This is a genomic window from Janthinobacterium sp. TND4EL3, from assembly GCF_900156175.1.
In the GTDB taxonomy this organism is placed as follows: Bacteria; Pseudomonadota; Gammaproteobacteria; order Burkholderiales; family Burkholderiaceae_D; genus Janthinobacterium.
This window is the reverse complement of record NZ_FTMV01000004.1, coordinates 283,145-339,667: the sequence shown is the minus strand read 5'-3', so window position 1 is coordinate 339,667 and position 56,523 is coordinate 283,145. Positions and strand designations below refer to the sequence as shown.

Annotated in this window: 49 protein-coding genes (2 of these 49 only partly in view); 15 read left to right on the top strand and 34 right to left on the bottom strand. The window is 64.3% G+C overall.

The features are described 5' to 3' along the window. The 3 genes in view from BXA07_RS09720 to BXA07_RS09710 are tightly spaced (at most 33 nt apart) and all read right to left on the bottom strand, a layout consistent with a single transcriptional unit that may run on beyond the window. A protein-coding gene (locus BXA07_RS09720; protein ID WP_076567623.1) for a CreA family protein crosses the window boundary here: on the bottom strand, positions 1-281 show its 5' portion. It extends 190 nt beyond the left edge of the window; only the first 281 of its 471 coding nucleotides appear in the window; the start codon lies at positions 279-281; its stop codon lies beyond the left edge, outside the window. A gap of 33 nt (positions 282-314) precedes the next feature. Continuing rightward, complete coding sequence (locus tag BXA07_RS09715; protein WP_034782199.1) at positions 315-503, bottom strand: DUF1653 domain-containing protein; 189 nt, start codon at positions 501-503, stop codon at positions 315-317. Positions 504-513: 10 nt separating this feature from the next. After that, the gene (locus BXA07_RS09710) at positions 514-885 is read right to left on the bottom strand and encodes a phiTE_015 family protein (protein ID WP_076567621.1); all 372 of its coding nucleotides are present in this window, start codon (positions 883-885) and stop codon (positions 514-516) included. Between the two features lie 580 nt (positions 886-1,465). On the opposite strand from BXA07_RS09710, the gene xth reads away from it, so the two are divergent. Then, a complete protein-coding gene (gene xth, locus BXA07_RS09705) occupies positions 1,466-2,230 on the top strand; it encodes an exodeoxyribonuclease III (protein WP_076567620.1) in 765 nt (254 codons plus the stop codon). 123 nt (positions 2,231-2,353) lie between these two features. Here the strand turns inward: xth and BXA07_RS09700 are convergent, their stop codons facing one another. Beyond that, positions 2,354-6,022: a sensor domain-containing protein gene (locus tag BXA07_RS09700; RefSeq protein ID WP_076567721.1), complete on the bottom strand. Its 3,669-nt coding sequence runs from the start codon at positions 6,020-6,022 to the stop codon at positions 2,354-2,356. Between the two features lie 210 nt (positions 6,023-6,232). Here BXA07_RS09700 and prpR point away from each other — a divergent pair, with 210 nt between their 5' ends. From prpR to BXA07_RS09675, 5 genes are all read left to right on the top strand, one after another. Further along, positions 6,233-7,855, top strand: coding sequence for a propionate catabolism operon regulatory protein PrpR (gene prpR / locus BXA07_RS09695; protein WP_076567618.1), 1,623 nt, complete (start codon positions 6,233-6,235; stop codon positions 7,853-7,855). A 53-nt stretch (positions 7,856-7,908) separates the two neighbouring features. After that, on the top strand, positions 7,909-8,799 hold the full coding sequence (locus BXA07_RS09690; RefSeq protein WP_076567617.1) for a phytanoyl-CoA dioxygenase family protein: 891 nt from the start codon (positions 7,909-7,911) through the stop codon (positions 8,797-8,799). Positions 8,800-8,889: 90 nt separating this feature from the next. Next, positions 8,890-9,762 carry an alpha/beta fold hydrolase gene (locus tag BXA07_RS09685; protein WP_076567615.1) on the top strand — a complete coding sequence of 291 codons (873 nt, stop codon included), beginning with the start codon at positions 8,890-8,892 and terminating at the stop codon, positions 9,760-9,762. A 3-nt stretch (positions 9,763-9,765) separates the two neighbouring features. Next, positions 9,766-10,824, top strand: coding sequence for a sensor histidine kinase (locus tag BXA07_RS09680; RefSeq protein ID WP_076567614.1), 1,059 nt, complete (start codon positions 9,766-9,768; stop codon positions 10,822-10,824). Then, positions 10,821-11,540 (top strand): LytR/AlgR family response regulator transcription factor, encoded by a 720-nt coding sequence (locus BXA07_RS09675; protein WP_076567612.1) that lies wholly within the window; start codon positions 10,821-10,823, stop codon positions 11,538-11,540. Before BXA07_RS09680 ends, BXA07_RS09675 begins: the two co-directional genes overlap by 4 nt. Before the next feature lie 5 nt (positions 11,541-11,545). Here the strand turns inward: BXA07_RS09675 and BXA07_RS09670 are convergent, their stop codons facing one another. The 3 genes from BXA07_RS09670 to clpS all read right to left on the bottom strand — a co-directional run bounded on the left by BXA07_RS09670 (position 11,546) and on the right by clpS (position 17,668). After that, on the bottom strand, positions 11,546-14,896 hold the full coding sequence (locus BXA07_RS09670) for a S41 family peptidase (RefSeq protein WP_076567719.1): 3,351 nt from the start codon (positions 14,894-14,896) through the stop codon (positions 11,546-11,548). A 172-nt stretch (positions 14,897-15,068) separates the two neighbouring features. Beyond that, a complete protein-coding gene (clpA, locus tag BXA07_RS09665) occupies positions 15,069-17,369 on the bottom strand; it encodes an ATP-dependent Clp protease ATP-binding subunit ClpA (RefSeq protein WP_076567610.1) in 2,301 nt (766 codons plus the stop codon). Then, entirely contained in the window at positions 17,366-17,668 is a 303-nt protein-coding gene (gene clpS, locus BXA07_RS09660; RefSeq protein ID WP_034751577.1) for an ATP-dependent Clp protease adapter ClpS, read from the bottom strand. The genes clpA and clpS overlap by 4 nt, the downstream gene beginning before the upstream one ends. 321 nt (positions 17,669-17,989) lie before the next feature. On the opposite strand from clpS, the gene BXA07_RS09655 reads away from it, so the two are divergent. Further along, positions 17,990-18,193: a transcription antiterminator/RNA stability regulator CspE gene (locus BXA07_RS09655; protein WP_010395943.1), complete on the top strand. Its 204-nt coding sequence runs from the start codon at positions 17,990-17,992 to the stop codon at positions 18,191-18,193. A gap of 107 nt (positions 18,194-18,300) precedes the next feature. Here BXA07_RS09655 and icd read toward each other — a convergent pair whose 3' ends face one another. After that, positions 18,301-19,554: an NADP-dependent isocitrate dehydrogenase gene (icd, locus tag BXA07_RS09650; RefSeq protein WP_076567608.1), complete on the bottom strand. Its 1,254-nt coding sequence runs from the start codon at positions 19,552-19,554 to the stop codon at positions 18,301-18,303. A 288-nt stretch (positions 19,555-19,842) separates the two neighbouring features. On the opposite strand from icd, the gene BXA07_RS09645 reads away from it, so the two are divergent. Both BXA07_RS09645 and BXA07_RS09640 read left to right on the top strand, forming a co-directional pair. Continuing rightward, positions 19,843-20,406 carry a pseudouridine synthase gene (locus tag BXA07_RS09645; protein WP_076567607.1) on the top strand — a complete coding sequence of 188 codons (564 nt, stop codon included), beginning with the start codon at positions 19,843-19,845 and terminating at the stop codon, positions 20,404-20,406. A 284-nt stretch (positions 20,407-20,690) separates the two neighbouring features. After that, the gene (locus BXA07_RS09640; protein ID WP_076567605.1) at positions 20,691-21,143 is read left to right on the top strand and encodes a DUF192 domain-containing protein; all 453 of its coding nucleotides are present in this window, start codon (positions 20,691-20,693) and stop codon (positions 21,141-21,143) included. Between the two features lie 146 nt (positions 21,144-21,289). Here the strand turns inward: BXA07_RS09640 and rpsT are convergent, their stop codons facing one another. Beyond that, positions 21,290-21,556, bottom strand: coding sequence for a 30S ribosomal protein S20 (gene rpsT, locus BXA07_RS09635; RefSeq protein ID WP_010395935.1), 267 nt, complete (start codon positions 21,554-21,556; stop codon positions 21,290-21,292). A gap of 308 nt (positions 21,557-21,864) precedes the next feature. Between rpsT and murJ the strand changes: the two genes are divergently transcribed. Continuing rightward, positions 21,865-23,412 (top strand): murein biosynthesis integral membrane protein MurJ, encoded by a 1,548-nt coding sequence (gene murJ / locus BXA07_RS09630; protein ID WP_076567603.1) that lies wholly within the window; start codon positions 21,865-21,867, stop codon positions 23,410-23,412. Positions 23,413-24,187: 775 nt separating this feature from the next. Here murJ and BXA07_RS09625 read toward each other — a convergent pair. The 12 genes from BXA07_RS09625 to gspG all read right to left on the bottom strand — a co-directional run bounded on the left by BXA07_RS09625 (position 24,188) and on the right by gspG (position 34,332). After that, positions 24,188-24,670 carry an FxDxF family PEP-CTERM protein gene (locus tag BXA07_RS09625; RefSeq protein ID WP_076567601.1) on the bottom strand — a complete coding sequence of 161 codons (483 nt, stop codon included), beginning with the start codon at positions 24,668-24,670 and terminating at the stop codon, positions 24,188-24,190. A gap of 225 nt (positions 24,671-24,895) precedes the next feature. Further along, positions 24,896-25,561: a type II secretion system protein gene (locus BXA07_RS09620; RefSeq protein ID WP_076567717.1), complete on the bottom strand. Its 666-nt coding sequence runs from the start codon at positions 25,559-25,561 to the stop codon at positions 24,896-24,898. A 5-nt stretch (positions 25,562-25,566) separates the two neighbouring features. After that, complete coding sequence (locus BXA07_RS09615; RefSeq protein ID WP_076567599.1) at positions 25,567-25,953, bottom strand: type II secretion system protein; 387 nt, start codon at positions 25,951-25,953, stop codon at positions 25,567-25,569. Between the two features lie 3 nt (positions 25,954-25,956). Continuing rightward, positions 25,957-26,448: a type II secretion system protein gene (locus tag BXA07_RS09610; protein WP_076567597.1), complete on the bottom strand. Its 492-nt coding sequence runs from the start codon at positions 26,446-26,448 to the stop codon at positions 25,957-25,959. Beyond that, entirely contained in the window at positions 26,445-28,487 is a 2,043-nt protein-coding gene (locus BXA07_RS09605; protein ID WP_076567595.1) for a secretin N-terminal domain-containing protein, read from the bottom strand. Before BXA07_RS09605 ends, BXA07_RS09610 begins: the two co-directional genes overlap by 4 nt. Then, the gene (locus tag BXA07_RS09600; RefSeq protein WP_076567593.1) at positions 28,487-29,005 is read right to left on the bottom strand and encodes a hypothetical protein; all 519 of its coding nucleotides are present in this window, start codon (positions 29,003-29,005) and stop codon (positions 28,487-28,489) included. Before BXA07_RS09600 ends, BXA07_RS09605 begins: the two co-directional genes overlap by 1 nt. Then, the gene (locus tag BXA07_RS09595; protein ID WP_076567591.1) at positions 29,002-29,586 is read right to left on the bottom strand and encodes a hypothetical protein; all 585 of its coding nucleotides are present in this window, start codon (positions 29,584-29,586) and stop codon (positions 29,002-29,004) included. The genes BXA07_RS09600 and BXA07_RS09595 overlap by 4 nt, the downstream gene beginning before the upstream one ends. After that, entirely contained in the window at positions 29,583-30,131 is a 549-nt protein-coding gene (locus BXA07_RS09590; protein ID WP_076567589.1) for a hypothetical protein, read from the bottom strand. The genes BXA07_RS09595 and BXA07_RS09590 overlap by 4 nt, the downstream gene beginning before the upstream one ends. Continuing rightward, positions 30,128-30,961: a hypothetical protein gene (locus tag BXA07_RS09585; RefSeq protein ID WP_076567588.1), complete on the bottom strand. Its 834-nt coding sequence runs from the start codon at positions 30,959-30,961 to the stop codon at positions 30,128-30,130. The genes BXA07_RS09590 and BXA07_RS09585 overlap by 4 nt, the downstream gene beginning before the upstream one ends. Continuing rightward, positions 30,954-32,651, bottom strand: a complete 1,698-nt coding sequence (locus BXA07_RS09580; RefSeq protein WP_076567586.1) for a GspE/PulE family protein — start codon at positions 32,649-32,651, stop codon at positions 30,954-30,956. The genes BXA07_RS09585 and BXA07_RS09580 overlap by 8 nt, the downstream gene beginning before the upstream one ends. Continuing rightward, a complete protein-coding gene (locus tag BXA07_RS09575; protein WP_076567584.1) occupies positions 32,648-33,853 on the bottom strand; it encodes a type II secretion system F family protein in 1,206 nt (401 codons plus the stop codon). The genes BXA07_RS09580 and BXA07_RS09575 overlap by 4 nt, the downstream gene beginning before the upstream one ends. Before the next feature lie 35 nt (positions 33,854-33,888). After that, on the bottom strand, positions 33,889-34,332 hold the full coding sequence (gspG, locus tag BXA07_RS09570) for a type II secretion system major pseudopilin GspG (RefSeq protein ID WP_076567583.1): 444 nt from the start codon (positions 34,330-34,332) through the stop codon (positions 33,889-33,891). 463 nt (positions 34,333-34,795) lie between these two features. Between gspG and BXA07_RS09565 the strand changes: the two genes are divergently transcribed. From BXA07_RS09565 to BXA07_RS09555, 3 genes are all read left to right on the top strand, one after another. Beyond that, a complete protein-coding gene (locus BXA07_RS09565) occupies positions 34,796-35,554 on the top strand; it encodes an NF038120 family PEP-CTERM protein (protein ID WP_076567581.1) in 759 nt (252 codons plus the stop codon). Between the two features lie 43 nt (positions 35,555-35,597). Next, the gene (locus BXA07_RS09560) at positions 35,598-38,750 is read left to right on the top strand and encodes a S8 family serine peptidase (protein WP_076567580.1); all 3,153 of its coding nucleotides are present in this window, start codon (positions 35,598-35,600) and stop codon (positions 38,748-38,750) included. A gap of 104 nt (positions 38,751-38,854) precedes the next feature. After that, positions 38,855-39,268 carry a protease inhibitor I9 family protein gene (locus BXA07_RS09555; protein WP_170909632.1) on the top strand — a complete coding sequence of 138 codons (414 nt, stop codon included), beginning with the start codon at positions 38,855-38,857 and terminating at the stop codon, positions 39,266-39,268. Here the strand turns inward: BXA07_RS09555 and BXA07_RS09550 are convergent. From BXA07_RS09550 to BXA07_RS09535, 4 genes are all read right to left on the bottom strand, one after another. After that, complete coding sequence (locus tag BXA07_RS09550; protein ID WP_076567577.1) at positions 39,265-39,936, bottom strand: LuxR C-terminal-related transcriptional regulator; 672 nt, start codon at positions 39,934-39,936, stop codon at positions 39,265-39,267. The genes BXA07_RS09555 and BXA07_RS09550 overlap by 4 nt on opposite strands. Then, positions 39,933-40,646: a winged helix-turn-helix domain-containing protein gene (locus BXA07_RS09545; RefSeq protein ID WP_076567575.1), complete on the bottom strand. Its 714-nt coding sequence runs from the start codon at positions 40,644-40,646 to the stop codon at positions 39,933-39,935. The genes BXA07_RS09550 and BXA07_RS09545 overlap by 4 nt, the downstream gene beginning before the upstream one ends. 182 nt (positions 40,647-40,828) lie before the next feature. Next, positions 40,829-41,467 (bottom strand): NF038129 family PEP-CTERM protein, encoded by a 639-nt coding sequence (locus BXA07_RS09540; protein ID WP_076567574.1) that lies wholly within the window; start codon positions 41,465-41,467, stop codon positions 40,829-40,831. Positions 41,468-41,477: 10 nt separating this feature from the next. Continuing rightward, entirely contained in the window at positions 41,478-44,471 is a 2,994-nt protein-coding gene (locus BXA07_RS09535) for an ExeM/NucH family extracellular endonuclease (RefSeq protein WP_076567572.1), read from the bottom strand. Between the two features lie 467 nt (positions 44,472-44,938). Between BXA07_RS09535 and BXA07_RS09530 the strand changes: the two genes are divergently transcribed. Beyond that, positions 44,939-45,784: a PEP-CTERM sorting domain-containing protein gene (locus BXA07_RS09530; protein WP_083708128.1), complete on the top strand. Its 846-nt coding sequence runs from the start codon at positions 44,939-44,941 to the stop codon at positions 45,782-45,784. Here the strand turns inward: BXA07_RS09530 and BXA07_RS09525 are convergent. From BXA07_RS09525 to BXA07_RS09515, 3 genes are all read right to left on the bottom strand, one after another. Beyond that, a complete protein-coding gene (locus BXA07_RS09525) occupies positions 45,738-46,682 on the bottom strand; it encodes a TIGR03790 family protein (RefSeq protein ID WP_244556233.1) in 945 nt (314 codons plus the stop codon). The two genes, BXA07_RS09530 and BXA07_RS09525, sit on opposite strands and share 47 nt — an antisense overlap. A gap of 228 nt (positions 46,683-46,910) precedes the next feature. After that, positions 46,911-47,489 (bottom strand): FxDxF family PEP-CTERM protein, encoded by a 579-nt coding sequence (locus tag BXA07_RS09520; protein ID WP_083708127.1) that lies wholly within the window; start codon positions 47,487-47,489, stop codon positions 46,911-46,913. Between the two features lie 78 nt (positions 47,490-47,567). Next, positions 47,568-48,122 carry an FxDxF family PEP-CTERM protein gene (locus BXA07_RS09515; protein WP_076567567.1) on the bottom strand — a complete coding sequence of 185 codons (555 nt, stop codon included), beginning with the start codon at positions 48,120-48,122 and terminating at the stop codon, positions 47,568-47,570. A gap of 242 nt (positions 48,123-48,364) precedes the next feature. On the opposite strand from BXA07_RS09515, the gene BXA07_RS09510 reads away from it, so the two are divergent. Beyond that, on the top strand, positions 48,365-48,970 hold the full coding sequence (locus BXA07_RS09510; RefSeq protein WP_076567566.1) for a serine O-acetyltransferase: 606 nt from the start codon (positions 48,365-48,367) through the stop codon (positions 48,968-48,970). Here the strand turns inward: BXA07_RS09510 and BXA07_RS09505 are convergent. The 6 genes from BXA07_RS09505 to BXA07_RS09480 form a co-directional block, all read right to left on the bottom strand. Beyond that, entirely contained in the window at positions 48,958-50,388 is a 1,431-nt protein-coding gene (locus tag BXA07_RS09505) for a mannose-1-phosphate guanylyltransferase/mannose-6-phosphate isomerase (protein WP_076567564.1), read from the bottom strand. The two genes, BXA07_RS09510 and BXA07_RS09505, sit on opposite strands and share 13 nt — an antisense overlap. Before the next feature lie 249 nt (positions 50,389-50,637). Then, on the bottom strand, positions 50,638-51,918 hold the full coding sequence (locus tag BXA07_RS09500) for a nucleotide sugar dehydrogenase (protein WP_076567563.1): 1,281 nt from the start codon (positions 51,916-51,918) through the stop codon (positions 50,638-50,640). 51 nt (positions 51,919-51,969) lie between these two features. After that, entirely contained in the window at positions 51,970-52,707 is a 738-nt protein-coding gene (locus BXA07_RS09495; RefSeq protein WP_046682608.1) for a WecB/TagA/CpsF family glycosyltransferase, read from the bottom strand. Beyond that, complete coding sequence (gene wecB, locus BXA07_RS09490; RefSeq protein ID WP_076567561.1) at positions 52,704-53,819, bottom strand: non-hydrolyzing UDP-N-acetylglucosamine 2-epimerase; 1,116 nt, start codon at positions 53,817-53,819, stop codon at positions 52,704-52,706. The genes BXA07_RS09495 and wecB overlap by 4 nt, the downstream gene beginning before the upstream one ends. A 27-nt stretch (positions 53,820-53,846) precedes the next feature. After that, on the bottom strand, positions 53,847-55,829 hold the full coding sequence (locus tag BXA07_RS09485; protein WP_076567560.1) for a heparinase II/III family protein: 1,983 nt from the start codon (positions 55,827-55,829) through the stop codon (positions 53,847-53,849). Further along, positions 55,826-56,523: the 3' portion of a glycosyltransferase family 4 protein gene (locus tag BXA07_RS09480; protein WP_076567558.1), read on the bottom strand. 355 nt of this gene lie beyond the right edge of the window; only the last 698 of its 1,053 coding nucleotides appear in the window; the start codon falls outside the window, past its right edge — the gene reads right to left on this strand; it ends in the stop codon at positions 55,826-55,828. Before BXA07_RS09480 ends, BXA07_RS09485 begins: the two co-directional genes overlap by 4 nt.

Here is a 56,523-nt window from a genome sequence, read left to right as displayed (position 1 = left end):
GGCAGCTTGCCCTTGAACTGCAGCGGCCCCACCTGGCGGCAGGCCACGGCCGCATCGGCCTTGTCTTCGGCCAGGCCGACGGCGCCCTTGATGCCGCCCGTCTTGGCGCGCGACAGATAGCAACTGACGCCCGCGACACGGGGATCGTCGTAGGCTTCGACGACGATCTTGTGATCCGGGCCGATCAGTTTGAACACCGTGTCGACGGAGCCGATGGTTTCGGCCTGCGCCGCAGTGCAGGCCAAGGCCAGCATGAATGCGGCAGGCAGCAATTTACGCATGAAGAGTATCCCTGGCACGCACGCGGGCGGCCATCAGTTGATGGGGGCAAATCGCTGCACCATGACGCCTTCGACCTCGATCAGCTGAAAGAACACGTCTTTCGGCCGCGTCCAGATCGAACCGTCAGCGGCGCGATACACGATCATCGGCGTCAGGTCCGCCTCCAGCGTGGCTTCGCACACCAGTTCGTAAATGCCGCCCTTGTAGTGCCGATAACGCATCGCCGTCCCCTCAAGCCGTGGAATCTTCGCTCTTGTCGTCAGCCAGGGCTTTCTGCTTCATCTTCAGGCCCTGGATCACCTTCAAAATGCCTTCCATGCCGGCGGCGCCATCGGCGCTGCTGAAGGCATCGAGCACCTCATTGAGCACCTTGTTGCGCACGGTGGCTTCATCGGCCGACATTTCCAGCGCACGCTGGGCCTTCGCCGCCTTTTCGGCAGCGCTGACCCGCGGCTTGGGAGCCGTCTTGCCATGCGTCAGAGCCGCCTGCCAGATAACCCAGCGGCGCTGGGTTTCGAAAATCAGGTACTCGTCCGGTTTGTCTTCTCTTCGCCGCACAATGTGGCCGTCACGCTGCGCCCACGCTTCAAATGCAGTTCGCATTTTCTTCCTTTGCAAATGCTACGCGCAAGTCTCACTATTAAAACTGCAACATTTCAAAATAGTACCATCTATTGATGTCGCAAAACAGTCTCATAGATATAGTACTGCAATTTATATAACAAGTCTGGCGGCGCCAAGGACGGAATCGCTGCTCCGTCCCGGGCACAGTGGTCATGTAATCGGAATAGCAATTACAACTAATTACAACTGCTTCCTGTTGATTTCCTACGTTGGCAGTAACAAAACTGTGTGACACAGTTGTTACATTGTGCCATTTTAGTAGTTTTTATCGCGTCTTAGCGAGAAACTTTACACCTTTGTCGCGTTAAAAGACGATACGCATCATGCCGTGCGAACCCCTTATGCCAAATCAAACAAAGGCGTTGATCAATCATACACAAAAACACAATATTCATGCGCCACGATTGGCTAAAAATAAATACTTTTTCTACATTCATTTTCCCGCCAAGCAAATAAAGCGCCTGCCTGGCAAGCCTGGCGCCACGCCGGCGACACGCATGCGGTAAGATTCGCGCCTATCGACACCTTATCGTCACCTATTCAAGCAAGGATTTTTCCCATGAAACTAGCCACCTGGAACGTCAACTCGCTGAAAGTGCGCCTGCCGCAAGTACTGCAGTGGCTCACGGATAATCCGGTCGACATACTCTGCCTGCAAGAGACTAAATTGACAGACGACAAGTTTCCCATCGCCGAGATCGAGGCTGCCGGCTACCAGGTCGTCTTCAGCGGCCAGAAAACCTACAACGGCGTGGCCATCCTGTCGAAACTGCCGATCACGGACGTGGTCAAGAACAACCCGCGCTATGAAGATGCGCAGCAGCGCATCCTGGCCGCCACCATCAATGGCGTGCGCGTCGTCTGCGCCTACGTGCCGAACGGCCAGAGCGTCGACTCCGACAAGTATGAATACAAGCTGGGCTGGCTGTCCGCCCTGCACGACTGGCTGGCCGAAGAAGCGCGGCAGCACCCGCAGCTGGCCGTGGTGGGCGACTACAATATCGCGCCCGACGACCGCGACGTGCACGACCCCGTCGCCTGGGCCGGCCAGGTGCTGGTCTCGGACAAGGAACGGGCCGCCCTGCAGCGCCTGTTCGACATTGGCCTGACGGACGCCTTCCGCCTGTTCGAGCAGGCCGAAAAATCGTTCAGCTGGTGGGATTACCGCCAGCTGGGCTTCCGCCTGAACAAGGGCCTGCGCATCGACCATATCCTGCTCTCGCCCGCCCTGGCCGCGCGCTGCACGGCTTGCGTGATCGACCGCGTGCCGCGCAAGTGGGAGCAGCCGTCCGACCATGCGCCGGTGGTGGCAACGATTGATTGAGCACCTAACATAAGCTACTGCGCGTCGCGACTTGCAGCCTCCGATGCTCACTGCCTCGGCGGCCCCGTGCTTCGCACAGCTCCGCTTCTCAGCCACAACTCACTGCCGCTCGCTACGGTTCTGTTAGACGCTCGAAGTCTTAACGCGGTCCAGCAGCGATCGCGCATTCGCCGCAGGCACCGGCGCGGAAAACAGATAGCCCTGGGCATAGCGGCAGCCGTTCGCCTGCAGCAGGGCGAACTGCTCCTCCGTCTCCACGCCCTCTGCCACGGCCGACAATTGCAGGCTGTCGGCCAGCGCGATGATGGCCGACACGATGGCGCGGTCTTCCGCGCTCTGTTCGAGGTCCTTGATGAAGGCGCGGTCGATCTTGACCTTCTTCACGGGGAAGCGCTTCAGGTAGGCCAGGCTGGAATAGCCGGTGCCGAAATCGTCGATCGACAGGCGCAAGCCCATGCCATTGATCTGGCGCAAAATCTCCAGCGTATGCTCGCCGTGCTGCATCAGCGCCGTCTCCGTGATCTCGAATTCCAGCAGCGACGGATCGATGCCCGTTTCCCGCACCACGGCGGCTATGGTCGCCACCAGGCCCTTGTGCATGAACTGGCGCGGCGACAGGTTCACGGCCAGCGGCACCGGCTGCAGGCCCTGGCGCTGCCAGGCCATGCTTTGCTCGCATGCCTTGCGCATCACCCACTCGCCGACCGGCACGATCAGGCCGTTTTCTTCCATGATGGGAATGAAGCGGTCCGGCAGCACCAGGCCATGGCCGGGACGGCGCCAGCGCAGCAGCACTTCCATGCCGTGCAGGCTGCGCGTGGCGATATCGATGACGGGCTGGTAATACAGCTCGAACTGGTCCTGCGCCAGCGCCGTGCGCAAGCTGCTTTCCAAATCAAAATGCAGGGCCGCCGCCTGGTTCATCGTCTGCGTGAAGAACTGGTAGTTGTTGCGGCCGTTGCCCTTGGCGTGGTACATGGCCGCATCGGCATGGCGCATCAGGGCGTCGACGTCGCCGCCGTCGTCCGGATACACGCAGATGCCGATCGACGGCGTGACGTGCAGCACGTGGCCATCGAGCGGAAACGCCGGCGTCAGGGCTTCAATGATTTTCTCGGCCACGCGCGCCGCTTCGTCGCTGCCGCGGATGCCCGGCACCAGCACGACGAATTCATCGCCGCCCAGGCGCGCCACCGTGTCGCTGGCGCGCACGGCGCGGCACAGGCGGGCGGACACTTCCTTGAGCAGCAGGTCGCCCGTCATGTGGCCGAGCGAATCGTTGATGGTCTTGAAGCGGTCCAGGTCGATGAACATCACGGCCAGCTTGCGCTCCGAGCGCTGCGACGCCAGCATGGCCCGTTCCAGGCGGTCCGACAGCAGCGCGCGGTTCGGCAGGCCCGTCAGGCTGTCGTGATACGCCATGTGGTGCACGCGCGCCTCGGCCTGGCGCCGCTCCAGGATTTCGCCCTGCAGCAGCAGGTTGGCGCCGGCCAGTTCGGCCGTGCGTTCATGCACGCGCAATTCCAGCTCGTCGCGCGCGCGGCGCACCGCTTCGGCCGCCTCGCGCCGCGCCGTCACGTCGTCGACCAGCCACACGGAGCGGCCATGGGCATGCGCCAGATCAAACGGCCGCCCCGACAGACGCGCCCAGAAGCGGCTGCCATCCTTGCGCACCAGCTGGTATTCCGACATATGCACGCGCCCCGCGCCGAAGTCGCGCGCCGTCTCGTCGCGCGCCGCCCGCCATGACGCCAGGTCCGGGTACAGCGCCTGCACGGACAGGCCGTTGATCTCGCCCGGCCCATAGCCGAACAGCTCCTCCATCTTGCTGTTGGCACGCAAATTGTAGCCGCCCTCCACCACCGAGATGCCCAGCACGGCGCTGTCGAGGATGGCCTGGTTTTCCAGCAGCGCGTTGCGTAGCGATTCTTCCGCGCGCTTCGCTTCCGTGCGGTCCTCGATGATCCAGATGGTGCCGGCGGCGGGATCGTCGGGGTTGACGACATAGGCAATCAGCTGCGCCCACAGGGTGCTGCCGTCGCGGCGCATCATCTCCACTTCCGTCTGGAAGGGCTTGCCCACGGACAGGAAGGGGAAAGCGGCCGCTCCCAGCAAGTCGTAGGACTGCTGCGAGACGTACAGTGCGCGCCCGGGCAGGCCCAGCGCCTCGTCGCCGCTGTAGCCGAACATCGTGGCAAAGCCCAGGTTGTAGCGCGTGATCTGGCGGTTCTTCGTGTACAGGATGCTCACCGAGGCATTCGTCATGATGGCGGCCACCTCCATCTGCGCCTGGCGGCTGGCCGTGATGTCTTCCAGTATCCAGATGGCGCCCTGTTCGCTGTGCTGCTGGTCCACGGCCTTGGCGCGGATGCGGCACCAGAACAGGCTGCCGTCGCGGCGGCGGAACAGCGATTCGTCCTGCTCGTAGGGCAAGCCCTGCCCCAGCAGCGGCGTGGCCTGTACGCCAAACTCTTCATAGGCGGCAGGCGAGGGAAACAGCTCGGCGGCGGGCAGGCCGATCATCTCGTCCTGCGTGTAGCCGAACATTTCGGCGAAGCGGGGATTGCAGCGCAGGACCAGGCGCGAACGCGAAAACAGGATGCCGACGGAGGCGTTGTCGAGGATGGCCTGCTGCTCCAGCATCAGCTGGCGCGTCGCTTCCTCGGCCGCCTTTTGCGCGCTGCGGTCGTCGAACAGCCAGATCGTGTCGCGCAGGGCACGGTCGGGCTGGTTTTCGGGGTTCAGCACATAGCCATAGGCCAGCGCCCAGAAGGTGGAGCCGTCGCGGCGGCGCATCTCCATCTCGCCCTGGAACGGCAGGCCGCGCCGCAGCAGGGGCGCGGCCTGCCGCACCACGCTTTCGTAGGCCGCGCGTGACGGATACAGGTCGGCGACGGCCAGGCCCACGCCGCTGTCGCCGTCAAAGCCGAAGCATTCGGCAAAGCGCCGGTTGTAGCGCTGCACGCCCTTGTCGCGCTGAAAACCGATGGCCAAGGGCGCATTGTCCATCACGGCCTGCATTTCCAGCATGGCGCGGCGCAGCTGGTCTTCATCGCGCCGGTGGTCGCTGATGTCCTCGATGATCCATACCGTACCGTCATGGGTATTCAATGGATCGACGGCGCGCCCGTGCAGGCGGCTCCAGAACAGCGAGCCATCCTGGCGCCGCAATTCCAGCTCCGTGCGGTAGGGCTTGCCCTTCGAGAGCAGCGGCGCCGCCTCCAGTCCCAGCGCGCGGCAATGCTCGGCGGAGCGGTACAGCACCGCGCCTGGCATACCCGTCAGCTGGTGGCGCGCATAGCCGAACATCTCGGCGGCGCGGATATTGCACTCCTCGATGAAGCCGCCCTTGGAAAACACGATGCCGACGGCCGCGCTTTCCAGGATGGCCTGCTGTTCCAGCAAGGTCTTGCGCAGGGCCTGCTGGTCGCGCTGCTGCACGCGGATATCGGCAAACACGAGGGTCGCGCCCGGCAAGCTGTCGCCCACGGGCAGCGGCTTGGCCCACACCTGCACGGCAACGGCGCCCGTCTCGCCTTCGAGGCTGCTTTCCCAGTGCCGTACACGCCCGGCCGCACCGAGCGCCCCGCGCAACATGCTGCTGCTCGACGCGCGATAGGCGTCGGTAAAACAATCGGCCAGCAAGCGGCCCGACACATCCCTGCCCAGCAAGTCGACCAGGGCACCATTCGCCGCCACCACCATGCCGCAGGCATCGCAGGCGCAGGCCGGCAAGGCGATCAGCTGCAAGGCATCGGCGATGAAATCGGGGCTGGTCGGTACGCGGTTCATGGACACCATGGGTCGGTTGGCAGCAGTCGGACATGCGCCTGAGCAATATATTCTTCAGGCATCATGGTGCTGCTAGATCATAAACCAGTTTCCAGCGGTTTTTTCAACTTCCTTCTTGGCAATATCTGAAACACCACAGACCAGTTGCAACGCGCATGTTGCAATGGCGTTGCATGGGAATAAAATGAAACAAATCGTTTAGAATAAAGCATGCGCCGCCCTCCCCAACCTCCGCTCGACCACCGCGACAAACCCGTCATCTGGACCGTTTCCGTCTCGCGCCTGTTCGACCTGTTCCGCGACATCACGCTCGAATACGACGACCTGGCGACGATCGAGCCGATCAACCTGGGCTTCGACGACGCCGTGCGCCACATCCTCGAGCGCATGGCCACGGAGCGCTGCGACGCCGTCATCGCGGCCGGTTCGAACGGCGCCTACCTGAAAGGCCGGCTGTCGGTGCCCGTCATCATCGCCAAGGCCAGCGGCTACGACGTGATGCAGGCGCTGGCGCGCGCGCGGCGCATCTCGCCGCACATCGGCGTCGTCACCTACCAGGACCCGATGCCGGAACTGGGCGAATTTGCCGCCACCTTCGGCTTCCAGATCGCGCAGCGCACCTACGCCACCGAGGAAGACGCGCGCGCGCAGATCAATGAACTGAAGGCCGAGGGCGTCAAAGCCGTCGTCGGCGCGGGCCTCGTCACCGACCTGGCCGAGGAAGCGGGCCTGGCCGCCGTCTTCGTGTATTCCGCCACCTCGATCCGGCGCGCCTTCGACGACGCGCTGGAGCTGGCGCGCCTGACCCAGCTCGAATCGAACCGGGGACGGCGCACGGTGGTGGCCGACACCCTGCGCGCGCGCCACGGCCTGCACGACCTGCGCGGCGAATCGGAGGCGATGGAAGCGCTGCGCCAGTCGGTGGTGCTGTATGCGCGCTCGCCGGCGACGGTGCTGATCCAGGGCGAGACGGGCAGCGGCAAGGAACTGGTGGCGCAGGCCATCCACCGCGAAAGCCCGCGCAGCCTGGGCGCCAACCGCCCCTTCATCGCCATCAATTGCGGCGCCATCGCCGAGTCCCTGCTGGAATCGGAGCTGTTCGGCCACGAGGACGGGGCTTTCACGGGCGCGCGCCGGGGCGGCCATGCGGGCCTGTTCGAGGCGGCCAACCACGGCACCCTCTTCCTCGACGAAATCGGCGAAATGCCGCTGGCCCTGCAAACACGGCTGCTGCGCGTGCTGGAAGAGCGCGAAGTGGTGCGCGTGGGCGGCACGCGGCCCATCGCCATCAACGTGCGCATCATCAGCGCCACGCACTGCGACCTGGAGCAGCGCATCCGCGAAGGGCGCTTCCGCGCCGACCTGTTCTACCGCCTGGCCGTGCTGCGCCTGCATCTGCCGGCCCTGCGCGAACGCGCCAGCGACATTCCCGGCCTGGCCGAATGGTCGCTGAAAAACGCCCTGGCCGCGCTCGGCGCGCGCCCGCATCCGAACCTGCACGCGGAAGTGCAGGCCTGCGCGCCCCTGCTGCGCCGCTACGACTGGCCCGGCAACGTGCGCGAACTGCGCAACCTGGCCGAGCGCCTGGCCCTGTTCCTGGCCGCCGAGCCGCTGCAGGCGCTCACGCCCGCCTTCGTGCTGGGCGTGGCGCCGGAACTGGCGCAGGACACTGTTCCGGCGGCGTCGCCGGCAGCGCCGGCAGCCATCACGCCGCGCCCGGAAGACGAAAGCCCCAGCGCCGTACTGGCGCGCTTCGGCGGACGCCGCGACGCGGCCGCCCACTATCTCGGCATCAGCCGCACCACCTTGTGGCGCCGCCTGCGCGCCGGCTGATTTTCCCCGCATACGAAAAACATCATGGACGACTGGCCTCAGCTGCACGATTTATGGCAACGCTGCACGGGACATGGCGGCACTGCCGCCACTCGCGGACTGGCTCGCGACCAGCAGGACGTCAAGGCGCTGTATGCGCGCGGCATTTCGATGGAAGACGCGCTGCACTTCCTGTATCAGCAACGGCCGACCCTGCAAGCGTACACGGACTGGATCGCCGGGCGCACGCCGCCGGCGCGCATCAGGAGGTACTGTGCGCCGCCGAGCTGCGCCATTTCGAGGATCACGGCTATCTGGTGCTGCGCGGCGCCGTGCCGCCCGCGCAGTGCGCCGCCGCCCGGACGGCCATCTGGGATTACCTGGGCGCCTCGCCCGGCGAGCCTGCGTCGTGGTACCGGCCGCACCCGGGCAAGCGGGGCCTGATGCTGCAGTTTTCCGACCATCCGGCGCTCGAGGAAAACCGCCACAGCGCGCACATACGCCACGCCTACCGGCAGCCATACGACACAAGCGCCGGCGCCGGCGCCAGCATCTACGCCAGCATCGACAAGGTGAGCTTCAATCCGCCGGAAACGCCGCAGCACGGTTTCCTTGGCAGCGCCCTGCACTGGGACTTCAGCCTGCAACAGCCGATTCCGTTCAAGCTGCAAGGCATGCTGTACCTGAGCGACTGTCCGGCGCAGCATGGTGCCTTTCACTGCGTGCCCGGCTTCCAGCACCGCATCGCCGACTGGCTGCGGGAGCTGCCGCCGGGCGCCGCGCCGCGCGAATGGGCCGTCGGGAACCTGCAGCCCGTGGCCGTCGAGGGCAATGCCGGTGACTTCATCATCTGGCACCAGACCCTGCCCCATTGCGCCACGCCCAACCGCGGCCCGTCGCCGCGCATGGTGCAATACCTGACCTACCTGCCCGAACACTGCCTGGACCAGGACGAATGGATCTGAACCAGTCATCCCGGCCTGCCGCCGCTCATCCCGCAGCGCTGGCGGCGCGCTGCCCGCGCCGCTAGCATCGTCGTCAAGGAGGAACACATCATGAAACGAACACTGCAAACATTGACCTTGCTCGGTACCCTGCTGCTGGCGGGCGCCAGCCATGCCGCCGCGCCGACGGCATTCAAGGTGGACGTCACGGGCCAGGGCCGGCCCGTCGTCCTGATTCCCGGCCTGGCATCGTCGGGTGAAGTATGGCAAGGCACGGTGGCGCGCCTGTGCGGACCGCAGGCCGGGCGCCAGTGCCATGTGCTGACCCTGGCCGGCTTTGCCGGCGTGGCTCCCGTCGCTGGCGACGTGCTGGCGCAGGCGGAGCAGCAGCTGGCCGAGTACATCGTGGCGCACAAACTGGGCCAGCCGGCCATCATCGGCCATAGCCTGGGCGGCTTCCTCGCCCTGAAACTGGCGATCGACCATCCGCAGCAGGCGGGCAAACTGGTGATCGTCGATTCGCTGCCGGCGCTGGGCGCGACGCAGATGCCGAGCGCCACGCCGCAGCAGCTGCAAGCCATGTCCGCGCAGATGCAGGCGGCCATGCGGGTCCAGGACGCGGCGACCGCCAGCGCCAGCCAGCGCCGCACCGTCGCGGCCATGGCCAGCGCGCCGGCCGACGTGGAACGCATCATCGGCTGGGGCCAGCGCTCGGACCGCGAAACCGTCATCAGCGCCATGGGCAGCCTGATGGCCAGCGACCTGCGCCAGGACGTGGCGCGCATCACGTCGTCCACCCTGGTGCTGGGCACCTGGATCGCCTACAAGGACTATGCGCCGCGCGCTACCATCGAACAGACCTTCCGCAGCCAGTTTGCGCAGCTGCCAGGCGCGCGCATCGAGATGGCCGACACGGCGCGCCACTTCATCATGTACGATGAACCGGACTGGATGTTCGGGCGCATCGAACAGTTCCTGAACTAGGCCATGGCCGCGCCGGCCGAACGACCGCCGCTGCTGGCCAGAGTCAACTGGTACTGGACCTTCCAGCTGGCCGGCTGGGGCGCGCTCGCCCTGTTCAACAGCGTGTATGGCGGTTCCTCGCAGCTGCGCATCGTCGTGACGATTGCCTGCTGGGGATCGCTGGGCGGGCTGCTGCTGTCGCACCTGTGGCGCGGCGTCCTGCGCCAGCGCGGCTGGGCGGCGAACGGTTTGCGCTGGAAACGCATCGTGCCGGCGCTGGCCCTGCTGGCCGCCATCCAGACGGCCAGCGTGACGGCCGCCTTCCACGTCATGTATCCGCCCGATGTCCTGCGCGGCCTGGCCTGGCTGCCCGGCGCGCTGCTGTTCTGGTTCGGGGTATTCCTGACCTGGACGGTGTTTTACTTCACCGCGCTGTCGCTGCGCCGCGCCGCGCACCTGGAAGCGGAAACTCTGCGCCTGCAGCTGCATGGGCGGGAAGCGGAACTGCGCGCCCTGCAGGCGCAAGTCAATCCGCATTTTTTCTTCAACAGCCTCAATAGCGTGCGCGCGCTGATCTTCGAAGACCGCGACGCGGCCGCGCACATGATCGACCAGCTGGCCGGCCTGATGCGCCATGCGCTGCAGTCTGGCCAGCACGCGACGGTGCCGCTGGCGGCCGAACTGGACGCCGTGCGTGCCTACCTGGCCATCGAGCAGTGCCGCTTCGAGGAGCGCCTGCGCGTCAACTTTGCGATTGAGATCAGCGCTCCCGGCCTGGAACAGGTGCGCGTGCCGCCCATGGCCCTGCAAACGCTGGTGGAAAACGCCGTCAAGTACGGCGTCGAGACAAGCCCCGACGGCAGCGACATCCGCATCGCGGCGCGACGCGACGCTGGTGCGGGCATGCTGCAGATCGAGGTCGCCAACACTGGCGCCTTGCGCGCACCGGGCAACTCCACCTGCGTCGGCCTGCGCAATGCGCGCCAGCGCTTGCAGCTGGCCTGCGGCGAGCGCGCCAGCCTGGAACTGCGCGAACAGGCGGGTTGGGTGGTCGCCACCATATCCCTGCCGGAGCAGCCATGAACGGTCAGCCGCTCAAGCTACTGCTGGTCGATGACGAGCGCCTGGCGCGCGCCGAACTGCGCCGCCTGCTGGCGCCGCACGTGCAGCGCGGTGCGGTCGACATCGTGGGCGAGGCGGCCAGCGCGGCCGACGCCGTCGCGCAAATCGGCAAGCTGCGGCCCGACCTGCTGCTGCTCGACGTGCAGATGCCGGGCGGCTCCGGCTTCGACCTGCTGGCCGCCCTCGACGACGCGCCCGACGTCATTTTTTGCACGGCCTTCGACCAGTACGCGCTGCAGGCGTTCGAGGTCAGCGCCCTCGACTACCTGCAAAAACCCGTGCAGGCGGCGCGCCTGGCGACGGCGCTGGCGCGTGCCGGCGCGCGGGCGCAAGCCGTGCCGCCGCCCGTGCCGCGCAAGGTCTTCATCAAGGATGGGGAGCGCTGCTGGTTTGTGGCGTTTGACGATATCCGCCTGCTGGAATCGGAAGGCAACTACGCGCGCGTGCATTTCGGCGCGCAGCAGCCGCTGATGCTGCGCTCATTGAGCCAGCTGGAAGAACGGCTTGATCCTGCGCAATTCTTCCGCGCCAACCGGCGCCAGATCGTCAACCTGGCGCAGGTGGCGCAAGTGGCGCCGAATGCGGCCGACGGCCTCGACCTGCGCCTGCTGGACGGCAGCGTGGTCGAGGTGTCGCGCCGCCGCGCACTGCAATTCAAGGCCGCCACCGGCCTGTAGCCGGACTACTTCAGCGCGGGGATCGGCTGCGCCTGGAACGCGGGACGCGGCTGCTCCTTGAGCTTTTTCGCCAGCATGTCGAGCGCCACTTCCAGCTGGCGGTCGGCGCCATTGAAGGTGGCGTGCGGCGGATTGTCCACCTCGACGTCCGGCACCACGCCCACGCCTTCGATCAGCCACTGGCCGTCGACGCCGAACTGGCCGTTTTCCGCCACGCGCGCCATGCCGTTGTCGGCCAGGCGCGTATTGTCGCTGAGCCAGACGCCGGCGCCGGCCGTGCGCTTGCCCACCAGCGGCGCCAGTTTCAATGCCTTGATGCCGGCGGCGAAGGTCTCGCCATCCGAATACGTGAGTTCATCGACCAGCACCACCAGGTGGCCGCGGAAGGTGTTCTGCATGTTCGTCGATGGCTGCACGCCCGGCGGCGCCCAGTAGGCCCAGGCCTTGCGCAGCAGCTTTTCGATGATCCAGCTGTCGATATTGCCGCCGTTATTGCGCCGCACGTCGATGATCAGGCCTTCGCGGTTGATGTTGGCGTAAAAATCGCGCGCGAACGAGGCGATGTCGTTCGGACCCATGGCGCGCAAATGCAGGTAGCCGATGCGCCCCTGCGAGGCGGCCGCCACCTGCTCGGCGCGGCTCAGTTCCCAGTCGCCATAGCGCAGCGCCGTCTGTTTTGCCATGTTGACGGGCGTGACGATGACGGCGCGCGGCGCGCCCCCCTTGCCATTGCCCCGTTTGACCTGCAACAAGACCTGCTTGTCGGCCTGGTTCAGCAGCAGGTCGCTGATGTCGCGCGCGCCCAGGACGTCCTTGCCGTTGACGGCCGTGATCACGTCGCCTTCGCGCACGTCGACCTCCGGACGCGACAGCGGCGCGCGCGCCGACGGCAGTTCCGCTTCGCTGCGGTAGACATGCTCGACCCGGTAGCCCTCGTTTGTGCGCGCCAGCACGGCGCCCAGGCCCGCCGGCGTGCCTTCCTGCTCCGTGCGGCGCAATTCGCCGGGACGGATCTGCGAATGCAGGGCGCCCACCTCGGCCACCATCATGCCCAGCACGTCATTGAGCTCGGCCCGGTCCGTGACCCGCTCGACCAGCGGCGCATATTTGTCGCGCGCCGCCTTCCAGTCCACGCCGCGCATCTTCGCGTCGTACAGGAAGTCGCGGTGCAGGCGCCAGGCGTCGTTGAACATCTGCTTCCATTCCAGGCGCGGATTCGACACGAAGGTCCAGTCGTCGACTTTTACCTTCGCCTTCGACAGGTCGGACGGCAGCTTGGCGCCCGCCTCGATCACCAGCATCTCGCCCGGCCCCGTGGCCGCAGCCGTGCGGTAGTACAGGTGCTTTTTATCCGTCGCCAGGTCGAATTCGCGCACATTGGCCACCAGCAGTTCCGGCTTGGAGCCCGTATTGCCGATGGCGAGCGTCTTCAGGCTGGACTTGTTCTCGCCGCTGTCGCGCTCCAGGAAATACAGGCGCTTGTCATCCATGGCCAGCGCGCCGTAATTGCCCGGCGCCAGCGGCACTTCATACAGGCGCTCGGCCAGGCCCTTGAAGACGACGTCCGGCAGGGCGGTCGGCGTTTTCTTCACGGCCGCCTTGCCGCCGGCCTTTTCCAACGCCTTTTCCGCTGCCGATTCGGCCGCCTTTTCATCATCCGTCTCGGCCGGTTTCACTCCCGGACGGCTCAGCTCATCGTCGGGCTGGAACGGAAAACGGTTGCCCGGCTGCAATGCCAGCGCATACAGGCCGATGCGCTTGTCGAACACGGGCCCCATGTTGCGGTCACCCCACGGCGAACCGTTGGCCAGCTGGAAATTGCGCGCTGACATGAAATACAGCCAGCGCCCGTCCGGCGAAAACACGGGCGAGCCGGAGGTATAGCGGTCGCTGGTGACGAACTGCAGCTGCTTCGACGCCAGGTTGTACAGGCCGATCTGCTCGCGCTGCTCGTTGCTGGCCACGCGCACGATGGCCAGGTTGCGGCTGTCGGGCGACCATTGCACCTCGTCGTGCTTGTCCACGCCCGCCTTGCCCGCGTCATCGATCAGCTGGTTGCCCCTGGTAGCCAGGTCCAGCAGCCAGAAACGGCCCTTTTTATCCGTGTGCGCCAGCCAGCGTCCGTCCGGCGACGGGTACAGCTTCCAGCGGTGATTGTATCCCTGCGTCGTCAGCTGCTCACCCTTGCCCGAGCCATCGGCCGCGTACTTCCAGATTTCATTCTCTCCGCTCGTGTCGACGATGGCAAACACGGATTTTTCATCGCTGGAAAAGACGGCGTCGCGCGCCCGCGCCCCTTCCGGAATGGCGATGTCGACGCGGCGCAAGCTGCCCGTGCCGGCGATGCTGACGCGGCCCCTGGCAGTCAAGATGATGCGCTCATCCTTGCCCGACACCTGGACATTGCTCAAGGTATCGAGCGGCGAGCGGATCTGGCGCGCGCGCTGCTGGTCGAAGTCGGACACGAGGCTGATCGGCAATGGCGACGAGTCCGTCCCTGTGGCCAGGTCCAGTACCCGCAGGTCTGCGCCCAATTGATACACAATCTTGCCGTCGCCCAGGGACGCGTTGCGCACGTCCCACTGCGTGTGGCCGGTCAACGCGCGGCGCTCGGAACCGTCGGGCAGCATGCTCCACAGATTGTCGCCGCCGCCCGCGTCACTGATGTAGTAGACGCGGCCCTGCCACCACATGGGGCGCTTGTTGTTGCCGGCCTGCACGGCCGCATCCGTGTGCATGGGTACGGCCTCAGCCTTGCCATCGAGCGCATAGCGCCACAGGGTCGCATGCGCGCCGCCCCGGTAGTTGCGCACGTTGTCGTTGGTCACGGCCAGGCCGAAGCGCGTGAAATACAGGGTCGTGCCGGCATCGTCGAGCACGGCGTCGTTGGCGTCGGCCACGGGAAACACGCGCCGCGTCAGTTTCACGGGATCGATGGCGGCGACGATGCGGCGCGAGGCGGGACCGTCCGTATTTTGCGTGCTCACCAGCACTTCGCCCTGCGCCGTCCAGCCCAGCACCAGCACGCCGCCATTGTCAAAGGAAATGCGGCGCGGCAAACCGCCCGCCAGCGGCATCACATACGCTTCCTGCGCCCCCTCGTAGGCGGCGGAAAACGCCAGCCACTGGCCGTCGCGCGAAATCGCCGCGTTCGTTTCATAGCCGGGATGCGTGGTCAGGCGCTGCGCCGCGCCGCCGCGCAGATTGCTTTTCCACAAATCGCCTTCGGCCGTGAACACGACGGTATCGCCGCGCACGGCGGGAAAACGGAAATAACTTGTGGCGGGCGCGGCGGCAGCGCTGCCCAGCAGGCCGGCGGACAACAAGAGCGAGGCAAGAGTACGGGAAATTTTCATGTGGGCATCCAGATAGCGGTCAGGTGGCATGGACATCATGTCGATACCGGACAGCAATTCTGGCATAACCGCGACCAAAGAAAACCTTCTTTATTGCCCACAAAAGTGTAAAAAAACCCGCGCCACTTGCGTGGGGCGGGTTTCTTGAGCACTGCGTCGCAGCGAAAGGCGATTATTCGACTTCCACCGTTTCCGGCGCTGCCGTCGGCGCCGCATCTGGCGGTTCCGGGAATTCCAGCAAAACCTGGTCCTTGTCGTCGAGGTCGACGGTGACCTTGCCGCCGGACACCAGGCGGCCGAACAGCAGTTCGTCGGCCAGCGCCTTGCGGATCATGTCCTGGATCAAACGCGACATCGGCCGCGCGCCCATGAGCGGATCGAAACCTTTCTTGCCGAGGAAGGCACGCAGCTTCTCGGTAAACACGGCTTCCACCTTTTTCTCGTGCAACTGCTCTTCCAGTTGCATGAGGAACTTGTCGACCACGCGCAGGATGATTTCCTGGTCCAGCGCGCGGAAGCTGATGGTGGCATCGATACGGTTGCGGAACTCCGGCGTGAACATGCGCTTGATGTCGGCCATCTCGTCGCCCGCCTGCTTCGAATTCGTGAAGCCGATCGACGTCTTTTGCAGGCTTTCCGCGCCCGCATTCGTCGTCATGATGATGATCACGTTGCGGAAATCGGCTTTGCGACCGTTGTTGTCCGTCAAGGTGCCATGGTCCATCACTTGCAGCAGGATGTTGAAAATGTCCGGATGGGCTTTTTCAATTTCATCGAGCAGCAAGACCGCATGCGGCTTCTTGGTGATCGCTTCCGTCAGCAAACCGCCCTGGTCGAAACCGACGTAGCCCGGTGGCGCGCCGATCAAACGGCTGACGGCGTGGCGTTCCATGTATTCCGACATGTCGAAACGGATCAGCTCGATGCCGAGGATGAAGGCCAATTGCTTGGCCACCTCGGTCTTGCCGACGCCCGTCGGACCGGAGAACAGGAAGGAGCCGATCGGCTTGTCCGTCTTGCCCAGGCCCGCACGGGCCATCTTGATGGCCGAGGCCAGCGCGTCGATGGCCGGATCTTGCCCGAACACAACATTGCGCAAGTCGCGGTCGATCGTCTGCAGCTTGCTGCGGTCGTCCTGGTTGACCGTTTGCGGCGGGATGCGGGCGATCTTGGCGATGATGTCCTCGATCTCGGCCTTGCCGATGGTTTTCTTTTGCTTCGACTTCGGCAGGATGCGCTGCGCCGCGCCCGCTTCATCGATGACGTCGATCGCCTTGTCGGGCAAGTGGCGGTCGTTGATGAAGCGCGCCGCCAGTTCGGCCGCCGTCGACAGGGCCGAGGCCGAGTATTTCACGCCATGGTGCTCTTCGAAGCGCGATTTGAGGCCGCGCAAGATCTGCACGGTTTGCTCGACGGTCGGCTCGTTGACGTCCACTTTCTGGAAACGGCGGGAGAGCGCATGGTCTTTCTCGAACACGCCGCGGAATTCCGTGTACGTGGTCGCGCCGATGCACTTCAATTGACCGTTGGCCAGTGCCGGTTTCAGCAGGTTGGACGCGTCCAGCGTGCCGCCCGAGGCCGAGCCCGCACCGATGATGGTGTGGATCTCGTCGATGAACAGGATGCCGTTCGGATTGTCCTTCAGTTGCTTGAGCACGGCTTTCAGGCGCTGTTCGAAGTCGCCACGGTATTTGGTACCGGCCAGCAAGGCGCCCATGTCCAGCGAATACACGACGGCATTCTGCAGGATTTCCGGCACGTCGCTTTGCGTGATGCGGTAGGCCAGGCCTTCGGCGATGGCCGTCTTGCCCACGCCCGCCTCGCCGACGAGCAGCGGATTGTTCTTGCGGCGGCGGCACAGGATCTGGATGACGCGGTCGACTTCATCCTCGCGGCCGATCAGCGGGTCGATCCGCCCTTCGGCGGCGGCCTTGTTCAGGTTCTGCGTGAACTGGTCGAGCGGGCTTTCCTTCGGCTGGCCATCGACGGGCGCTTCTTCCACGCCTTCGGAGGCTTTCGCGCTTTCCGTGGACTGGTCCTTGCGCACGCCGTGCGAGATGAAGTTGACCACGTCCAGGCGCGTCACGCCCTGCTGGTGCAGGTAGTAGACAGCATGCGAGTCTTTTTCGCCGAAGATGGCCACCAGCACATTGGCGCCAGTGACTTCCTTCTTGCCATTCGAGGCGGACTGGACATGCATGATGGCGCGCTGGATCACGCGCTGGAAACCAAGCGTCGGCTGGGTGTCGACTTCGCCCGTGCCAGGCACGGTCGGCGTGTTATCGCCGATGAAATTGGTGAGGGTCTTGCGCAGGTCTTCAATATTGACCGCGCAGGCACGCAATACCTCTGCTGCGGAGGGATTATCCAGCAGTGCCAGCAGTAAATGCTCAACCGTGATGAATTCGTGCCGTGCCTGTCGAGCTTCGACAAACGCCATGTGCAAACTTACTTCTAATTCCTGCGCAATCATACTTCCTCCATCACGCACTGCAGGGGGTGCCCCGCCTTGCGCGCATGCGTTAAAACGAACTCCACTTTGGTACACGCTATATCTTTAGAGAACACGCCGCACACTCCTTTGCCGTAGCGATGAACACTGAGCATGATTTGCGTCGCCGTTTCACGGTCCTTGTTGAAATACTCCTGAATGATGGCCACCACAAATTCCATCGGGGTGTAGTCGTCATTGAGCAAGGCCACCTGGTAGAGCGGTGGCGGCTTCAGTACTTGCCGCTCCAGCAGGGTTTCTGTGTCGTGCTTGGTTGCCATACGCTTATTCTAATGCTTTCACAGTGGTTGTCATGCGCTATATCTGCGCGTTTCCAATTGTTTTCAATCTTACGCGTTTTCTTAATACTGCGCAGATGGCGACCTTGCCGCCGAAATCAAGAGTTGCTTTTTTGGTCGCCGTGAAGAATTTGGCAATATCGATGGAAAAGCGCTTGACTTCATTATTTATTCCGCCAACAATGCTGTATCGACTGTTGCAGTAATGTACAGCTTGATAAGAAGTGAGACGTCGAGGAGGGGGCAAGAAGCTTCTTGCTTTTATGGCTCGTGTGATTTGTTTTAATTTTGAAAGTTCTTTTTATGGCAACAGGTACAGTTAAGTGGTTCAATGATTCCAAAGGTTTTGGCTTCATCACTCCAGATGATGGCGGCGAAGATTTGTTTGCTCATTTCTCCGCAATCAACATGAACGGTTTCAAGACCCTCAAAGAAGGTCAAAAAGTTCAATTCGAAGTCACGCAAGGCCCTAAAGGCAAGCAAGCTTCCAACATCCAGGCAGCCTAAGCATCCCCTGCCCTCAGATGTGAAAAACCCCGTTTCCATGAAGCGGGGTTTTTTTTCGTCCGCCGGGCGTCGAGAGGCGACCTGCCCCGCGACGCCCGGCCGCATTCCTACATGTGCTCGATCATCACGTTGCCGAAACCGGAGCACGACACTTGCGTGGCGCCTTCCATCAGGCGGGCGAAGTCGTAGGTGACGCGCTTCGAGGCGATCGATTTTTGCATGGAAGAAATAATCAGGTCGGCCGCTTCCAGCCAGCCCATGTGGCGCAGCATCATTTCCGCCGACAGGATCAGGGAACCGGGGTTCACATAGTCCTTGCCCGCGTACTTCGGCGCCGTGCCGTGCGTCGCCTCGAACATGGCGACGGAATCGGACAGGTTGGCGCCCGGCGCGATGCCGATGCCGCCCACCTGCGCCGCCAGCGCGTCGGAAATGTAGTCGCCGTTCAGGTTCAGGGTGGCGATCACGCTGTATTCGGCCGGACGCAGCAGGATCTGTTGCAGGAACGCGTCAGCGATCGAGTCCTTGACGATGATGTCGCGGCCCGTCTTCGGATTCTTGAACTTGCACCATGGGCCGCCATCGATCAGCTCGGCACCGAATTCCTTTTGCGCCAGCGCATACGCCCAGTCGCGGAAGCCGCCTTCCGTGTACTTCATGATGTTGCCTTTGTGCACGATCGTCACGGAAGGCTTGTCGTTGTCGATCGCGTACTGGATGGCCTTGCGCACGAGGCGCTCCGTGCCTTCGATGGACACGGGCTTGATGCCGATGCCCGACGTGGCCGGGAAGCGGATCTTCGTCACGCCCATTTCCTTGACGAGGAAATCCATCAGCTTCTTGGCTTCGGGCGAACCTTGCTGGTATTCGATGCCGGCGTAGATGTCTTCCGAGTTTTCGCGGAAAATCACCATGTCCGTCTTTTCCGGCTCTTTCACGGGCGACGGCACGCCAGTGAAGTAGCGCACGGGACGCAGGCAGACGTACAGATCGAGCTGCTGGCGCAGGGCCACGTTCAGCGAGCGGATGCCGCCGCCGACGGGCGTCGTCAGCGGCCCCTTGATGGAAACCACGTAGTCTTTCAGCACCTGCAAGGTTTCTTCCGGCAGCCACACGTCGGGACCGTACACATTCGTCGATTTTTCGCCCGCATAGATTTCCATCCAGCTGATCTTGCGCGCGCCGCCGTAGGCCTTGGCCACGGCCGCATCGATCACCTTGATCATGACCGGGCTGATATCGATGCCCGTGCCATCGCCTTCGATGAAGGGAATGATGGGATTATCTGGTACATTCAGCGAAAAATCGGCGTTGACGGTGATTTTTTGGCCGTCAGCAGGTACAGTGATATGTTGGTACATCGTGATCTCCGAAGTGGGACGCACCGTGGGCAGCCCTGGCGGCCCGACGACGCGCTCTGCGGTTGCAGAGTTTACAAAAACAAGTCCGAACATGGCGGCAACAACACACTTTAGCAGGGAAAGAACAGCCGGGCCATCCGCAGCGTCAAAGAACCTCGTTGCCATACCGCCTATGTCTTCTATAAGACATAAGACTAACATTTCACATTATGCACCAGTATCTTACAGGGCGCCACGCTTTTGCGGCGCCGACCAGCAGCCACCCTCGTTTGCAGCAATTTATCCAGCATGCCACTCATCCTCTTCAATAAACCGTTCCAGGTCCTGTGCCAGTTTTCGCCGCAGGAAGGCCGCGCCACCCTGGCCGACCACATCACCATCCCCGGCATCTATCCGGCCGGCCGGCTCGACGCCGACAGCGAAGGCTTGCTGCTGCTGACGGACGACGGCCGCCTGCAGCATGAAATCAGCCACCCCGACCGCAAGGAGGCGAAAACCTACCTGGTGCAGGTCGATGGCGTGCCCGACGCGGCCAGCCTGGCGCGCCTGCAGGCGCCGCTGGACCTGGGCGACTTCATCACCAAGCCGTGCAAGGCCGTGCGCATCGCCGAGCCGGACTGGCTGTGGCCGCGCAATCCACCCATCCGCGCGCGCGCCGACAAGCCCACGTCCTGGCTGGCGATTACCTTGAAAGAGGGAAAAAACCGGCAAGTGCGGCGCATGACGGCCGCCGTCGGCCTGCCCACCCTGCGCCTCGTGCGCAGCGCCATCGGCCCGTTTTCACTGGCCAGCCACCCCTTGATGCCTGGCGAATGGTGCGAAGTGCCGGCCGAACACATCGGCAAGGCGTGAGCGGGGCAGGAAGAATGGCTACATGCGATCAATTATTTATTTTTAGACAATCAACTGACATCATCATCAGCCTGACTCGATGAGAGGGGACGGTGAAGCGCAAGATTTGCCCCCGCGCCATCCCCGCTGGCCAGCGCCACGCTGGCGCAGCAAGCCAGGTTCGGTGGCTGCGGCAAGGCCTTTGTTGCTGCAAGCCCACGCTTTCGGCGCTGCCGGGCCACATGCTTGACCGGGCGGCCGCCTGCATGGCTTAATCGCCCCTTCGATCGCCACCAGTCTTGCTCATGAAAAATTCCCTTGGCAGTCTCCACATTTCCATCGTCCTGCTGGCCTGCGCCGGCAGCGCCGTGGCGCAAGCGCCGCAAGGCAAGAGCTTGCAATTATCGGCAGGCATGCATTTGATCCAGGCCGAAGTGGCCGCCACGGAAGCGCAGCGCGAGCAAGGCTTGATGTACCGCGAAAAAATGCCGGCCAACGCGGGCATGTTGTTTATTTTTGGCAATCCCGCCACCCAATGCATGTGGATGAAAAACACGCCGCTGCCCCTGTCCGTCGCCTTCATCGACGCAGATGGCAAAATTATCAATATTGAAGACATGCAGCCGCACACGCTGGATAGCCATTGCTCCGCGAAAACTGTGCCCGTGCGCTATGCGCTGGAAATGCACCTGGGCTGGTTCAAGCAACGCAATATCAAGCCGGGCATGAGCATCGGCAACTTGCCTGCGCCGCGCTAGGAACGTTGCGGCCGGAGAACCACGCAAAAAGTGCGCGGCAACGCGAAAAAACCCGCCAGAACGAATCTGCGGGTTTTTGCTTTTCAACCAGTGCCGGCGTACCGGCACAGGCAAGGCCACCTTGGTGGCTTGCCTGCTGGCGAATATTAAGCGGACAGTGCTTTCAAAGCAGCTGCCAGACGGCTCTTATGGCGAGCTGCCTTGTTTTTGTGGATGATCTTCTTGTCAGCGATACGGTCGATGGTCGACACGGATGCCTGGAAGATTGCAGCAGCAGCTGCCTTGTCGCCGCCCTGGATCGCTTTGCGAGCAGCTTTGATAGCCGTGCGCAAGGTCGAACGTTGGGACGAATTGTGTGCGTTTTGCTTAACTGCTTGACGAGCGCGTTTGCGCGCTTGTGCGGTATTTGCCATGGAATTTCCTAAAACAGGGTCAAAGTGCGTTTGCAAACATTAGTGTTTGCCAACCGGTGCGTTCTGTGCGTCTGCCGAACCATGTGTGCCAAACCAGTGCCTGTCAAACATTAGTGTCTGCGTAACAGAATTCTGTACAGCCTTCGATTATAGCGATATTTTCAAGCGGGGGCAAATCAAAAAACCGTGTGTGACGCCAAAAACACCTGAAAATGGGGCTGGCAAGGGCGGATCGGCAGCGGATCGGCAGGGTTTGTTACCATATTTTAAGCGTTTAACGGTAGCGCGCCCGGCTATAATCTGCCCCCATGAACTTGCTTAAAACCCTAGCCGCCATTTCCAGCATGACCATGCTGTCCCGTGTAACCGGATTATTGCGCGAAAGCCTGTTCGCGCGCGCCTTTGGCGCCGGCGCCTACACGGACGCATTCATTGTTGCCTTCCGCATCCCCAATCTGTTGCGCCGTTTGTTTGCCGAGGGCGCGTTCTCGCAAGCGTTCGTGCCGATCTTGTCTGAATACAAGAATCAGCACGGGCAGGAAGCGAGCAAGCAGCTGGCCGACCATGTCGCCACCACCCTCGTGTGGGCTACCCTGCTCGTGTCGGCCATCGGCATCATCGGCGCGCCATGGTTTGTCTACGTGATCGCCACGGGCCTGTCCAAGGACCCGGGCGCCTTTGACGCGGCCGTGTGGATGACGCGCCTGATGTTCCCTTATATTACCTGCATGTCCTTCGTGGCCCTGGCCGGCGGCATCTTGAATACCTGGCGCGAATTCAAGATTCCCGCCTTCACGCCCGTGCTGCTGAACCTGTCGTTCATCGCCGCCTCGCTGTTCCTCGCGCCCTACCTGAAGCAGCCGATCTACGCCATGGCCATCGCCGTGTTCGCCGGCGGCCTGCTGCAGGTGGCCATCCAGATTCCCGCGCTGATCAAGATCGGCATGCTGCCGCGGCTGTCGATCAATCCCGCCATCGGCCTGTCCGACGGCGGCGTGCGCCGCGTGCTGAAGAAGATGGGACCGGCCGTGTTCGCCGTCTCGGCGGCCCAGATCAGCCTGATGATCAATACGAGCATCGCCTCGCGCCTGGCCGAAGGCAGCATTTCCTGGCTGTCGTATGCCGACCGCCTGATGGAGTTCCCCACCGCCATGCTGGGCGTGGCCCTGGGCACCATCCTGCTGCCCAGCCTGTCGAAGGCGAATGTGGACGGCGACAAGACGGAATACTCGGCCCTGCTGGACTGGGGCTTGCGCCTGACCTTTTTGCTGGCCCTGCCCGCCGCCGTCGGCATGGCGACCCTGGCCACGCCGCTGATCGCGACATTATTTCACTATGGTAAGTTTACAGCCGAATCCGTGACCATGTCGACGCAGCCGCTGGTGGCCTACAGCCTGGGTTTGATCGGCATCATTCTCGTCAAGACCCTGGCGCCCGCGTTTTATGCGCGCCAGGACATCCGTACGCCCGTCAAGATCGCCCTTGGCGTGCTGATCGCCACCCAGCTGATGAACCTGCTCTTCGTGCCCTACATCGCCGTGGCCGGCCTGGCCCTGTCGATCGGCCTGGGTGCCTGCCTGAACGCCAGTTTCCTGTACTGGGGCTTGCGCAAGCGCGGCATCTACCAGCCCAAGCCGGGCTGGGCCAAATTCTTCGCGCGCCTGCTGCCGGCGCTCATCGTGATGGGCGGCGTGGCGTACGTTGGCGCCATGCGCATCGACTGGATCGGCATGCAAGCCCATCCGCTGCTGCGGGCCGGCGCCCTGGCCTTGGTGGTGGCCGTGTGCGGCGTGGCGTACTTTGTTACCTTGTTCCTCGTTGGCTTCCGCTTCCGCGACTTCAAGCGCCACGCGTGACAAGCTGCGCAGGGCGTTGTTGCCTGCGTCTCGCCGTACTGGCGTACTGTCTTCGACTTGGCGCCTAGCCCTGCGCAGCTTGTCCGGATTACGCAGGACGTTGTTGCCGGCGTCTCGCCGTACCAGCGTACTGTCTTCGACCTGGCCCCTGGTTTTGCGCAGCTTGTCCGAAATTGCGCAGGACGTTGTTGCCGGCGTCTCGCCGTACCAGCGTACTGTCTTCGACCTGGCCCCTGCTCCTGCGCAGCTTGTCCGAAATTGCGCAGGACGTTGTTGCCGGCGTCTCGCCGTACCAGCGTACTATCTTCGACCTGGCCCCTGCTCCTGCGCAGCTTGTCCGGATTACGCAGGACGTTGTTGCCGGCGTCTCGCCGTACCAGCGTACTGTCTTCGACCTGGCGCCTGGTCCTGCGCTGCTTGTCCGAAATTGCGCAGGACGTTGTTGCCGGCGTCTCGCCGTACCAGCGTACTGTCTTCGACCTGGCCCCTGCTCCTGCGCAGCTTGTCCGAAATTGCGCAGGACGTTGTTGCCGGCGTCTCGCCGTACCAGCGTACTGTCTTCGACTTGGCGCCTGGTCCTGCGCAGCTTGTCCGGATTACGCAGGACGTTGTTGCCGGCGTCTCGCCGTACCAGCGTACTGTCTTCGACCTGGCGCCTGGTCCTGCGCAGCTTGTCCGAAATTGCGCAGGACGTTGTTGCCGGCGTCTCGCCGTACTCACGATAGACGAAAAAAAACCCGCCGAAGCGGGTTTATAATTGCACCTGGCCGCCGTATCAGGCTGCTTTTTTTGCGGCGCGGCGACGTGCCATGAAGCCCAGCAGGCCCAAGCCACCCAGCAACATGCCATAGGTTGCTGGTTCTGGCACTGCAGACACGGTGTAGGTGCCGGTGTAGTTGGCGCCAGCCAATGCATCACCGAACAATTGCAGCTTGAAGGGACCAACACCGCTGTATTCCACGCCGAAGAACTTCAGGCCACCAGCCGAGAATGCTTCGCCCAGCTGGTTGTTCAGGTTCGATGTCAACGCATTGAACGTCAGCTTCTGGCCGGTGATCGACAAGCCGATGTTGTACTTGCCGGCGCCCAGGCCGTTCAGAATGATCTCGTCCAGGCCACCGGAAAGGATGCCATCGCCAACAACGGCGTTGAAGGTGTGGACATTGCCGTCAGCCGTAATGTCCAGGACTTGATCGCCTGCCGACGCGCTGAACGATGCTGCTGCCAGAATGCCTGCAGCGATAAATTTCAATTTCATAGTTTATCCCTTAAAAAGTAATTTATGGCTGCAATGCGCAGGCCACCAATAGTTTTAGTACCGAAAGTACTGAACAGGATGGTAGCATAATTGCATCAAATTACTTATAAATATTTTATCTAAGTTTCGCTTAAAATAACTATTTTCGGAATGTAATATTTGCCACCATCTATGAATTTCCAGAAGATAATAGTTACTAGAGCATGCATCTATTTTTATCGTGCTTTACGGTAAAACTATCGATTCGGCGGTGTTTTCATCAGGATTTTGCGGCGCAGGCTCTGCCTCGGGCTCCAGTGGCGCCTGTTCTTGCGGTGGAGTAACAGGACGGGAAAACAACGGCGATGCCGGGAGGCGGGGCGCGATGTCAGCCTCATCGCCTGCAGGCATGGCTGCCGGTGCCGCAAACTGCCCGGATGGCGGGTGGGCATCGGCCATGAAGCGCCATTCCGAGAAATGCGCCTTGCCTTCAAAACCGGCGTAACGGGCGTCGAAGTTGCCAATCTTTAATGGCGCCGCCTGCGACAGGCTGTGTACGCCGATGATGCCCTTGCCGCCGGGCTGGTACAGCAAGCCCCACTCGGCGCGCCCCGTGATGGGGTCGGCGAACAGCTTGCGCAGATGCCGGCGCACTTGGGGAAAGCGGGGATCGCGCAGCAGGGCGGCCAGATCCGGCGGCTGTTGCGGCTGGCCCGGCGGCGTGGCGGCCGCATAGCTGTACAGGGCGTCGGAAAACTGCGCGCCGATGTCGAGCAATGCCTGCTCGGCCGCCTGGCGCTGCAGCAAGGAGCCCATCTTCAGCCCGGCCGCCCCTACCAGGCCCAGGATGGCCACCAGAATGATCAGGCCCAGGTAAGTGAAGCCGCGCTGGCGGCGCGCAGAACGGTACATGGCCACTACCAGTCGGCGAACGGCGTGCCGCTGCGGTCCTTGCCGGGCGCGCCGCTTTTCACGTCGTACACCTGGCCCGGCGTGTCGTCGGGCGGCGGCACGATGATCCAGCTGGCGTCGCTGTCCGTGATGGGGTCGACGGGCATGGCGCGCAGGTATTTCTTGTCCACCAGTTGCTCCAGGGAATCGGGATAGCGGCCCGTATCGCCGTGGAACTGGTCGATGGTCGTGCGCAGATTGCGCAGGTTATCCGCCAGCACGGTTTCCTTCGCTTTGTCGAGGCTGGGAAAGTAGCGGGGCACGGCCAGGGTCAGCAGCAGCGCCACGATGCCCAGCACCACCAGCAGTTCGATCAGGGTAAAGCCGCGCGCGCGGCGCTTATGCACAGCCATGGTTCACCATAGTCGGTAAGGCACGTTGTTCAGGCCGGTCTTGCTGGAAGTCGAGTACACATCGTACACATCGTCGCCTTCGCGCGGCTCGGCCGCCTCGCTGGCGTAGCTGCGCTTGCCCCAGGTTTGCGCATCGCTCAGGCCCGCGTCTGCGTTGAACGGGTCGCGCGGCACGCGGCGCAGGAAGAACAGCTTGCTGCGCTTCGGGCTGCGCTGGTCCGCCACGCCCTCGACCAGCAGTTCCAGGCTTTTCGGATAACCGCTGGCGTCGGGCGCGCGCAGGATGCGCCCTTCGTCGCCGGCCCGCTTGTAGGCGTCGAGCCCCTGGCGGATCTCGCGCAGCGCGCGCCGCAATTCCTGCTCCTGGCGCCGCTGCACCGTCACCTGCGTGACGGGGATCACCAGGGTGGCCAGCACGCCCAGGATGGCCAGGGTCACCAGCAGTTCGATCAGGGTGAAGGCGCCCTGCCCTCTGCGTGCATGCGCCGCTCTCATTTGGCGGGCGGCGGCACCACGGGCACCGGCTGGCTCGACGACAGCGGCAAGGGCGACGCCTGCAGCGGCACGGGCTGGCCCGACGATATCGGCAAGGGCGACGCGGCCGGCTCGGGCGAGGGCGCCACCTCCGGCGCGGGCACCGTCTGCGGCAATGCCTGTGGCAAGATCGGCGGCAGCTGTCCGGGCGTCATCAGCGGCTGCGGCGGCGCCGGCTGCATGCCGACGGCGGACGGGCCGGAACGCACGATGACCGTGCCCGGCATCTGCGTGGGCGCCTTGGCCGCCATGTCGGGACGGCGGCGGAAGCTGCCTTCCGTGCCGGCCGAGAATTCCGATTCCTTCGCTTCCGGGCGCTGCACCGTGCGCACCAGGTGCGGCGTGACCGACAGCACGATTTCCGTCTTCTGGCTGTCGTCCTTGCTGCTGCCGAACAGCCGTCCCAGCACGGGTATGTCGCCCAGGCCCGGCACCTTGTTGCCCGAGCTGCGCTCCTCATTGTTGATCAGGCCCGCCAGCACCTGGTTTTCGCCATCCTTCAGCTGCAGCATGGTCGAGGCCTGGCGCGTGCCGATCTGGTACAGGGTCGAGCCGCTGCGGGTGGTGGTGGCCGCCCCCAGGTTGCTCACTTCCAGCGAAATGCGGATGCCCACTTCATTGTTCAAATAGATGGTCGGTTCGGCGTTCACCGTCAGGCCCACGTCCAGGTAGCTGATCGACTCGGAAGCGAAGCCGCCCGTGCCCGGCGAAATGGTGGTGGTCACCACGGGCACCCTGTCGCCGATGACGAATTTCGCCTTTTCGCGGTTACGCACGCGGATGCGCGGGTTGGCCAGGATATTCGCGTCGCCATCCGTCTTGTTGACGTTCGCCGTCACGGCCAGGTTGCTCACGCCGATGCTGCGCTGGTTCAGATTATTCAAATCATTGATGGTCAGCCCGATCCCGCCCGAGGTGCTCAGAGGCGTCAGGGTCAGGCTCGACGGCCAGGCCACGCCCAGTTCCAGCAGGCGGCTGCGCTTGACTTCGAGGATTTCCAGCTCCAGCACCACTTCCGCTTCCGGTACGTCCTGCAGCGCGATCAGGCGCTCGGCCAGGCGGATCGCCTCGGGCGTGTCGCGCACGATGACGAGGTTGAGCTTTTCATCGGCCACCACGTCGCGCGTCTTCAAGATGGTCTTGAGCGTGTTGGCCACCTGCTTGGCGTCGGCATTGGCCAGGAAGAAGGTTTTCACCAGCACTTCCTGGTATTCCTTCAGCTTCGCCGCCACATTGGGATAGATCAAGATCGTGTTCGCATCCATCACCTGCTGTTCCAGCTGGTTCGTCACCAGCAGGAAGTAGATGGCCGATTCCACCGTGCTGTTCTTCAGGAAGATCGACGTTTTCGCGTCCGCCTTGACGTCCTTGTCGAAGACGAAATTGAGGCCCGAGCGGCGCGCGATCAGCTCAAACACCTGTTTTAACGGGGCGTCGCGGAACTCGATCGTGATCGGCTGCTTGTACGATTTGGCCAGGCCCGATTCGACGATGGGCGGCGCCGTCTTTTCATCGACCTCACGCAGCAGCGCGCGCGCGCCCGCATGGTTCGGCTGCTCGGCAAGGATGGCGTTCAGGCGCTGGCGCGCCGGATCGTATTGTTTTGCCTCAAACGCCGCGCGTGCCTCGGCCAGCATTTTCCCCTGGCGCTGCTCGCGCTCAAGCGCGCGCAAGCCGCTGCTGGCGCGTTCGTTCTGCGCATCGATCTCGAGCACGCCGAGAAAGGAGGCGCGCGCCAGCTCGCCCTGCCCCGCCTGCGCCTGTCGCTCGGCCTGCTGCAGGCCGGTGCTGGTGGCCCGTTCGCGCGCCTGCAGATACGCGCTGCGGTACTGCGCGTTGCCGGGGTCCTGCTGCAGCGCTTCCTGCAATTTCTGCAGGCCGGCCGGCACCCGGTTTTGCGCAATCAGCTCGCGCCCGTCGCGGTAAGCCTGCTGCCCTGCGCAGCCGGACAGCAGTAGCAGCAGCGCCAGCAACGGCGCCGGTGAAAAGGAACGAGGCATCACTCGGAAACTCCAATGTTGAGCTGCTGAACCTGGTTCAACGGCAGGTAGGTGAGCGTCATGACGGGCGGCGCAATCGCCGCGACCTTGTAGGCGCCATCGATGACGGTATTGGCGCGCACGATATAGGTCTTGTCGGCGCGCGACAAAAACACTTCCCAGGCGCCGTCGGCGGCCGCTTTGCCCAGGTAGACGAAGGGCAGCGGCGGCGCCATCGGCGGCGGTGGCGGGGGCGCGGCGACGGCCACCATTTTCGGCGGCGGGTTCCAGTTCTGGCTGTGGAAGACGCCATCGGCGCCGCCAAAGGTGTCGCCATCCTCGCCCGCCACTTCGCTGCGCGGCAGCAGGGCCAGGATGGCCGGCTGCGCCGTCGCGGGCCTGGCGGCGGCGTGACGCGCGGGCGCGACGGCCCGCTCCACCGCTTCGGCCACCTCGGCCACGGGCTGGCGCTCGCCGAACAGCAGCAAGGCGCCCGCGCCCAGCACGCCGGCCAGCATCAGCCAATGGCGCGGCGTCATGGCGCGCCTCCGCCATCCGCCGGCGTCTCGGCCTGCGCATCGGTCAGATAAAAGGTCAGCCGCAGGCGCGCTTCAAGCTGCGTGTCGGCGATCTGTTCGCGGCGAAAACTGAGCTCGTCGAGCGAGGCGAAGGGCATGGCGCGCAGGGCCTGCAGCGCGAACTGCCACACGGCCGCGTAACTGCCCTTCAGCGGCAAGGTCACCTGGTACGTGGCGACCCTGCTGGCCTTGTCGTAGCCGCTTTTATACTCGCCCTGCGCCAGCACCAGGCCATGCTTGGCGGCCAGGTCGAACAGCTGCTTGACCTGCTGCTCCGCGTGGCGCTGCTGTCCCAGGACGGCATAAAAGCGCGCCAGGTTCTCGCCGGCCGTCGCCGGCGGCGCCAGGGCCGCCACGGCCGGCGCTGGCTGCGGCAAGGGACGCGCTTCCAGCCGCGCCGCCACGGCGCGCTGCTGCCAGGCCCAGGCACACGCGGCCACGCCCAGCAACAGCAAGGCCGCCGCCAGGCAGGCCGGCACGCCCAGGCGGCGCAGCAGCAGCTGCGCGCGCAGGCGCCAGGTGTTGATGTCGATGGCCATCATGGCGTACCCCAACGCGCTTCGAGCTGGAAGCGCAGGGGCTGGTTCGGATCGAGCGCATTGATTTCATGGCGCAGCAGCTGCACGCGGGCGCCGAACAGTTCCTGCCGCTTCAATTGCGCGATGTAGGCCACCATGGCGTCGCTGCCCGTCGTTTCGGCCGTGATCTTCAGGGTGCGCTTGCGCGCGTCCGGTTCCAGCGCCAGCAGCGCGATGGCGGGCGGCGTGGCGCTGGCCAGCGCATCCTGCAGATCGCGCCACGGCAGGTTCAATTGCAGGATGGCCGCATTCACGGCTGCCGCCTGCGCGGGCGCGATCGGCACTTGCGCCACCGGCGCCGGTCCTAGTGCGGCTTGCGCGACGCGCTGCTGGGCGCGCAGCCAGCGCGCGTCGCTTGCCTGCTGGCGCTGCAGCGCGGCGCTGCCGGCCAACGCCGCCGTGGCGATCAAGGCCATGCCCAGCGCGCCCGCGAACCACGCCTGCGCTGGCACGCGGTGCAGGCTGCGGCGCCAGTTTGGCGGCGCAAAATCGATGTCGAGACGGGTCATGCCAGGCCTCCGCTGCGCGCCAGCCGGGCGGCCGGCGACAAGGCGGCTTCCCCGTCCGGCGTGGAAAAAACCTGGCAGTGGAACGCTTTCGCCGGCGTCAGCCATGCGGGCGGCGGCGCGCCGCACAGCTGCAGCAGCGCCGGTGCGGACACGCCCTGCAGCAGCGCCTCGCGCGCCAGCGTCTGCGCCAGCCAGTCGCTGCCGGCATCCTGCGGCACGGGCAGCGCGCGCACGGCGCACAGGCGGCCAGCGTGCCGCACGCCCAGGGTCAAGGCGTTTTCCTGCAGCTGGCCAAACCAGGCGCCCGGCTTCAAGGCGCCATGCCAGCGGTTCCAGTGGCGCGCAAATTGCGGCGTAATGAAAATCAGGGCCAGCTTGCGTGCTTCAGCCACGCGGGTCAGCTGCGCCAGCAGCGCGCGCGGCACGGCGCAGCAGAATGGCGCGCGCGCATCCCAGGCGCTGCTGCTGTGCCACAGTCCGGGCGCATCGCCGTACAGCGACTGGAAGCGCAGCGCGGCGGCCGCCTCGATATCGGCCAGGCGCGTGGCGCCTTGCGGCAGATCCACCTGCCACAGGCGCGCCAGAGCATCGTCGAGCACCACGGACAGGGGCCAGCCCGCGTATTGGCCGGCTGGCAGAACCTGTTCCAGCGCCTGGCCCAGGGCAGCAACATCGCCGTGCAGATCGAGGCCTGGCGCATACGCCGCCTCGCCCAGCGGCGTCCAGGCGGGCGCGCGCCAGCGGCTGGTGCGCCACAGGCTGACGCTGCCCGCCGCCACGCCCAGGCGCAGCCCCTGTCCCAGGCTCAACTTCGCAAAACCGCTACGCATGCAGGGTGACCCTCTTGATTTCCGTGATGGTGGTGGCGCCCCGCCTGACCAGTTCCAGCGCCGCCAGGCGCAGGCTGCGCGTGCCGTTCGCATACGCGGCCGCCTTGATCTGGCGGATCGGCTTTTTATCGACGATGAGTTCGCGGATTTCATCGGTCAGCACGAGGATTTCGGCAATCGAGCGGCGCCCCTTGTAGCCCGTGCCGCGGCAGTCGCCGCAACCCTTGCCCTGCTTGAATTGATATGCATCAACATCGGCGCGCGCCAGGCCCACGCTGGCCAGCTCCGCGTCGTCCGGCGTGTACTCCACCGCGCAATGGGGGCAGTTGGTGCGGATCAGGCGCTGCGCCCAGATGCCGTTCAGGGCCGAGACGAATGCATACGGGTCGATGCCCATATGGGTAAAACGGCCGAACACGTCGAACACATTATTCGCATGCACGGTGGTGAGCACCAGGTGGCCCGTGAGGGCCGACTGCACGGCGATTTCCGCCGTTTCGCGGTCGCGGATCTCGCCCACCATGATTTTATCGGGGTCGTGGCGCAAAATCGAGCGCAAGCCCTTGGCGAAGGTCAGCCCCTTCTTTTCATTCACGGGTATCTGCAAGATGCCGGGCAGCTGGTATTCGACGGGGTCTTCGATGGTGATGATCTTTTCGCGCCCGTTGTGGATTTCCGTCAGCGCCGCGTACAGGGTGGTCGTCTTGCCCGAGCCCGTGGGGCCGGTGACGAGCAGCATGCCGTAGGCTTCCTGCGCCAGCGCGCGCAGGGCTTCGAGCGACGGCGCGTCAAAGCCCAGCGCTTCGAGCGTCAGCGCGCCGTAGGCCTCGATCATGGCGCGCTTGTCGAGGATGCGGATGACGGCATCCTCGCCATGGATGCTGGGCATGATGGAGACGCGCAAATCGATCTCGCGCCCGCCTGCCTCGACGCGAAAGCTGCCGTCCTGGGGCACGCGGCGCTCGGCGATATCGAGTTCGGCCAGCACTTTCAGGCGCGAGATGATGTGTTCGGCCACCTCGATGCCGTTGACGGCCGTGGCGTGATCGAGCACGCCGTCGACGCGGTATTTGACGGCCAGGCCGCCGGCCGTGCTTTCCAGGTGGATGTCCGAGGCGCCGGCCTTCAGCGCATCATACAAGGTCGAGTTGACCAGCTTGACGGCGGGGCTGGCCGCTTCCGACACGCTGGCGAACGACAGCACGGCCGCCGTCTTGCCGTCGCGCCGGGCATCGCTGGCGGCGCCGGGCAGCAGGCTGTCGACGGCGCGCGCCGATTCCTCCTGCTTCGACAGGTAGGCGCCGATGTCGGCCTGCAGCGCCAGGCGGATGCTCAAGGCGCCCCGCCCCGCGCGCGCATTCAGCCAGGTTTGCAGATCGAGATCAAAAGGGTCGGCGATCACGCCCACCAGCTGGCCATCGGCGGCGCGCAGCAGCACGCTGTGGCGCGCCAGCGCCTGCGACAGGGGCAGCACGTCGAAGGCGGGGGACAACGCCAGCATGTCGGCCGTTTCCAGCACGGCCAGGCCGAACGGGCGCGCCAGTGCGCGCACCACGGCGCGCGCCTCGATGCCGCTCAGCTGCTGCAATTCCTCGACCAGGCTGCGCTTCGATTGGCGGCACAGGACGCGCGCGCGCTGCAGCAGCGCAGGGTCGATCGCCACGGTGGCTTCGGCTGCGGATGGCATCATGAGATATCGCCGGCAAGGTCAAAGATGGGCATGTACAGCAGGATCACGATGGCGCCCACGACCAGGCCGATGGCGGCCATCAGCAAGGGTTCGAAGGTGCGCGTAAAACGGTCGATCCAGCGGCTGATTTCGCCGTCATAGAAGGCGGCCGACTGCGTCAGCATGGGGCCCATATCGCCCGTGCGCTCGCCCACGCGCAGCATGCGCAGCGAGATCGGCGTCGTCAGTTGATGCTGCTCGAAGGCGGACGACAGGGGCTGGCCCGCCTCGATGGCCGCGCGCGCGCCCTGCAAGGATGCCCGCATGCGCGGCGAGACCATCGCCTGCACGGTGGAAATGGCGTGCACGATGGTGATGCCCCCTTCGGCCAGCATGCCCAGGGTCAGGTACAGGCGCGACAGCTCATAGATGCGCACGCGCTCGCCGATGCCCGGCAGTGTCGCCAGCAGGCGCGCCACGCCGCCGTTGCGCAGCACGCGCCGCACGGCAGTAAACACGACGCTGCCGGTGATAAGCAGTCCGAGCAACAGCAGCAGGCCATGCTCGGTGACGAACTGGCCCCAGCTGAGCATCACTTGCGACATCCACGGCAGGTTGCGCCCGGCGCCCTGGTAGACCTCGGCGAAACGCGGCACCACATAGCTGATCAGGAAGGCGCTGACGCCGCCGCCCACGGCCAGCAGGATGGCCGGATAAATGGCGGCGCTGACGATTTTCGCGCGCACCGTGTCGATGCGCTGCTGGTAGTCGATGTAGCGCGACAGCGCGCGCGGCAGGTCGCTCGTGCCTTCGGCCGCCTTGACGATGCCGATATACAAAGGGGGAAACAGTTCGGCCTGCTCCGCCAGCACGGCGGAAAAGCGCTTGCCTTCGCGCAATCCTTCCAGCAGGCGCATGAGCACGCTGCGCGTGGCCGGCGACGCTTCCTTTTCCAGCAGGGCTTCGAGCGCCTCGACGATGCCCAGGCCCGCGTTGAGCAGGGCCAGCAATTCCTGGCTGAACAGCAGCAGCGGCAAGGCGCGCGCGCGCTGGCGTCCGGCCGCGCTGAACGGCGTGGCGCGCAGCGGACGGATGGCGCTGACGAAAAGGCCGCGCGCCTCTGCCTGGCGGCGCGCGTCCGCTTCGTCGCGGCCGTCGATCAGACACGTCGACAAGGTCGTTACCGCCTGGTCCGTCGAGAGTGCGCGTACTTCAAACTGCATGATGACGTATCCGTGAGGGAGGAGTGGCGCTGGCGCTATTGCGAGCTGATGTCGGCATTCTCGCCGCTGCCGCCCGGCTGGCCATCCTTGCCCAGGGAGACGATGTCATATTCGCCCTTGGTGCCCGGTGCGCGGTATTGATACGCATGGCCCCACGGGTCGAGCGGCACGGCCTTTTTCAGGTAGGGACCGTTCCAGCGCGTGCCGGCGGCCGGCGGCGCGACGAGCAGCGCGGCCAGCCCCTCTTCCGTCGTCGGATAGCGTCCCACATCGAGGCGGTAGGTATCGAGCGACTTTTCAAACGCCTCGATCTGCGCCTTGGCCACCGTCACTTCCGACTTGCCCAACTGGGCGAAATATTTGGGTCCCACATAGGCCGCCAGCAAGCCGATGATCACGATGACGACCAGCAATTCGAGCAAGGTAAAGCCACGTGCACCGCGCGCCGCTGTCAAGTTCTGCCTGTGTGCTGCATGCATCCGCCAACTCCTTATTGCCTAGCTTCAATACATTGCGTCGCCGCGCGCAGCGGATGGCCACGCACGGGCAACACGCGCTTGCCTGATGCTTATCAGCCTACCATGCCGGTTATGGTTAATACAATCTTTTCTTTGTACTGTGAACAACAAATTCACGGGGAAACCATCCAGGGCGGGCATAAGGGCCATGGCGCCGCGCGCTTGGCAGACTGGTCAATTACTCAACTATTTTCAATGCGGAAACCATCTACTCCTGGTTACCAATTCATAGTAAATGATGAATTTTATTCATTCATTAATTGTAACTTTCAAATTAAATTTGAAAGAATATCAAACAATGAAATTGTCTATTTTGCTATAGTAAAAATCAATTTTCTACGCATTGGTCTTACCCGGCCGCGCAGAAAAGAACCTCCAAGACGCAAAACATATTGCATCCGACATAATCATCAAGGGAAAACTCATGACTCGTATTGTGCATACGCAGATAGCTGCCACAGCAAATGCTTTCTCGGCCAAGCAGTGGACCGGCGCCGCCATCCTGGCCCTCTCCGCCGCCTGGGCGCCGGCCGCCATCGCGGACGTGATCAACTTCGACAATCTCGACAGCCAGTTCGTCGGTCACGGCGACTCCCTGGAATTCCAGCATTTCGTGCTGACGGGCGCCTCGAATGCCGCCGGCGCCAGTTATGGCGACTTGGTCGGCGCCGTGTTCGACGGCACGGACCCGGCCGCCTGCGGCATGGCTTGCCCGACCAACAATAAAAGCAATTACTACGCCTCCCTCAACGACGGCATCATCTACCTCGACCCGTTGAAGGCGGGCGGCAGCGTCAGCCTGCAGGGCTTCGACGCCAGTTTCATCGGCTACGCGCAGGGCGTCAGCTACCCGGCGGTGGCTGGCCTGCTGCGCGTGCAAGGCTTCTATGCCAACGGCTCCTCCATCTTTGAAACGTACCAGTTGGGCGGCCCCATCGGCGGCAACTTCCAGTTTCAGCATTTCAACACCAGCAGCGCCTTCGGCAGCCAGCAATTCGCCTCGCTGGCCTTCTTCGGTTTCACTTGCAACACGGCTGGCAGTTGCAGCGCTTTCAGCAGCAACAAGGGACAGTTTGCGCTCGACAACATCGTTGCCTCGGTACCGGAGCCGTCGACCTACGCGATGATGCTGCTCGGCCTGGCAGGCATCGGTTTCGTGGCGCGCCGCCGCCAGCAAGCCTGATCTCCCCCTTTCGATTCCCGTTATTGCTACCAGGAAACCCTACATGACATCCCGTCCCGCCTTGCGTCCCCTTTCGCTCGCCGTGCTGAGCCTGTTTGCCAGCCTGAGCTTCCAGGCCCGCGCCGACGACCTGCGCCGTCCCTACATCGTGCAGCTGACCGACAAACCGATCGCTTCCTACGCCGGCTCGGTGGAAGGCCTGGGCGCCACCCAGCCTGCCGCCGGCGGCCGCCTCGACCTGGCCAGCGCGGAAGTGCAGCTGTACGGCGACTACCTCGACCAGAAACAGGCCCGGGTACAAGCCCTCGTCGCCGCCGCGCCCGTGCAATACCAGTACAAGATCGTCCTCAACGGCTTTTCCGCGCTGCTGACCGACGCCGAAGTGCGCCAGCTGCAGGCCAGCGGCGAAGTGGCCAGCATCGCCCCCGACGAGCCGCGCGCCCTGCAGACGAACTACACGCCCACCTTCCTGGGCCTGGACCAGCCGGGCGGCCTGTGGAGCCAGCTGGGCGGCAAGCAGCATGCGGGCGAAGACATCATCATCGGCATTGTCGATGGCGGCGTGTGGCCGGAAAACCTGTCGTATGCGGACAAGGTCGACGCCAACGGCGCCCCGACCTTCGACCCGAACGCCACGCTGGCGTATGGCGCCGCGCCGGCCGCCTGGAAAGGCAGCTGCCAGGCGGGGGAAGGCTTTACGCAAGACCATTGCAACAACAAGCTGCTCGGCGCGCAGTATTTCAACGCCGTGCGCCTGACCGAGACGGACAAGATCCAACACTGGAGCGAATTCACCTCGCCGCGCGATTCCATCGGCGACCCGAATGGCGAAGGCGGCCACGGCACGCATACCTCGTCCACCGCGGGCGGCAATGCGGGCGTGCCCGTCAGCGTGAACGGCACGCGGCTGGGCGCCATTTCCGGCGTCGCGCCGCGCGCCCGCCTGTCCGTCTACAAGGTGTGCTGGTCGTACAACCTGGCCACCCAGCCGACGGGGGCGAAGAACGGCTGCTACGGCGGCGACAGCGTGGCGGCGATCGAAAAAGCCGTGCGGGACGGCGTACACGTGATCAATTACTCGATCAGCGGCGGCGGCAGCGTCAACGATCCCGTCGAGCAAGCCTTCCTGCACGCGTCGAACGCGGGCGTCTTCGTTGCCGCCTCCGCCGGCAATGCGGGCCCGGCCAATACCGTGGCCCACGTCAGTCCGTGGATCACGACCGTGGCCGCCTCGACGCACAACCGCGCCAACCAGGCCACCGTGACCTTGGGCAACGGCGCCAAGTACACGGGCGCCTCGCTCAACTACAACCCGTTGCCGGCCACCACCCTGATCCGCGCCCAGGATGCGGGCTTGCCCGGCGCCGATGCGCAAAAACTGGCGCTGTGCTACCGCGCCGGCGACAACGGCGGCGTGGCCCTGCTGGACCCGGCCAAGGTGGCCGGCAAGGTCGTCAGCTGCCTGCGCGGCACCACGGCGCGTACCGACAAGGGCGTCGCCGTGCTCGAAGCGGGCGGCGCCGGCATGGTGCTGGTCGACACGGGCGTGGGCCTGGTGTCGGACCCGCACGTGCTGCCGGCCGTGCACGTGAGCGCCGCCGATGGCGCGCTGATCAACGCCCAGGCACAGACGGGTGCGGCCACGGCCGCCATCTCGCGTTTCGTTACCAACGGCAACGGCCCCGCCGCCCCCGTGGTGGCCGACTTCTCCTCGCGCGGCCCGAACCTGTACGACGCCAACCTGCTCAAGCCGGACGTCACGGCGCCTGGCGTGGATATCCTGGCCGGCGGCACGCCTGCCCTGTCGCGCGCCCAGCGCGACGCCGTGCAGGATGGCAGCCTGGTGCCGCCGCAAGCCTACATCTTCCTGCAAGGCACCTCGATGGCCAGCCCGCACGTGGCCGGCCTGGCCGCCCTGCTGCGCCAGCAGCATCCGGACTGGAGCCCGGCCGCCATCAAGTCGGCACTGATGACCACCGGCAGCGCCACCCTGCCCGACGTCCAGGCGGGCGACGCGCGCGGCATCCTGCCATGGGGCCAGGGCGCCGGCCACGTGACGCCAAACAAGGCCACCGATCCCGGCCTCGTGTATGACGCCAGCCTGGCCGACTACAAGAAATACATGTGCGGCGTCGGCATGACGGCCGAATGCGCGGGCGGCACCATTGCCGGCTACAACCTGAACGTGCCGTCGATCACCATCGGCAACGTGCTGGGCACGCAAACGGTGACGCGCCGCGTCACCAACGTGGGCAGCAGCAGCGCCACCTACACGGCCAGCGCCTCGCTCAGCGGCTACAGCGTGGCGGTGTCGCCGGCCACCCTGCTGCTCGCGCCCGGCGAAACCAAGTCCTTCACCGTGACCCTGACGCGCACGACGGCGCCGGACAACGCGTGGCAGTATGGCGCCCTCGTGTGGAGCGACGGCGTGCACACGGTACGCAGCCCCGTCACGGCCCGCTCGGGCCGCGCGGTGCAGTCGCCGGCGCTGCTGCAGGCCGACAAGGTCAGCGGCTTGCGTTCGCTGACCCTGTCCACCGGCTTTGCCGGCAAGGTGGGCGCGGCAACGGGCGGCCTGAAGGAAGTGGCGCGCAGCGAGCAAACCGTGAACCAGGCGCCGGCAGGCAGCATGGAAACCGTGGCGCAGATGACGGCCGCGTGCAAGGCGGGCAGCGGTGGCGTGCGCACCGTCAATGTCAGCATTCCCGCCAGCACGGTGGTGGCGCGTTTTGAAATCTTCGACCGCGACACGACCGAAGGCGCGGGCAATGACCTCGACTTGATGCTGCTCAACAGCGCCGGTGCGGCCGTCGCCATGTCGGCCACGGCCGGCTCGAACGAGGCGATCACCGTGACCACCCCGGCGGCAGGCAACTACAAGGTTTGCGTGATCGGCTATGAACTGGCCAGCGGCGTGTCGACGGGCTTCGGCCTGTCGTCGGCCGTCGTCACGACAGCCGACAAGGGCGGTAACCTGAAAGCCAGCCTGCCCAGCAAGGTGTACGTGGGCGGCAGCGCCACGGCCGGCGTCAGCTGGTCGGGCCTGGAAACGGGCAAGCGCTACCTGGGCGGCGTGGTCTTCCTGGATGGCAACAACGCGGCAGCGTCCACCACCGTGCTGTCGGTGGAGACCAACAGTCCGTTGCCGCTGGCCGTCCCCAGCCAGCGCAACGTGAAGGTGGATGCCAAGCTGTAACGGTATCGCTCCAGCTCATCACACAACGCGCCCTGCGGGGCGCGTTTTTTATGCGCGACGCGCGTACAATCGGCGTATGGGCGCGACGCGCCAAGGGAGCTGGCGTGTCCGCATTTCGCCTCAGCATTGCCATCGTGGCCGGCATGGCCAGCATCCATGCCCTGCCTGTCGCGGCGCAGGCCGCTGCCGCGCGCCTGCCCTATCTGGTGCGCTTGAACGCGCCGCCGCTGGCCTCGCAGGCGGACGGCGTGCATGGGCTCGATACGCACAGCGAGGCCGCGCGGCGCTACACGGCCCAACTGGAAGCGCGGCAGCGCGCCGTGCTGGCGCTGGTGCCCGATGCCCCGGTGCAATACCGCTACACGGTGGCCTTCAACGGCTTTGCCGCCATGCTGACGTCAGCCGAAGTGGCGCGCCTGCAAGCGAGCCCGGACGTGGCGCAGGTGTCGCCCGGCACCGTCGAACACACGCAGGAGGACGGCACCAATGGCCATCATAAAATACAGGACCAGCGCTAATGGCCGAGCAGGCGCAGTGCGATGCCGCGCGAGACGGCCTGCGTGCGGTTGCTCACGCCGAGTAATTTGTAGATGCGCTGCAAATGGCTTTTCACGGTGGCGCCGCTGATGCCGAGAATTTGCCCCACCTCGTCATTGCTCTTGCCCTCGCGCACCCAATGCAGCACTTCCAGTTCGCGCGCACTGGCCGCGCGCGTGACGCCCAGGCCGCCCGGGAACCCCGGCTGGCTGCCTGGCAGCGCCAGCCAGTGCACGTGCAGGTAGGGCAGCAGTAATTCCAGCGCATACGCGTGGCGCGCCGCGTCCACGGTCCCCGTGGCGAACAGGGCAAAAAAACTGCCGCCCCCCTCGCCCACGCTGCCGTGCACCAGCGCGCCGTCGATGACGCCCGCCCTCTGGCCGCCCGCGCGCCAGGCCAGCGCCAGGCGTGCCAGCTGGCCCTGGCGCTCGCGCAACTGCGCGTGATCGGGCACGACGCTGTGCCAGGCCTCGCTGCGCAGCACGGCCCCGCCGGCACCCAGCTGCGCGCACATTAATATGTCGTGCGGCAACAGCGTTTGCAGCGGCCCCTGGCTCCACAGGAAGAAATCGCTGGGCGCGGCGATGCCGTGCGCGCCCAGAATCGCATGCAGCAGGTATTCCTGTTCCCGCCCCGTCAGCAGCATCATGCGCACACGGCCCTGTCAAATGCCAGGTAGCGGTAGCCGCTGCCGCGCACGGTTTCAATGCAGTGGCCGCAACCGCCCGGCAGCAGAGCCTGCCGCAAGCGGCCCACATGGGCGTCGACCGTGCGTTCGTCGAGATAGGCGGCATGGCCCCACACCTGGTCCAGCAGTTGTGCGCGGCTGTGCACCCTGCCCGGATGGTTCATGAGGAAATGCAGCAGCTTGAATTCCACGCGGCCCAGGCTGACGGGCACGCTGCCGGCCGTCACGCGCAAGGTATGCGGATCGAGCCGCAAGGCGGTGGCGCCGGCCGTGTTTGCGCCTGGGCGCGAGGCCGATGGCGCGCGCCGGCGCAGCAGCGCGTGCACGCGGGCCAGCATTTCACGAGGACCGAAGGGCTTGCACAGGTAATCGTCGGCCCCGCTTTCCAGCGCCAGCACCTTGTCGTGCTCGCTGTCGCGCGCGCTGACCATGATGATGGGCATGTCGCACAGCTGGCCATCCTGGCGCACCTGGCGCAGCAGCGCGATGCCGGACGCATCGGGCAACTCCCATTCCAGCAGCAGCACGTCGGGCGGGTCGGCCGCCAGCAGCGCCAGTGCGCCGCGCGCATCGAGGGCGCAGCTGACCCGATAACCGGCGCCGGCCAGGTTATGCGCCAGCAGCGCCTGCATGGCGGGAGCAGGGTCCAGTACCAGGATATGGCCAGGCATCGATGCATCCTCCGGAAAAATTGGCGTGGACCGTCAAAAAACTAGACGGCTCGACAAGTTTTTCACTATGCATCAAGCACAAAACGGTGACCAATACAATTTAGTTTCCAGATTTATAGCTATTGCGACTAAATGGACGCAACACAGCGGCCCGCAGGCGCGCTGTGTCCCGCTTGGCAATACTATGCGCGTGCGACGGGCTGGCGGCGGCGCAGGGCCAGGCCGATCAGCGCCAGGCCGCCCGTCAGCATCATCCATTCCGAGGCTTCCGGCACGGCCGAGATCGACGCGATGCCGGCATAGGTGCTGCCGGCAATGCTGGCGGGAATGCCGCCATTGAGCGGCGTCAATTCGAATTGCACGAGATTGCCGTCCACATTGCCCAGGTAGGCCATGCCGGAGGCGTCGAGCAAGCCCACGCCAAACGTCGTGCCCGCGTTACCGGCCGTGTGCAGGAAATCGCCGCCAAAGACGATATTGAAACCGAACTTGCCGCCCAGGGTCACGTTGTGAAACCAGTCGTTGTAGGCGCCGCTATTGCCGAAGGTCAAGGTGCCGGGCAGGCTGCCGCTGACATTGCCTTCCTGCGACGCCAGCGCGCCAAATGCGCCCGAGAAATTGCTGAGGGTGGCCGTCGCGCCCGGCGCGGGGCTATTTCCAGCAATAAAGGCGAAGTCGAGGAAACCGGCGCCCGAGAACTGGCGCGTGTCGATTTCCACGCGGTAGCCGAGCGGGTCCGCCAGCGCCAGGCTGGAGCTGCCGGCAAGCAAGGCGGTCAGGACGGCGCGGCGCAGGGCAAGGCTGAATTTCGTTGTCAACATGGTCAAGTCCTTAGAAGTTGCCGGCGAAAATGCTGGCGGAGTAATTGATCGTCACTTTCGACGGATTGCTGAAACTGACGGCGAACGAGGCCGTCGCGCCCGGCGCCAGGCTGGCCGCGTTGACGGTGACATAGGCGGCGCCCGCATGGCTGCCCGTGGCATTGGCCAGGGTCACGCCAGCCGGCAAGCCGCCAAACACCACCTGGAACGGGCCGTGCAAGGCGCTGCTGCCCGTGTTGCTGAAGGCAAACGTGCCCGTGTATTTCTGCGTCGCGCGGTTGTACGTCAAGCCCGAACTGTTGACCGACACGGCCGCCGTGATGTCGCGGTAGGCGGGCTGCAAGTCCAGGCTGATGACGACGGGATCGTGGTCCGAGGCGCGGTAGGGCAAGGCGTTGTACAGGTCTTGCGGCTTGGCCGAGTCAATGTTGTAGTCGATCACTTCCGGCTCGTCCGCGTTCACATGCCACTCGGCAACGCCAGCCACTTGCGGGCTCAGCGAAGCGCTGGCCAGCGCATGGTCGAGATAGCCGCTCTGGCCGCCGAACACGTAGGAATACGGCATGCCGGACGGCCGCACGAAGCGTTCGAGTTCATTGACGAAGCCGGCGCCCGTGATGACCTGGATCGGGTCTTCCGCGCCATACGAGTTCAAGTCGCCGATGACGAGCACGTCCGCGTCGCCGGCGGCCGCTGCCACCTGCGGCACGAAGCTGCCCACCAGGCGCTGGGCCTGCTGCACGCGGGTGGCGTTCCAGCAGCTCTGGCTATCGTTCTGGTCCGCGTCCAGCCCGCCCGACGGGCAGCTGCCCTTCGATTTCAGGTGATTGACGATCAGCGAGAATTTCTCGCCGTTGGCGGCCTTGAACGTTTGCGCCATCGGCGGACGGTTGTTGATGGCGTTGGCATCCGACAGGGCGCCGCCCACCAGGCCCAGCTTGGCAGGCTTGTAGATCATGGCCACGCGGATGGCGTCCGTGCCCGTGGCGGCCGGTTTCGGCACCACGGCGTAGCTGACGCCGCCGATGGCCGCGTTGAGCTGTTCGACCAGGTAACTAACGGCCGTTTCGCCATTGTTCTGGATTTCCATCAAGCCCACCACGTCCGCGTCGATGGCTTTCAGTTCGGCCACGATCTTGTCGCGCTGGCGCACGAATTCGGCCAGATTGTCGGCGCCGCGGCAGTTGCTCTTGCTGGTCGAGGAACCCACGGTGCAGCCCTGCCCCGTCTGGCCAAAGACATTGTTGCCATTCGTAAAGGTCGTGAAGAAGTTCAGCACGTTGGCGCTGGCCACTTTGACGTTGCCGGATGGCAGTTCCGGGCTGCCCGTGCGCGGGTTGTCGCGCGAGAATTGCGGCGTCTGCGTCGGCTGCAATTTATAGGCGGCGCCGCCACCGCCGATGGCGCCGAAATCCACCACGCCCGTCAGGTCGGACACCGTGTCGCCGCTGCGCACGGTGTTATCCTGGCCGATATACGGTATCGTCGGCGGCGTGACGAAAATGCCATCATCGAGCACGATCAGGTTGTTCGCATTGGCCGCGATCAAGGCTTGCGCCTCGGCGGAGCCGGCCGGATGGCGGTTGGTCGGCACTTCGCGCCGTCCCGCCGACAGGGTCAGCTCGCCGCGCGCGCCCAGGTAGGCGTTTTGCGACACGGTCAACGGTTGCGTGAAGCGCACCAGCATGCCTTCCACGGCAGCCAGATTGTCGTTCGGCAGAGTCACATTCGTCGGCACGATGCCGTGGCCGGCGCTTTGCGTGAGGATGGCCGTCACGTCCTTCAATTCCGTGTAGGAATTTTTTGCGCCCGTGGGCGTGTATTCGAACACCGTGCCCGTCACGCGCACCAGTTCGCCCGGCTGCACCGTCGTGGCCGTCGCGCCCGTGTAGACGAAGATGCCGTCCGAGGTCGACGGGTCGCCGTCGCCGGCCGCGTCCTGCATGAAGAAACCGGTACCCACCTTCAGGGTGACGACGCCCTCGGTCGTCTGCACGGAATTGGCGTAGGGGCTGCTTGCACCGCTGCCCTGGATTTGCGGGATCGTGTGGCTGACGGCGGCCAGGCCCTGCACGGCCACGTCGACCTTGCATGACGCCGTTTGCTGCTGGTCGTTGCCGAACTGGACGATGACAGGATAATTGCCCACCGGCACGCCGGCGGCCACCACCAAATTGACGCTGGCGCTGTCGCCCGCCACGCCGGCCGCGCTGAAATTGACCAGGCTGATGCCGGCCACGGCTGGCGAGCTCAAGATAGCAGCATTTACCACGCCATCGACGTCGGACGCGCGCAGCACGGCGCTGCCGCCACTGCCCAGCGCCAGCGCCAGGCTGGCGGGGCAGCTGGTCGTGATCTGGTGCACGACGGGGCCGCCGCAGACGTGGCGTTCGGAAGCGGTGTTGCGCGGCGTCACGCTGCCGGCGGCGAAGTCCACGCTGTTATCGTCCGTGTCGCTGCAGCCGCCGTTTGCGCGCGCGATCGACAGGGTATTCGATGGTGCGGGCGCCGCAGCGCCTTCAAAGCCGTTGGCCGTGCCGAAACCCACCAGGTCGACGACGGCCGCGCCCGTGGGGCTGGTGCCCGTCTGGGCCGTCTTGTTATTACTCAGTAACACCTTGCCCGCCGTGCCCGACATGGCCAGGCTGCCCGTGGCGTCCGGCGTAGGCAAGTCCTGCGTGCCGCCCGTGCCCTTGGCTTGCTGGACGAGCAAATACTGGCCAGCTTGCAAATCGATAGCGGGCAAGGCCGTCACGGCCCAGGTCGAACCGGCGGCGGACGCGTATTGCACGCTCCAGTTGCTCAGGTTCACGGGGCTGGCGCCGCGGTTGAACAGTTCGATGAAATCGTTGCGGTACAGCGCGCCATTATTGCCGCCACCGCCATACACCTGGCTGATGACGACATCGGAAGCGGCCAGCGCCGGCACGGACAGGCTGGCCAGCAAGGCAGCCATGACGGTCAGGCGCAGGGGCGTGCGCAAGGGAGAGAACGAGGTGTGCATGAGTATCCCGGTCGGTAAATAAATGGCGCCGCACCCATATGCCGGCCGGCGCACCACAATTAACAAAAGTATTTCAGACTTGTTATTTGTATATTAAAGGCCGGGGATGACGACTTGATGACATTTGATTAAGCCGAATGGCGTAAGTGCCCCGTCAGCCAAGCGCAAGCAGCTACTTTTTTAGTAGTCAATAAGCAACAAAATGTTCACGGTGGCACGATAAAAGAGGCGCCGCCTGGAAAAATATGATATATTTCAGGCAAATAAGTTTGATTCTTGATAAGCCAATAGCAACTTTGAAAACCTAGCAACACAAATAGATTGAGCAGGCCCCATCCATGCCAGGCTCTTCAGCTGCCATGCTGCCCGTGCACGAACAATGTCGCACTGGCAGCGTACGCATCAATTACATCCTCAGCGCCTGGCGATACGCGTCGCGCTCGGAATGCATTTTCAAGAGGTCAGTAATGTTAAAGCCAGCCACCCCATTCAAATTCGTTTCATTGTTTGCCTGCAGTGTTTTGTTGCTGGCGACGAGCACGGCGCAAGCGCAAAATGGCGCCCAGCGCACCAGCGGCGACGAGAAACGTTGCCAGGCCACGGGAGCGGCCAACAACGCGGGCGGCAAGGCGAAGGACGCCGACCTCGATAGTACGTACAGTGCTTGCAGCCTTGTCGATGGCTTCATCGGCTTCGGTGCACGCATCAACGACGGCACCAGCGCACCGCCGGAATTTGGCAGCGGCGCTTCGGACCAGGAATTGCGTAACACGCAATTTGGCAACGGCGGCCACCGCCTGGGCAATCAGTTTGCCGATGCAGGCGATGCGGCCGGCGGCACGCGTGCCCGTCCGCCGCGCGACACGGGAAGCTATCAGTTTGGCACCCGCGATTTCGTTACCAGCCAGGCGTTCCCGCCGATCGATGGCGCGGCTGGCTACCGCGGACCGGGGCGCGCCTACCAGGGCGCCACCGGCGCCGATACCTATGCACCGCTGATTACGTCCGCCTCGCGCAGCACCGGCTCGCCGGCTGGTGGATCCGGCGTGGGCGGCGGCGGCGCGACAGGCGGAATCGATAGCGGCAATAGCGGCATCGGCATTCCCAAACCACCTGTCACCGTCGTGCCCGAGCCGGAAACCTATGCCATGCTGATCGCCGGCCTGGGTCTGGTGGCATTCGCGGCGCGCAGAAAGCGCGGCGTCAAAGCCCGCGAAGCGGGTCCCGCCTCGCCGACATGCCCCAGGGGCGGTGCCAGCTCATCGCTCAGCGCCGGTAGACCATATAGGGCGCGGCGAGCGGGTCGCCGATAAACAGCCCCTGCGCCGGCCACAACACGCTACCCCAATATGCTTCCAGCGCCGTCATGCCGCTCAGGTAGCGGCGCAGCAGTACGGTAGGATTGGGGAATTTTTGCCAATAATTGCACGGTTCACTCACCGTACCGTAGCTGGCCGTCGCGCCAGCTTCCAGCCAGCGCTGGCTGCTCATCTGCCCGCTGCCCTGCAAATCGCCGCCGAATGACGTCAGGTGATCGGCCAGCGCCCCGGGCAAGAAGCGCAGGGTGTCCAATTTGGCCACATTGGCCACGCCGGTCTGGTACACCATGATGTTCTGGACACCTTCGATGCTGTTGGCATGCATGTTCGTGACGGTCAGCTTGCGCTGACGCACCATGCCGGACGGCGGAAAGAATGCCGCGCGACTATTGCGCGCGGCGTCGCTGGTAGTCAGGTAATAGGCACCGGCGGCCGGCACGGCAAACCCGCTGGCTGTGCCGCGCTTGATGACGGCCTTGGCATCGTCCACGGAATCGACGGGCAACAGCATCGACAGGCGCATGCCCATCTGGGTCATGGGCCTGTCCACGCTGCTGTTGAAATAAGCGCTGGGCTTGCCCGGATCGCACGTCTTGACGCACTGCGCCATGTCATATCCCAGGGTAAATGCGGAGGTGATCGAATTGCACTCGACCGCATACGGGGCGCTCCAGACCATCAGCACCGCCTGAATCTCGGGCTTGAGCTGGGCCTCAATGCGCTCCTTGAGCTGGGAAAACTGTTCGGCGCTGAGTTTGCGCGGCCGGTTCGGAATATTCACATGCACGACGTTGGCAGGCGAAATGTCGTGCGACTGGCGGTAGTACTCGCCCACCTCCACGCTATTCGGTTCCGCATCATTGATGATGATCGCCAGATGCGCAGGCTGCAATCCTGGTGCCGCGCCAGCCTGTGGCACCGAGGAAAGAGCCGCCAGCAACACGGGAAAAAAACGCAGTGGAGTATGCAATGGATGGCTGCCAGAAAGATGAGTCGGAAGGCTCGCGGCACGACCGTCGGGCCAGACAGCCCATTATAGCGCCGGAAATGCCACTGTAACGCAGCAAAAAAAACGGAAGCCATGGCTTCCGCTTCTTGTCGCTGCCGATGTCCGGCGCGTTCAGGCCTGCAATTTGCGCCGGCGCGCCACAAAGCCCATCAGGCCCAGGCCGGCAAGCAGCATGGCGTAGGCGTCAGCTTCCGGCACCGCGCTGGCCGAGACATTGCCGCTGTAGCTGCCGCCGGATGCGGAAGCAACATAGCCATCGACCTGCAGGAAATAAGTGCCCGCCAGCAACGGCATCTTGCCACTGTTCAGCACCCAGGCCTGGTCTTGCGCCGTGAAATTGAGCAAGTCGAGCGCGCCATGCAGCACCACGCCGCTGGCATTGCTCAGACTAAATCCCGTCAGGGTGAGGCCGGAATTGGCACTCGGCTTGAGCGAGGTTGCCAGGCCGCTGAAATCATGGGCACCCGTCAGAGTGAACAGGAATTTATCGCTGAAAAAGTTATTTCCGGCGCCAGCAAGCTGGCCGGCCCCCAGGCGAAACGAAGCAAACAGTTCGCCGCTGGAATAGTCGATCAAGTCCTGCGTGAGGTCAACCGGTGCATGGCTCAGGTCAACGGGTGCGGCATGGGCGCCCAGGCTGGCAGCGGAGAGCACCACGGTCATGAGCAGGGATTTCAATATTTTATGCATACTTTTCACCAAAATAACGGCGGCCAAGGCAAGCGAGCCGCGGGAAAGGGACTATAGCGTCACGACAGGGTGTCGTGTTCAGGCGGACTTCTGGCGGCGGCGGGCCATGCATCCCAGCAAGCCCAAGCCGGCAAGCAGCATCGCATAGGTTTCAGGCTCGGGCACGGCCGATACCAGGCTGCCATTCGCGCTGAACGTGGCGCCGGTGGTGGAGACGATATCGCCACTGACCTTCATGTAATACGCGCCGGCGGCCAGGTGCGTGAACGACAGGCTCCATTTGTCAGTCGCACCGCTCAGCTCCTGGGTACCGCCATGCAGCAAGGTATCGCCGACGCTGCTGTACAGGCCAAAGCCCGTCAGATTCAAGCCGGTCAGGGCGCTGGTGCTTTGCGAAGTCAGAATGACGTTAAGCGCGCTGGGCTGCGTTACATTGAACGTAAACACATCACTGAAAAAGCCGCCCTGCTGATTGTTCTTGAACTTGTCGCCAAACGTCAGCGAACCGCCGTTGTCCAGCTTGACAGCTTTTGGCAAGGAACTGATGTCGACAGCCGCGGTCGCCGCCTGCGACAACAGTACCGAACCAGCAAAAGCCAGGACAGCCAAAATAGGGCGTGTATTGTTCTTCATGCGACTCCACAGGCAAAATTGTGGCCGCAACGCGGCCACATGAATTTATATAATCAAACCAGCAAGGATAATAGCATAAAGTAATTTTTTACGTTATTTCTTTTTCAATGAAAAGTTTCTTTATGGCATCAAAATATAAGGGAAAATTATCGTCCGCCGCGCCATCATGGAAGGCGGATGCAGCGGTTATAATTGGCAAAATTTCATCACATTGACGCATCATCCCAAGAAAAGGAAGTCATATGCCCACCTGGACGGCACTGCACGCCGATACCTACCGTCTGTACGGGCGCAGCGGTTGGCGCCTGACGCTGAAAGGGGCTGCCGGCAGCCGTCCCTTCCGCGCGATCGTCACCATGCGCCTGTGCCAGGCCGCGCGCGACGCCCGCGCACCATGGAAGTATCTGCTACCGTTTTGCAAGCTGCTGCATCGCAGCGCCACCCGCCGTGCGGGGATCGACTTTTCCTGGCAGACCCGGGTCGGTCCCGGTTTCGCCCTGACGCATGGCTGGGGCACCGTCATTTCGCCTGGCGCCATCATCGGCAGCAATGTCACCCTGCTGCACGGGGCGACCCTGGGCCGGCGTGACCGCATCACCGCCCCTGACCAGCGCAGCAGCGCCTATCCGACGCTGGAGGATGGGGTCTGGGTCGGCCCCCATGCCATCATTACCGGCGCGATCACCATCGGGCAGGGCAGCCGCATCGCCGGCGGCACCGTGGTCCTGGCCGATGTGCCACCCGCTTCCATCGTCGCGGGCAATCCCGGCAAGATCATCGCCAGCGACTGCGTTCCCGACGTCATGAATGCGGCGCCGCTCGCCGCGCCAGCCTCTCAGGCGCGCTGATACGCATCCGCATGGCGCACGATGTCGTCCTCGCCCAGGTAGGCGCCCGTCTGCACCTCGATCAGGTGCAGCGGCAGCTTGCCGGGATTTTCCAGCCGGTGGACCATGCCGAGCGGAATATAGGTCGATTCGTTTTCGGTCAGCAGGCGCACCGTCTCGCCGCACGTGACGCGCGCCGTGCCGCGCACCACCACCCAATGCTCGGAACGGTGATGGTGCATCTGCAACGATAGCTTCCCGCCTGGATTGACGACGATGCGCTTGACCTGGAATCGCTCGCCCACGTCGATGCCTTCATAACTGCCCCAGGGACGGTACACGAGCCGATGCTGCACGTGCTCGGTGCGCCCATGGCGCTCCAGGTGCTCGACCACTTGCCGCACGCGCTGCCCCTGATCGCGCCGCGCCACCAGGACGGCGTCATCCGTCTCCACGATCACCAGGTCCTGTACCCCCAGCACGGCCACGATGCGGCTTTCGGCCCGTATCATGCAGTTGCGGGCGCCATCGAGATAAACATCGCCGCGCACGACATTGCCCTGTTCATCGCCTGGCAACACGTCCCACAAGCCGGACCAGGAACCGATATCGCTCCAGCCCATGGCGGCGGGAAGCACCACGGCGCGGCGCGTGTGTTCCATCACGGCATGGTCGATCGAAACGCTGCGGCAGGACGAAAAGGCATCCGCTGCCAGGCGAAAGAAGTCGAGGTCACGGCAGCCGCCTGCCACTGCGGCGGCACACGCCGCCTGCATGGCCGGTTCGAATTGCTGCAACTCGCGCAGGAAGCTGGCGGCACGGAACATGAACATGCCGCTGTTCCACAGATAACGTCCGTCGGCAAGAAAGCCGCGCGCCGTCGCCAGGTCCGGTTTTTCCACGAAACGCTCGACTTCGCGGCCCTGCGGCGAACCGGCCAGCAATGCGCCGGCAAGGATATAGCCATATGCGGTTTCCGCAGCGGTAGGCACGATGCCAAAGGTGGCGAGCTCGCCGGCCTCGGCCAGCGCAGCCGCTTGCCCGACTGCCTGGTGAAACGCGGTCACATCGGCAATGCAGTGGTCAGCAGGCAAGACCAGCATGATCGCCTCGGCATCACGCGCCAGCAGATAGTGTGCGGCCGCGGCCACTGCTGGCGCCGTATTGCGTGCCAGCGGTTCCAGGACGATGGCCAGCGGCGACACGCCGATCTGGCGCAATTGCTCCGCCACCATGAAGCGATGCTCATTGCCGCAGACCAGCAGCGGCGGCATGGCCTCGAGCGCGGCATGGCCCAGTTCGCGCACGCGCAGCACGGCTTCCTGCAGCAGGGTCTGCTGCGACAGCAGCGGCAATAATTGCTTGGGTAGCGCCTGGCGCGACAGCGGCCACAGACGGCTACCGGCGCCTCCCGACAGGATCACTGGGTAGATTTTCATGTCCGGCTCCGGTCGACTGAAAGACGCACGCCGCCAAGGGCGTGCCAGCACAGCGCCACCTTGCGACCACCTGTACGGCAGTCCGGAACCGGCTTCGAAGGTGCGTCGTTCAAGGCGCCGCCGGCCCCGGGCGGATGGCCAGGTCCAGTGTACGGCGGGTGCACGAGGGAGGAGTTGATACAGTGCAAAAGAGATGCACATCGCGGGAGCCAGCGGGGCAGCCTGCCCCGCCGTCCCGCCCGGCGACGATTACAGGCGCCAGACCTTGATGCCCACGGCGCGCAACGCCGCTTCGTCAAAACAGGCCTTCACATCGATGAAGCAGCCGCCCTTGATCAGCTTTTGCTGGAAGTCTTCCACGGGCAGCGCTGTCAGCGCGCGATGCGAGACGGCAGCGACGATGGCATCGGCGCGCGGCAACTCATCCCACGCAAACAGGCGCACGCCATATTCGTGCATGGCTTCCTCGGCATCGGCATACGGATCGTGCACGAACACTTCCACGCCATAAGTCTTGAGTTCGTTAATCACGTCGCCCACCTTGGAATTGCGCAAGTCGGCGCAATCTTCCTTGAACGTCAAGCCCAGTACATTCACGCGCGCGCCCTTGATATAGCTGCCGGCGGCAATCATGTTCTTGATGGTCTGCTCGGCGATGTACTTGCCCATGCCGTCATTGATGCGACGGCCGGCCAGGATGACCTGCGGATGGTAGCCCAGCGTCTCGGCCTTGTGCGTGAGGTAATACGGATCGACGCCGATGCAATGCCCGCCCACCAGGCCCGGGCTGAACTTCAGGAAGTTCCACTTGGTACCGGCCGCCGTCAGGACTTCGGAAGTATCGATGCCGATCTTGTCGAAGATGATCGCCAGTTCGTTCATCAGCGCGATGTTCAGGTCGCGCTGGGTATTTTCGATCACCTTGCACGCCTCCGCCGCCTTGATGCTGGAGCAGCGGTGCACGCCCGGCTCGACGATGGACTCGTACATGGCCGCCACCGTTTCCAGTGTCTGCGGCGTGTCGCCCGAGACCACTTTCACCACGTTCGTCAGCATGTGCTTGCGGTCGCCGGGGTTGATGCGCTCAGGAGAATAGCCGACGAAAAAATCGCGCTTCCACTGCATGCCCGACGCCTGTTCCAGCACGGGAATGCAGATTTCCTCGGTCGCGCCCGGGTACACGGTCGACTCGTAGACGACGATGGCGCCCTTCTTCATGTGCTGGCCGACGCTCTTGCTGGCGCCGATCAGGGGGCCGAAATCGGGGCTGTGGGCCACGTCGACCGGCGTCGGCACGGCGACGATGATGATGTCGGCCTGCGCCAGAATGGCGGGGTCGGACGAGTACTCGGCATGCACGGCGGCGGCCATCTGCTCGTCGCTCAGCTCGCGCGACGGATCGACGCCCCGCAGGCAACTGTCGACCTTGCTTTGCACAATATCAAAGCCGATGGTGCGCGCCTGCTTGCCGAATTCGGCAACGAGAGGCAAACCGACATAACCGAGGCCAATCACGGCAATAGTAGTCATAACAATACTTTCAATCCAAAAAAGGTGGAAACCGTTATTCGGCGATGGCGCCTAGCGGCGCAGCGCTTCCTTGAAGAACAGGCGGATAAAGCCCATGTCTTCGATAAAGTAGCGCCGGAACATGCGGCGCGGTTCCTGTAAAAAACGATAAAACCATTCCAGTCCCGATTTCTGCATCCAGACAGGCGCACGCTTGACGCGGCCGACGGCGACGTCGAAGGTGCCGCCCACGCCCATGGCAAACGGGATTTTCATCTGTCCCTGGTACTGCCCCAGGAAGTGTTCCTTCTTGGGCGAACTGATGGCGACAAACAGCAGGTCGGCGCGTGCCTCCGTGATCTGCGCGACGACGCCAGGCTCCTCCTCCGCGCTCCAGTAGCCATTGCGGTAGCCGGCCACGGTCAAGCCCGGATACTTCAGCTCGTACAGACGCTTGACCTCGCTGACGACTTCCTCGCGCGCGCCCAGCAGATACACGCGCCATTGCTTGTCGGCACTACGGCGCATCAGCGCCTCGAACAAATCGACGCCCGCGACGCGCTCCTTGAGCGGCTTGCCCAGCAGGCGCGAGGCCCACACCACCGGCATGCCATCGGCATTGATCAGCGCACAGTCATTGATGATGCGCCGCAATTCGGCATCGCGTTCCGCCTTGACCAGCTTGTCCACATTCACCACCACATGCTGATGGGGATGGCCGGACTGGATGAAACCCTCGACTTTTTGCAAGGTTTCTTCCATCGTCAGATTGTCAATCTGGCAGCCCATCATCGTGATACGGGCGCTCATGGCAGCTGTGCGGCCAGCACGGCCACGATGCGTTCGGCGGCCTTGCCATCCCACAGGTGCGGACGCTGCCCGCGCTTGCCTTCGCCACGCAGGATTTTGCCGGCCTCGGACACGATACGCTGCGGATCTGTTCCCACCAGCACATTGCTGCCCTCATCGACGGTGACGGGACGCTCGGTGTTTTCGCGGATCGTCAGGCAAGGCACGCCCAGCGCCGTGGTTTCCTCCTGCAAGCCGCCGCTGTCGGTCAGCACCATGCAGGCATCCTTCCACAGGTTCAGGAAGGCCATGTATCCCTGCGGTCCCACCAGGGTCACGTTCGGTCCCAGGTCGATGCCGAACTTGTCCAGGTTGGCGCGCGTGCGCGGATGCACGGGAAAAATCAGCGGCAAGTCCTGCGCGATCGTGCGCAGCGCGCCGCCGATCGTTTGCATCATCTCCGCGTTGTCCACGTTGCTGGGGCGGTGCAGGGTGACCACGCCGTAGCGCTGTCCGGCGCCCGCATGGGCTGCCTTGAAAAGCGCCCCCTCGCCGTCGGCGGCGACGCCGGTGCCGGTGCCGAGCTTGTCGGCCTGGTACAGCACGTTGTCCACCATCACATGCCCCACGTAGTGCACGGCCGCATCAGGCTTGCCTTCGCGCCGCAGGTGTTCCAGCGCGCTGGGCTCCGTGACGAAAAACCAGTCGCTGATGCTGTCGGTAACGAGGCGGTTGATTTCCTCTGGCATGGTCATGTCGCCGCTGCGCAAACCCGCTTCGACATGGGCTACGGGAATGTTGAGCTTCTTGGCAACGATAGAACAGGCCAGCGTGGAATTGACGTCGCCGACCACCAGCACGGCGTCGGGACGCTCGGCCAGGCACAGCTCTTCGAAGGCCAGCATGATCTTGGCCGTCTGCTGCGCATGGCTGCCGCCGCCGGCGCCCATGAAGACGTCGGGCTGGGGGATGCCCAGCTCCTCGAAGAAGACGTCGTTCATTTCGCGGTCATAGTGCTGGCCTGTATGAATGATCTTGAATCCCAGCCCGCCATGGGCTTGCAGGGCGCGCACGATAGGCGCGATTTTCATGAAGTTGGGACGCGCTCCGGCAACCAGATAGAGGGTGGGCATCGAATGTTCTTTCAACGTGAATAAGGTCTAAAATAATGCCATCGTAAATTCTGCCGCGATTTCACTGCCCGCGGCAGTGACGCACAATGTCGTACAAGCAACTTTAACTTCGTAGTGGCGCGAATACCAGCCCAGCGGCGGCTGCTCGCTGGCGCTCGACAGGTGCAATCGCAACTGGCTGCCGGCAAACCGGCCTTCCAGCCGGAAACGCGCGCCGCACACCACCAGCACCTCCCCTTCCAGCGCCACCGACAGGCCGGGCGCAAAATGCCAGAACTGTTCCAGGCGGTGCGCCTGGCGTGCCTCGGCGCGGTCCTGCACGGCCAGGCGCCGCTTTGCCCCATCGAATTGCACGCTGCGCACGTGACGCACGGGGTCGGCCAGGCGCATATAGCCGTCGTGCGCACCGCGAAAGACGAACTGCGCGGGATCCTGCGGCATCTGCAGCACGCGGCTAGCCGCCTTGCGCAACCACATGAAGCGGCCGCCGCTGACCGACTGGTCCAGGCCGTCGACCCGCAGGGTATTGTGCGCGGAGGTGCCGCGGAAATAATCGCGCCATTGCAACTCCTGCCAATACGAATACGTTCCGGGGTCGACCAGGCACTCCTCGCCGGCAATCGACAGGGTCAGCGCCAGCGCATCGGCATGCCCATGCGCCGCGATTCCCAGGTATCCAAGCGGGCCGCAATCGAGCATGCCCTTGATTTCAGCAGGCTGGCCGAAATGCGTGCCAAACAGCAGATAGCCACCGTCGGCAAAATTCCAGTCGCTGGCCCGTCCATCGACCGCAGGTATCGCAGGCCGTTCCCTACCGCCAAGCAACCATTGCGCTGTTGCACTAGCAGCGGATGGCGCCTGCCCCCCCCACAGCGCATCGGCCAGCGCCAGCAGCATGGCCGGCCGGTCGCCCGCCGTGCCGGGTTCCAGGCGAAAGACGATGCCGTCATCGGCGTCGCCCACCATCGGCACATGGCCGCCGACATCGCGCACGGCGCCCAGGAAATGCGTAGCGCGCTGCAATATCTGCCAGTAGCCGTCACTGAACGGCATTTTCGCATGTGCACCGCTCAAGCCGGCCAGCACGAGGAATTCGGCGGCGAATACCTGGTAGGCGAACGCCTGCTCACGGTTGACGCCATCGGCCGAATGCTGCAACCGGGCCTGCTGTTCCAGTTCGCGCGCGGCCTGGTCGCGCCAGGCTGCACTGTGCCCCCAGCACGGCCAGGTCTGCGCAGCGACATACAGGCCGGCCAATTCACCGATCAAGTGGTTATTGGCCGACGAGTGGCGCGACAGGTGACGCTGGATAAACTGGCAATGGGAAAAAATACTGTCCAGCCAGCGCGAACGCCGCCGTGCCCCGGCCTCCCCCGTGAACAGGGCGCCGCTGCCGCCGCCCATGATGTGCCAGATCAGGCTCCAGTTAATCAGGCGGATGCCCAGTTCCAGGGAGCTGGTCCAGTTCGGACCCGTCAACGGCGGGCACTGTTCCAGCCACGTGTCCAGCTGCCCCGCCAGCGCATCGCGGTAGCGCACGTCGCCGCTCAGGGCCCAGGCCTGCGCCAGCCGTACCAGATGGAGGTGGCGGTTCAGCTCCCACACGTGCTTGATGTCGCCTACGCTGGCACGGTCGGTAATATCGAGAGCAAGACTGAAACCAGCCGGCCCCGTCACGCCGGTCAGGGGATCGGTATTCCAGCGCGGCGATGCGCCGACCTGGAAATGCGCTGTGGCGAAGAGTACCACCTCACCCGCCATGATCGCCTCGGCTTCGCGCAGATAAGGTGCCGCATCCGCCATCCGCGGCGCCACATACGGCGCGGCGGCGCCAGCTTCTCTCAGCGGCACCGGGATGGCCGTACTGAGCAGGCCATGGCGTAACAGGCGCGATTGCCCCATCTGGCGCAGCCGATACAAGGGCTCGCCTGGCGGCATGCAGCGCAGCCGGTTCCACAGCCAGCCCAGGCGGCTGGTGCGTGCGCGCGCCACATTCGTTGCTGCACTCATTGCGCCGCTCCATCGAGGCGCGCATACAGCGTCGCCAGCTTTTCCAGCATCAGTTCGGTATCGAAGCGCTGTTCGACCGTGGCACGCCCCGCCGCCGCCAGGCGAAGGCGCAGCGGCCTGTCGGCCAGCAATCGTTGCAATGCGCCAGCCAGGCTCGCGACACTCTCCGGCTCGACCAGCAAGCCATTGACGCCATCCTGCACCGCTTCGGGGATGCCGCCAACGGCCGTCACCACCACCGCCTTGCGGGCAGCCATGGCTTCAAGCATGGCCATGGGCAAACCTTCATGGTACGAGGGCAGCACGAAAATGCTGGCGCGCTCCATTTCCGCGGCTTTCTCTACCGGATCTATCCATCCAAGCAATTCAATCCGGTCGGCAATACCCAGCTCAGCGGCTCGCGCCCGCGCTTCGGCCAGTGCGCCCTCACCGCCCAATACCAGGCGCAGGTGGGGAAATTGCGCGCTCAGGACGGCCACGGCTTCGATCAGCTCAAAGACCCCTTTTTTCTTTTCCACGCGGCCGAGGAACAGCAGACGCCCATCCTCTTCCGGCAGCACGGGGGGCAGGCTGGCCAACTTGACCGAATTGGCCACGACCAGCACGGCCGCACGCGGCGCGAAGGCCTGCAGGAATTCGGCCCAGGAAGGCGACAGGCCGATCACGGCCGAGCTTTTTTCGAGGGTGTGCCGGA

What these genes read in the sequence shown, in the direction of transcription:
- BXA07_RS09690 (WP_076567617.1), top strand. Translation starts at nt 7,909, where the DNA reads ATGGCAACGCTGCACGGGACATGGCGGCACTGCCGCCACTCGCGGACT.
- BXA07_RS09560 (WP_076567580.1), top strand. Translation starts at nt 35,598, where the DNA reads ATGACATCCCGTCCCGCCTTGCGTCCCCTTTCGCTCGCCGTGCTGAGC.
- BXA07_RS09545 (WP_076567575.1), bottom strand. Translation starts at nt 40,646, where the DNA reads ATGCCTGGCCATATCCTGGTACTGGACCCTGCTCCCGCCATGCAGGCG.
- BXA07_RS09675 (WP_076567612.1), top strand. Translation starts at nt 10,821, where the DNA reads ATGAACGGTCAGCCGCTCAAGCTACTGCTGGTCGATGACGAGCGCCTG.
- xth (WP_076567620.1), top strand. Translation starts at nt 1,466, where the DNA reads ATGAAACTAGCCACCTGGAACGTCAACTCGCTGAAAGTGCGCCTGCCG.
- BXA07_RS09550 (WP_076567577.1), bottom strand. Translation starts at nt 39,936, where the DNA reads ATGATGCTGCTGACGGGGCGGGAACAGGAATACCTGCTGCATGCGATT.
- BXA07_RS09670 (WP_076567719.1), bottom strand. Translation starts at nt 14,896, where the DNA reads ATGAAAATTTCCCGTACTCTTGCCTCGCTCTTGTTGTCCGCCGGCCTG.
- BXA07_RS09625 (WP_076567601.1), bottom strand. Translation starts at nt 24,670, where the DNA reads ATGAAATTGAAATTTATCGCTGCAGGCATTCTGGCAGCAGCATCGTTC.
- gspG (WP_076567583.1), bottom strand. Translation starts at nt 34,332, where the DNA reads ATGCATGCAGCACACAGGCAGAACTTGACAGCGGCGCGCGGTGCACGT.
- BXA07_RS09615 (WP_076567599.1), bottom strand. Translation starts at nt 25,953, where the DNA reads ATGGCTGTGCATAAGCGCCGCGCGCGCGGCTTTACCCTGATCGAACTG.
- BXA07_RS09540 (WP_076567574.1), bottom strand. Translation starts at nt 41,467, where the DNA reads ATGTTGACAACGAAATTCAGCCTTGCCCTGCGCCGCGCCGTCCTGACC.
- BXA07_RS09645 (WP_076567607.1), top strand. Translation starts at nt 19,843, where the DNA reads ATGCCACTCATCCTCTTCAATAAACCGTTCCAGGTCCTGTGCCAGTTT.
- BXA07_RS09710 (WP_076567621.1), bottom strand. Translation starts at nt 885, where the DNA reads ATGCGAACTGCATTTGAAGCGTGGGCGCAGCGTGACGGCCACATTGTG.
- wecB (WP_076567561.1), bottom strand. Translation starts at nt 53,819, where the DNA reads ATGCCCACCCTCTATCTGGTTGCCGGAGCGCGTCCCAACTTCATGAAA.
- BXA07_RS09600 (WP_076567593.1), bottom strand. Translation starts at nt 29,005, where the DNA reads ATGACGCCGCGCCATTGGCTGATGCTGGCCGGCGTGCTGGGCGCGGGC.
- BXA07_RS09620 (WP_076567717.1), bottom strand. Translation starts at nt 25,561, where the DNA reads ATGTACCGTTCTGCGCGCCGCCAGCGCGGCTTCACTTACCTGGGCCTG.
- BXA07_RS09530 (WP_083708128.1), top strand. Translation starts at nt 44,939, where the DNA reads ATGTTAAAGCCAGCCACCCCATTCAAATTCGTTTCATTGTTTGCCTGC.
- BXA07_RS09580 (WP_076567586.1), bottom strand. Translation starts at nt 32,651, where the DNA reads ATGATGCCATCCGCAGCCGAAGCCACCGTGGCGATCGACCCTGCGCTG.
- BXA07_RS09595 (WP_076567591.1), bottom strand. Translation starts at nt 29,586, where the DNA reads ATGATGGCCATCGACATCAACACCTGGCGCCTGCGCGCGCAGCTGCTG.
- BXA07_RS09505 (WP_076567564.1), bottom strand. Translation starts at nt 50,388, where the DNA reads ATGAAAATCTACCCAGTGATCCTGTCGGGAGGCGCCGGTAGCCGTCTG.
- BXA07_RS09715 (WP_034782199.1), bottom strand. Translation starts at nt 503, where the DNA reads ATGCGTTATCGGCACTACAAGGGCGGCATTTACGAACTGGTGTGCGAA.
- icd (WP_076567608.1), bottom strand. Translation starts at nt 19,554, where the DNA reads ATGTACCAACATATCACTGTACCTGCTGACGGCCAAAAAATCACCGTC.
- murJ (WP_076567603.1), top strand. Translation starts at nt 21,865, where the DNA reads ATGAACTTGCTTAAAACCCTAGCCGCCATTTCCAGCATGACCATGCTG.
- BXA07_RS09640 (WP_076567605.1), top strand. Translation starts at nt 20,691, where the DNA reads ATGAAAAATTCCCTTGGCAGTCTCCACATTTCCATCGTCCTGCTGGCC.
- clpA (WP_076567610.1), bottom strand. Translation starts at nt 17,369, where the DNA reads ATGATTGCGCAGGAATTAGAAGTAAGTTTGCACATGGCGTTTGTCGAA.
- BXA07_RS09515 (WP_076567567.1), bottom strand. Translation starts at nt 48,122, where the DNA reads ATGAAGAACAATACACGCCCTATTTTGGCTGTCCTGGCTTTTGCTGGT.
- BXA07_RS09685 (WP_076567615.1), top strand. Translation starts at nt 8,890, where the DNA reads ATGAAACGAACACTGCAAACATTGACCTTGCTCGGTACCCTGCTGCTG.
- BXA07_RS09575 (WP_076567584.1), bottom strand. Translation starts at nt 33,853, where the DNA reads ATGCAGTTTGAAGTACGCGCACTCTCGACGGACCAGGCGGTAACGACC.
- BXA07_RS09680 (WP_076567614.1), top strand. Translation starts at nt 9,766, where the DNA reads ATGGCCGCGCCGGCCGAACGACCGCCGCTGCTGGCCAGAGTCAACTGG.
- BXA07_RS09520 (WP_083708127.1), bottom strand. Translation starts at nt 47,489, where the DNA reads ATGCATAAAATATTGAAATCCCTGCTCATGACCGTGGTGCTCTCCGCT.
- BXA07_RS09535 (WP_076567572.1), bottom strand. Translation starts at nt 44,471, where the DNA reads ATGCACACCTCGTTCTCTCCCTTGCGCACGCCCCTGCGCCTGACCGTC.
- BXA07_RS09510 (WP_076567566.1), top strand. Translation starts at nt 48,365, where the DNA reads ATGCCCACCTGGACGGCACTGCACGCCGATACCTACCGTCTGTACGGG.
- clpS (WP_034751577.1), bottom strand. Translation starts at nt 17,668, where the DNA reads ATGGCAACCAAGCACGACACAGAAACCCTGCTGGAGCGGCAAGTACTG.
- BXA07_RS09485 (WP_076567560.1), bottom strand. Translation starts at nt 55,829, where the DNA reads ATGAGTGCAGCAACGAATGTGGCGCGCGCACGCACCAGCCGCCTGGGC.
- BXA07_RS09655 (WP_010395943.1), top strand. Translation starts at nt 17,990, where the DNA reads ATGGCAACAGGTACAGTTAAGTGGTTCAATGATTCCAAAGGTTTTGGC.
- BXA07_RS09585 (WP_076567588.1), bottom strand. Translation starts at nt 30,961, where the DNA reads ATGCGTAGCGGTTTTGCGAAGTTGAGCCTGGGACAGGGGCTGCGCCTG.
- prpR (WP_076567618.1), top strand. Translation starts at nt 6,233, where the DNA reads ATGCGCCGCCCTCCCCAACCTCCGCTCGACCACCGCGACAAACCCGTC.
- BXA07_RS09700 (WP_076567721.1), bottom strand. Translation starts at nt 6,022, where the DNA reads ATGAACCGCGTACCGACCAGCCCCGATTTCATCGCCGATGCCTTGCAG.
- BXA07_RS09605 (WP_076567595.1), bottom strand. Translation starts at nt 28,487, where the DNA reads ATGCCTCGTTCCTTTTCACCGGCGCCGTTGCTGGCGCTGCTGCTACTG.
- BXA07_RS09495 (WP_046682608.1), bottom strand. Translation starts at nt 52,707, where the DNA reads ATGAGCGCCCGTATCACGATGATGGGCTGCCAGATTGACAATCTGACG.
- rpsT (WP_010395935.1), bottom strand. Translation starts at nt 21,556, where the DNA reads ATGGCAAATACCGCACAAGCGCGCAAACGCGCTCGTCAAGCAGTTAAG.
- BXA07_RS09610 (WP_076567597.1), bottom strand. Translation starts at nt 26,448, where the DNA reads ATGAGAGCGGCGCATGCACGCAGAGGGCAGGGCGCCTTCACCCTGATC.
- BXA07_RS09565 (WP_076567581.1), top strand. Translation starts at nt 34,796, where the DNA reads ATGACTCGTATTGTGCATACGCAGATAGCTGCCACAGCAAATGCTTTC.
- BXA07_RS09590 (WP_076567589.1), bottom strand. Translation starts at nt 30,131, where the DNA reads ATGACCCGTCTCGACATCGATTTTGCGCCGCCAAACTGGCGCCGCAGC.
- BXA07_RS09500 (WP_076567563.1), bottom strand. Translation starts at nt 51,918, where the DNA reads ATGACTACTATTGCCGTGATTGGCCTCGGTTATGTCGGTTTGCCTCTC.